Source organism: Priestia megaterium (assembly GCF_023824195.1).
GTDB classification, from domain to species: domain Bacteria; phylum Bacillota; class Bacilli; order Bacillales; family Bacillaceae_H; genus Priestia; species Priestia megaterium_D.
Window position 1 is genome coordinate 50,001 of sequence record NZ_CP085444.1, and the last position, 57,671, is coordinate 107,671.

Below are 57,671 nucleotides of genomic sequence, written 5' to 3' on the forward strand. Positions count from 1 at the left end.
GTTCGGTCCCTATCCGTCGTGGGCGTAGGAAATTTGAGAGGAGCTGTCCTTAGTACGAGAGGACCGGGATGGACACACCGCTGGTGTACCAGTTGTCTTGCCAAAGGCATCGCTGGGTAGCTATGTGTGGACGGGATAAGTGCTGAAAGCATCTAAGCATGAAGCCCCTCAAGATGAGATTTCCCATAGCGCAAGCTAGTAAGATCCCTGAAAGATGATCAGGTTGATAGGTCAGAGGTGGAAGCGTGGCGACATGTGTAGCTGACTGATACTAATCGATCGAGGACTTAACCAAAACTTTAAAAGCGTAAGCTTTACTCAGCGAACTGTTATCTAGTTTTGAGAGAGCAATCTTTGTCTGGTGGCGATAGCGAAGAGGTCACACCCGTTCCCATACCGAACACGGAAGTTAAGCTCTTTAGCGCCAATGGTAGTTGGGACTTTGTCCCTGTGAGAGTAGGACGTTGCCAGGCAATCAATAAGACCCCTTATGAGTCTCTTGTAAAAGAGCATAGGGGTTTTTTATTTGAAATATTCTATCATAAGTAATGAAAATAACGCTGTTTAACGCGCTTATATAGATTTTTTTGGAGGATTAGCTCAGCTGGGAGAGCACCTGCCTTACAAGCAGGGGGTCGGCGGTTCGATCCCGTCATCCTCCACCACCGTGCCGGTGTAGCTCAACTGGTAGAGCAACTGACTTGTAATCAGTAGGTTGGGGGTTCAAGTCCTCTTGCCGGCACCATTTTTTTCGAGCCATTAGCTCAGTTGGTAGAGCATCTGACTTTTAATCAGAGGGTCGAAGGTTCGAGTCCTTCATGGCTCACCATTTATATTCACACGCGGGTGTGGCGGAATTGGCAGACGCGCTAGACTTAGGATCTAGTGTCTTATGACGTGGGGGTTCAAGTCCCTTCACCCGCATCTTAACTTAGATAAATACGCGGAAGTAGTTCAGTGGTAGAACACCACCTTGCCAAGGTGGGGGTCGCGAGTTCGAACCTCGTCTTCCGCTCCACATACATAAGTCCTGCCGGGGTGGTGGAATTGGCAGACACACAGGACTTAAAATCCTGCGGTAGGTGACTACCGTGCCGGTTCAAGTCCGGCCCTCGGCACCATTTTAATAAGCGCCCGTAGCTCAATTGGATAGAGCGTTTGACTACGGATCAAAAGGTTAGGGGTTCGACTCCTCTCGGGCGCGCCATGAACGGGAAGTAGCTCAGCTTGGTAGAGCACTTGGTTTGGGACCAAGGGGTCGCAGGTTCGAATCCTGTCTTCCCGACCAGAAGTATCATGGGGCCTTAGCTCAGCTGGGAGAGCGCCTGCCTTGCACGCAGGAGGTCAGCGGTTCGATCCCGCTAGGCTCCACCAATTTAATTAAATAATTGTAACGAATGATATGGCGGTGTAGCTCAGCTGGCTAGAGCGTACGGTTCATACCCGTGAGGTCGTGGGTTCGACTCCCTCCGCCGCTACCATATAAGTTACATTTGTTATAAATACACGGAGGAATACCCAAGTTCGGCTGAAGGGATCGGTCTTGAAAACCGACAGGGGTGTCAAAGCCCGCGGGGGTTCGAATCCCTCTTCCTCCTCCATTTATATGATTATCGCGGGGTGGAGCAGTTCGGTAGCTCGTCGGGCTCATAACCCGAAGGTCGCAGGTTCAAATCCTGTCCCCGCAACCAAAGTGGTCCCGTGGTGTAGCGGTTAACATGCCTGCCTGTCACGCAGGAGATCGCGGGTTCGATTCCCGTCGGGACCGCCATTTACATAAAGGCTCGGTAGCTCAGTTGGTAGAGCAAAGGACTGAAAATCCTTGTGTCGGCGGTTCGATTCCGTCCCGAGCCACCACTTCCTACAGGGGCATAGTTTAAAGGTAGAACTACGGTCTCCAAAACCGTCAGTGTGGGTTCAATTCCTACTGCCCCTGCCAATTAAAGTAGATACGTATGGCGATTGTGGCGAAGTGGTTAACGCACCGGATTGTGGTTCCGGCATTCGTGGGTTCGATTCCCATCAGTCGCCCCATCTTAAGTAACGCGGGTGTAGTTTAGTGGTAAAACCTCAGCCTTCCAAGCTGATGTCGTGAGTTCGATTCTCATCACCCGCTCCAAATGAAGGGCCTATAGCTCAGCTGGTTAGAGCGCACGCCTGATAAGCGTGAGGTCGGTGGTTCGAGTCCACTTAGGCCCACCATATTCCACAGTAGCTCAGTGGTAGAGCTATCGGCTGTTAACCGATCGGTCGTAGGTTCGAGTCCTACCTGTGGAGCCATATGGAGAAGTACTCAAGTGGCTGAAGAGGCGCCCCTGCTAAGGGTGTAGGTCGTGTAAGCGGCGCGAGGGTTCAAATCCCTCCTTCTTCGCCAGTCGTTGTAAATTAAATATGGCCCGTTGGTCAAGCGGTTAAGACACCGCCCTTTCACGGCGGTAACACGGGTTCGAATCCCGTACGGGTCATCAAAAGAGCAGTTTGCATATGCAAACTGCTCTTTTATTTACTTATATTCATGTGTAATACTCCCTGGATGTTATTCTAAAGGAATCCCTCTTTTTATGTCGAAAATTAGTAAGTGTTAAGGAGGGTTTTAGATGCCTAAAGATTTAATGAAAGAACTATTAGACAAAGGCTTTAAAGTAGTGGACTTAACATGTGTGGGCACTATAAATATCATTTCAGCAAAGGAACTGTATTTAGACGAAATGAGTACTGACGCCATAGTTGATATGTTATCACTAGATGAAAACAGTATTAAGTTTTCTCTTGATGAAAAACTTCCTTATTTTGAGGCAAGTACCAAACCATTAGCCGGATATATCAATTCAGAAAGCGAACTGCCCATAGTGGAGGATGCAATTATTGACTATAAAGTGTATGTTAAAGAAGCAATTCTTCAGTCTAAGTAGTTAACAAAAAAGCAGTTTACATTTGTAAACTGCTTTTAATTAAATACGATATAAAATTCTAATGCAAAAACTACAAAATACTCGCGGCTAATTTCCTCAGCTTGAATATACTAATACTAGCAATCTAAAAATGAAACTAACATCCCATGCTATAATAGATAAAAACTAAATATTAGGGGCAATGAATGATGGAAGAATTAAAACAAGAAGACCAAGATTCAGGTAAACTGTATGAGACAGGGTTTAAGTGGATGCGTTTTGTAAGCTTTTTTATGATTGTAAACCTCATTTTCACCGTAGCTTTAGTAGCAGTTGCCTTAGTAGCCCCTCAAATTCAAGAAACTTTTCAATGGGTAGCATTTGGTGTATATGGGTTTACAGTACTTTATCTCATCTTTATGCGAGAAGTAGCCTTTAGAAAGACATATGGATCTTTGGTAGTTTGGATGCGAATTGTATGGGGGTTTAGCTTTATTGCTAACGCGTTTGGGGCAGTCACTATGTTCGTGGTTAATACTCACTGGACTCTATTTTAAAGGGATACCTGTTTATGTTGAAAGTAAAAATAAAGGAGGAATACATATGAATCCATACGAACAATTTCAATTAAATAAAGAGGTAGAAGAGATGGCTAAACAACGAATTGAAATCCATAAAAAGCGAATAAAGCTATCTGAAGAGTTGGAAAACAACTTGGGTAATAAAGAACTCCAATCTAGAATCATCGAATTAGAAGAAAGCCAAAAACTTAAGAAGAAAATTGAAGCTTTACAGGCTAACTTTTAAGCATTAGTATGCTCCCTTTACAGTAGACCAGTAAAAGAAAGAAACCTATTCCTACACAAAGGAATAGGTTCAATGAAGTAAGATGATATAGGTGTATATAACCATCTGAAATCAAATGCATTTCTATTATAATCTATATTGGAAAATAAAGCACTTACATTTTATGAAGAACATAAAAAAGTCCGTAACCACGAAGGGTAACGGACTCGTTGGAAGTTGATTTTAAGAACCAATATGCATCTATTAATTTACCATATTATTTATCTAAATGAAAGCGATTACAAAAAACGTATACTAGGCACGGACTTATCTGCATAATTGTTGATAGATGTAATGTTTTGTAGATAACTAAGTTGCTCCCACATATTGAATATTTATCCTATATCAAGTACAATAAGTTGAATATAAGTTCAACTTAAAAAATGAGGTGTTTATAAATGAAAATTTCACGTTTTAATAAAGATTGCGGTAACTCTGTTGATATGAACATTATGGATGGATATCTATTTGATTTTCCAACGAATGTAGTTGAACTTCAAAAAGAAGCTGCAGACTCCTTTTTTACAGATGCTGTTACAGCTCCAGAAGAATTCAAAAAGCGCATTTTACTTTCTACAACAATTGAGGGAGAAGAGAAGGAGCGTTATTTCTTAGTAGGTGAAATTGCAGCTAGTCAATTGCTGGCTAATAATCACATTAATAAATTACATAATAAAATTACAAGTCATATTCCATACATCACCTTTTTAGCTGCGATTGCGTATTACCATGCGTTACATGCGAAAAATAAAAAAGACAATACAATTGAAATTGACTATTTTTCTACCATGTTACCAATCTGGCTTCTTAAGAAAGAGAGCACATTTGGGGCGGCTCAAAAAGCCATGGCTAATCGCTTCTTAGGCGACCATACATTTACTGTGCATACGCCTGGTTTTGAAAATACTTTAAAGGTATTAGTAGAAGAAAGTGCGTGCTTAAAAGAGGGAGAAAGTGCACGTTTTGCGTTAAAAAAAGACTTAACACTTCAAGATCGTGAAGATGCAAATGAGTATGTAGAATGTGAAACGGTGATGGTGGATATAGGCGGTGGTTCCATTGATGTGGTTATTCTACCCGAAGGGTTGAAAGCTGCTAATAGTCGTGAATCGTTCCAAAGCATTGAGGGTATTCCTTATTTAGCTCATATTGATAAATTGCGTAAAGAGAAATTTCTAGAATTATTTACAGACTTACGTGCCTTTGATCAATTTATTCTCGATAACTACAGCAAGCAAAAGTTTGTATTAAAAAACGAGAATACAGGTGAATCTATTGATTTAACAAGTACAATCAAATCTTCACTACGAGAATATGTGGAAATCTTATTGGCTAAATTAAATGATGTCGCACCACCACCAGCGAATAAACTACGTAAGTATGTATACTGCGGTGGAGTAGCTCCTACTTTAGAAGTAGCTATCATGAATAGTATGCGTGAAAAAATTGGAGAAGAACGTACGGAGAAGTATCATAAGGTTCCCCAAGATAGCCGCCATTTAAATTTATTTGGCTTAGAGATTCGTAGTATTGGTTACATTCAAAAGAAGCAAGCAGCAGAGAAGAAAGCCGTTAAATCCTAACAACGTAGGTGATAGGGATGTCAGAGCGTCAAAATGCGTTTACCATTAAGACAAATCAATTGAGTGATGAAGTTTATAATAAACTAGCTAAATATGCTAAATCGCGTAAGTTAGGGGATTATATTTCCTCCTTAATTCTACGTGATCTAGATGATTCATCGACCGAAAGAAAAGCAATTAAAGACAAAAAAACCTACGAAATGCTTGAACATATAAAGAATGAATTAGCTGATTTAAAAACATTAGCAAAAACAACAGGTTTTGTAGGAAACGATTCCTTCAAAGAAGAAGAGCCTTCTTCAAAGGTTCCACAACTAAAAGAAGGAAAGATTGCAGATTTAGAAAATATATCTGGCTCATTAGACGATGACGACTTAGAAGAATATAACGATTTTTAAACAGTAAAACCACTAGAATCCATCCTAGTGGTTTTTTCGGTTTTACATATCACTACTTATAAGGTGGTGATTCATTCATTTTAGGTAGGTTGCTCAATTAAGATATAAACCATCCATATAAATATTTCTCTAGCTATGAAACATTTATGTAGCACCAGGCTTAAACCTGCTACTACTTTGGCGAGTTCCTTTATTTATTACAAATAATTATAGAATATTTATCAGTCGGAAAATAGATCACTTTACTTATCATAGGATGTAGTACTTTCTTGTGATGAAGAGAATAAATCCTTTAAGTCAATGTTTTCTATGTCAGTCACATAAGCTACAATCAAAAAAATAAAGATAATCCAGTATATGATTTTTTTCAATCCCCCCAACTCCTTCACTAAAAACAGTATTATGAGAAACGCTCAGAATTGCAATAAATGGACATTTAACTGCGAAATAAAGGATATTTTTTTCTGGTAGCCTCTCAGTAACAACATTTCAACACTTTTGCACCAGAATCCCCTTAACTGTGTATAGTTAATTTATGATTGAGATTTTCCAATATAGATAGTCCAAAAAGGTACCTCTATTTAGACGCTTAGAGGCAATAAAATTTTACGTGACAAACGAAGAGTACAGATACAGTGAGAAGGCTATTACCAGGAAGTAACGCCCTTATTCCTTTTCATTTTGTTGAACATGCTAGCAAAATAAGTGATATTTTCCAATTGAGTTTTATTAACTACAGTTAATAAATTAAAAGTTAAAAACTTTCTAAAAAAGCCACTCTTTTAGAGTGGCTTAACTGAATTTTTATAGAATGTGCAAAGGTACAGGTTTTTCAATACAACGGGCATAATTTAGTGTTATATCACGGATATGACATCTTGTGTTTTTGTTAGTTTTAAAAGATAGCGTACTGCATAAGCAAATCCATCTTCATCATTTGTTTTGGTTATGAAATCAGCTTTTTGTTGAATGTCTAGAGGAGCATTTCCCATAGCAACTGAAGTAGTTGCTACTTCGAATTGGGCAAGATCATTGCCTCCATCTCCGAAAGCAAAAATCTCTTCAAAATTCAGATTCATCATCTGTTGGTAACACAATATAGCCTTTCCTTTATGAGCTTCGCTTGAAGTGATTTCTACATTATTAGGAAAAGAAGAAGCCATCGAAATATCAAATTGATTAGCTAATGCCCTTTTTACTTCTTCAATTTTTTCTAATTGCTCGTACTGTACCAAAGCAATTAGTTTATAGATTTTAAGGTTGTCTTTGTTTAGAAGTTCATCGTAATTATATTCTTGAAAAAGAGTAGCGAGCTCTTCCTTACTTTTATTATGTAATGGAGGCAAAGTTGAAGGAAAGCCACCATAATTAGTGTATACAAGAATCCCTACACCAATTTCATTTAGAATGGAAAATATTTTTTTATATGTAGAAACAGATATAGTTGCCTCATACAGCAATTCTCTTGTTTTCGAGTATAAAACAGAACCATTGATACAAAAAATAGGAACTTCCATATTTTGTACCGCCTTCAGTTTAATTACGTCTGCATAGGCTCGGCCTGTATTCAAAATAATGCTATGTCCTTGCTCGTGCAATTCTTTTAAGGTTTTCACATTTTCCTCAGATATTTCATGTTGAGAGTTTAATAACGTACCATCTAAATCAATTGAAATACATTTCATCGTTTGATCTTAATTCCTTCCTCTCTTTAGTCCTTTGTACGAACTAAAGTTACCTTATTTTTATTATTATCTAGGATAGCTCTATTAAATCATACCTTCTCTAATTATGAAAATTCGGCGTAAAACGTTTAATCCCTGCTTCGGGATCTGATACAAATGAATGAGGATATGTACATTGGTATCTTCGTTATCTTAATAGGTCTTTTCTTATTTTTATTACCGTAGAGAAGTTATAAAAAACAACAGAAACAAGCTATCTAGAATTAGATAGCTTGTTTTACTTATCTTGTAGTCAAGATATTTTGTTAGTTAATATAAGGCTTCTATTACTGTATAGAGTATTTCTATAATCTATCTCATAAAACAAAACCTAAAATTAAGAAAAAGAATCCATTTACAGAAAGCGTTTTACTTTATGATCGTGGTAATTTTAGATAGAATAAAAGAAGCTCGTCAGCTATCTTGAAGCTTGGGGAAGTATAGATTTCATACATATAACTCTATTGTAAAGAAAAAATACATTTTGATTTTCAAACTATTGGAGGAAAGAAATCATGAAATTTTTTATTGATACTGCAAACCTTGAAGACATTAAGAAAGCATACAAAGTGGGAGTTTTATCTGGCGTTACAACCAATCCATCTCTAGTAGCAAAAGAAGGCGTAAGATTTGAAGATCGTATTGAAGAAATTCTTCAAATGGTGCCAGAAGTTGAATCTGTTTCAGCAGAGGTAACACCTGATGCAATTACAGCTGAAGATATGATTGCTCAAGCTGAAGAATTAATTAAAATTAATGATGGAGATAAAAATATTACGATTAAACTTCCTATGACATTAGCTGGGTTAGAAGCTACTCGTTATCTTTCTAAAAAAGGTGTAAAAACAAATGTAACACTTATTTTCACAGTGAATCAAGCTCTCTTAGCTGCTCGTGCTGGTGCAACCTACGTTTCTCCTTTTTTAGGACGGTTAGATGATATCTCTGAGGATGGAGTACACTTAGTATCCAGAATTGCAGAACTATTCCGTGTTCAAAATATCGATTCTCAAATCATTGCTGCATCTGTAAGACATCCAGATCATGTAACTCGTGTAGCAATGGCAGGTGCTCATATTGCAACAATTCCTTACTCCGTTATCGAGCAATTAGTAAAACATCCTTTAACTGAACAAGGAATTGAAAAATTTGCGAATGATTGGAAAAAAGCTGTTAAAAACTAAAACAAATAGAAGAAACTCGTCAAAAAAAGCCTTTGCTCAACAAGAGCAAAGGCTTCTTTTCATAAATTTCTCCTATATTCAAATCAGATTAACTTCCCTTTGTATAAGAAATAAAGAGAAGAATAATACTACCTGGTAAATAAAAGAATTTCCCATGGAGTAAATAACGATATTTTAAGGGTGTTTGTGTCTAGACCCTCCTTAATATAAAGATAAATAGGGTGATTAGTATGTGGAAATCAATGGTTTCCTATCTTCCAGAGTGGCAAGTTTTTATGCAAGCGTTAATGGCATTTTTCATCCCATATATAATCTCCAGATTGTTTAATTGGATTCGTACTTCAGAGGAAGAGTGATGAAAATGAAAAATTGGAAATCGAAAAGTAGAAAAATAGGAAACCATGTTAATGAAAATGAAAACAAACAGGAATCTGTATCTAAAAATTCAGCTAATCCATTTACACGTGATTTCAATTCAAATATAAAGGAAGTTAGAAAAGAAATTGGTCATAACTCTGACGTTCATTTTAGGGAGTTTATTATAGGACGTACCGGCATTCAAGCATGTATTGTCTTCGTTGAAGGACTATCAGATAAAGATCTTATTGATAAACATATTTTGTCATCATTGATGGCTGATTTTTCAGCAGAATACCAATTGAAACAGCCTTACGGAAAGGGAAGCTTTTCAAATGAATTGATAAAAAATCAAGTATTATCGATCAGTGATGTAGAAGAGGTTCAATCTGTTAAAGATTTAGCATCAAAATTCTTAACAGGATCTACGGCACTTTTAATTGACGGGTTATCACATACATTTATTCTTGGTACAAGTAAAGTAAAAACAAGGACGATTGAAGAGCCCGTATCAGAAGCATTAGTGAGAGGTCCACGGGTAGGCTTCACCGAATCTTTAAGTGATAATACATCTCTTTTAAGAGGGAACGGAGAGATTGAGAATTTGTCGCTCGTAAAGTTCCAAGTAGGAAAGCGTTCGAAAAAAGACCTGGTTGTTTCTTACATAAACGGGATCGTTGATTCAGAATTAGTCCAAGAGGTAGAAAAGCGAATTAAGAAAATTGATGTTGATAATGTGCCCGAGTCAGGTTATGTCGAACAACTCATTGAAGATAATTATCTTAGCCCCTTTCCTCAGGTACAGAATACGGAACGTCCTGACCGAGTAGTCGCTGCCTTGATGGAAGGTCGGGTGGCCATTTTATTAGACGGGACGCCTTTTGCTTTGATTGCCCCTGTTACGTTTAGCATGATGTTACAGTCCCCGGAAGATTATTATGAAAGGTGGATTCCCGGTACATTTCTTCGTGTTCTTCGTTATATCGCAGTGGTTCTTTCGCTTTTTACACCGGCTTTGTATATTGCGTTTATCTCATTTCATCCAGGATTGATTCCGACTAAGTTAGCCATTTCCATTATAGGATCAAGGTCTGGCGTGCCGTATCCAGCCCTTATCGAAGCGTTATTTATGGAACTATCCATCGAAATTTTGAGGGAAGCCGGCCTCCGGTTACCAAAACCAATTGGTCCAGCAATGGGAATTGTCGGTGGATTAATTATTGGGGAAGCTGCTGTGCAGGCAGGGATTGTTAGCCCTATTTTGGTGATTGTAGTGGCGTTAACGGCGATCTCATCATTTTCTATTCCGCAATATAGTCTAGGCATTACATTGCGGATTCTTCGCTTTGTAGCCATGCTTTGTGCTGCCATACTTGGATTATATGGCGTCATCTTATTTTTCCTTTTCATGATGAGCCATTTAGTGAAACTAAAAAGCTTTGGCGTGCCTTATATGAGTCCAGCTGTTCCTTATCGTTTAAGTGAATGGAAAGACTTGATGGTCCGTATGCCTCTTATGATGATGAAACGACGTCCAAAGATGATGCATACCAAAGATCCTCTACGAAAAGGGTAGCTTATGATGAAAGGAAGTGAACTGTGGGTAATGATCAATTCAAACGATCGTATTACGACACCTCAAGCAACCGTGGTTGTTATCAATTTTATACTTGGAACAGGAATTCTTACCTTGCCCCGGACAGTTACGGAACAAGTAAAAACACCAGATGTTTGGTTAAGTGTTATTTTAGGCGGAATAATCACCATGATAGCAGGAGTAATTATGGTGAAATTAAGTAAAAAATTTCCTGAAAAAACGTTTTATCAATACAGTCAAGAAATTGTAGGGAAATGGATGGGCAAGTTATTTAGTTTCTTCATAATAGGTTATTTTTTAGTACTTGGTGGGTTTCATGCCCGTTCATTGGCAGAAGTAACAGGATATCTATTGCTGGAAGGAACCCCTAAATGGGCTATTATTATGCCCTTTATGTGGGCAAGTCTCTACCTAATCAGAGGGGGGATAAATCCAATTGCTCGTCTATTTGAGATTATATTACCTATTACGGTTATTCTTTTTTTACTTGTTGCCTTTATGAGTATCAAAATATTTGAAGTAGACAATCTGCACCCAGTACTAGGTTCAGGTATCACACCGGTGCTCAAAGGCATAAAAACAACTGCTCTTGCATTCACAGGTCCTGAAATCATGTTAATCATTTTAGCTTTTATGAAAGAACCACACAAAGCAGGAAAAGCTGTACTAGTTGGAATTACTATTCCTTTATTCATTTATGTGATTACTGTTGTAATGGTGATCGGAGCGTTATCGGTTGATGGAGTAGTTACAAGAACATGGCCCACACTTGATTTGATACGAAGTTTTGAGCTGACCGGTTTGATTTTTGAACGATTTGATTCTCTGTTGCTGGTGGTATGGATTATGCAAATGTTTACTTCTTTTACTGTTAATCATTACGCTGCTTCATTAGGACTATCTCAACTTTTCCAAAAGAACATTCATCCATTTATGTATGGCGTGCTTCCCGTTATTTATCTTATTTCCATGATCCCCAAAAACATCAATGATGTATTTAAAGTAGGGGATATGGTTGGCAACGCTGCCTTAGTTTTATTTGGCTTTTTACCGCTGCTTCTTCTCATCATTTCAAAAGTAAAGGGGAGAAAGTATGAAACAAACCTCTAATCACGTACAGTTCTTATTGGTTTTACTTTCTGTTTTTTTGCTCGTTCCTCTGGCGGGCTGCTGGAGTAGTCATGAAATTGAAGAAAGAAGTTTAGGGGTAGGTGTGGCGCTTGATAAGGGGAAGGAGTCCATGATTGAAAAAGAATTTGATGAACAAGGAGGGGGATATGCGAGAAAGAACCTGATTACGTCAACCTATCAACTTATCACCCCACAAGTGGCAAGTTCAACCACTAAACAAGGAGGTCCTCAACAGAAATCTTATGTGAATGTGTCTGAAACAGGAGATTCTGCTTTTCAAATGCTTCGTGAATTATCTTTAAGAAGTGATACTCCTTTAACTAGTCCCCATATGAAAGTGATGGTTATCGGTGAGGCCCTTGCACGATCGTATAGTTTGGAACAATTAGTCGATCAAAGTCTTCGTGACAATGATTTTAGACCAAGTTGTCTGATGTTTATTAGTAAAGGGAGAGCAAGCGACACACTCGAATCAAAAACAGCAGGAGAGATCCCAGCATTTCATTTGTCTGCAATGGTGGAAAATGCCTATCGAACAACGAGAATTTTACCTCCTATGCCGCTTATTAAACTAGAGAGCAAGATCCAATCACGGTCTAGTTTTCTGTTGCAAAATGTAGTATCAGCAAATGGAGAAATCAAATTTGCGGGTGCAGGTATAATTAAAGGAAAAACAAACAAAATGATTGGTTTTTTGAATGAGGAAGAACTGGATGGTCTGACTTGGATCACAGGTAAAGGAAAAGGTGGCCTAGTAAAAAGCTTTGATAAAAAGACCGGTCAGCTGATCGTATATGAAATAGAGTCTATGAAAAGTCACATTCAACCCCATGTGAAAGGAAATAATATCTCTTTTGATGTACACATTGAATCAGTGGGAAGGCTATCTGAAAGTTGGATGACCTCAGGGAGCACTTTTAACAATCAATTTTTGCAGAACGCACAAAAAACTTCAGAAAAAAAAGTAAAGCACCTGGTAAGAAACGTACTAGAAAAAATGCAAAAAGAATATCAAGTCGATGTTGCGGGTTTCGGAAATCGATTGAGAATTAAGCATCCTAGAGTATGGATGAGGGTTAAAGAGAATTGGGATCAAACATTTAGTGGAATTCCGATTAACTATGATGTGAAATTAATGATTAAAGATTATGGAGCGTCAGGATCAACGAAGTAAGCTTTCAAGTTTAACTTTGCTTATTTTGATGTCAAAAATGAAAGAAAGCTCCAAGGAATAACCTTGAGGCTTTCTGAAAAGTATTCATCCTATACTTATTTAAGAGCTTCTTTTAATTCTTTTCCGGGTTTAAACGCAGGAACTTTTGAAGCTGGAATCGTCATTTCTTCACCAGTTTGGGGATTACGTCCGGTACGAGCTGCACGTTCACGTACTTCAAATGTGCCGAATCCAATCAATTGAATTTTTTCTTCATTAGCAAGTGTATTAGAAATCGTTTCAAACAATGCATCTACAGCTTTTTTCATATGTAAATACCTCATTTCTTACTGCATATATAGTATGTATATGTAGAACATATCACAGTCTTTATAAAATGTTCAAACATAAGCACTCATTTGAGGATTTAAAAGTTATCTAATAAAACTAGATGCTGAGATTTGCTCTAAGACAAAATGAACCCCATTCAAGACAGAAGAAACTCGTCAAAAAGGGAGCTTTGCTCAATAAGAACAAAGCTTCCTTTTGATGATTTTCTCCTATTTTCAAATGGATGTAACCTTTGCATCAGAATATTTATTATTTATTCAGTCTAGATGACCTGTAATTAAGAAGGATTTTTACTTGTACTATGCTAAAACCTATTAATCCTCCAATAATAGCTGGAACAATCCACCCTAATCCTAATTTGTACATAGGGAGAACTCTAATAAAGAAACTATTAATGGATGAAATGTGAATACCACCCGTATTTAACCCATCGAATAGACTAATAATAAATGTCAAAAGTAAGCTCCCTTGATAAACTTCAGTTTTTCCTTTAAATAAAGAATGAAAAAAAGTTAAGAAAATCAATACAATAGCTAATGGATAAATAGTTGTTAATAGAGGTACAGAAATAGCAATTAACTGCGTTAACCCGATGTTAGCAACGATTGCACTAAAACCAGACAGACTAATAGCAAGTATTTTATAAGATACCTTTGGAAATAGTTTATGAAAGAATGAAGAACAAGAAGCAACAAGTCCTACACTAGTTGTTAAACAAGCTACCGTAATCATTAATCCTAATAATATTCCACCGTAAGCTCCAAAATAATAATTCGAGACTTTTACCAAAACAGTACCTCCGTTATCTAAGTGTCCAAGTTTTTCTACACTTGAAGCACCCATGTAAGAAAGAGCTGTATAAATGGTTATTAGGATAATGGCAGCAATTCCTGTTGCTTTTGCACAAATAGTCATAATTTGTTTTTTTGTTTTTGCGCCTTTTTCTTTAATAGCATTAATAATAATAATTCCAAAAACAAAAGCTGCAAGAGCATCCATTGTTAAATAACCTTCCTGAAATCCCTTGAAAAATGAATGAATTTTATAATTTTTCGTAGGTGCTTGGAAACCCCCAATCGGATGAATAAAAGCCATCGCTACAAGTACTCCAATAAATGTTAACTTAATGGGTGTTAGGAATTTTCCGATAATATTGACAGTTTTAACAGGATTAAGTGATAAAAAGCATGTGATGCTAAAAAAGATGATGGTGAAAATAAATAAAGGTATGTGGTCTAGATCTTCCGACAAAAAAGGTTTGACGCCTATCTCAAAAGAAACGGTTCCTGCTCTTGGTATGGAAAATAAAGGACCAATCGCTAAATAAAGTACGGTTGTAAACACAAGAGCAAACACAGGGTGTACGCGACTCGCTAGTGACTGTACATCATCTTTTCCTGAAAAACCAAATGCTAACACACCAAGTAACGGTAACCCAACTCCGGTTACTAAAAATCCGGCATTAGCTGACCAAATATTTATTCCTGCTGACTGACCAAGCATTGGTGGGAAAATTAAATTTCCTGCCCCGAAGAATAGAGCAAATAACATTAAACCAATAACTACTGTGAATGAAAATGGCACTTTATCCGACATATAAAACCTCCATAAAATAACAACTTTCACTATTTTTATATAAATGAAACAAGAGACCGCAAGAATGTACAGTGTTTTTTAGAAAACTTTTCGGTCTTTTCATGTTTTGATTTCTCGTGGCATTACGATAGATAGGAATTCGACTTTTCCTATAGCCCTCGAACATATGGGAAAAGAGAAAAAGATGCCTTAGGCATCTAATAAGACAAGTAAAATATCTCAATAACATCGTCAAAAGAAGCTTTTGCTATTGTAAGCAAATTCCCTTTTGGAAGAGTTTCTTCTATTCTAAATTATGTCCATGAGATGGGATGGACTTAAATCTTAAAATCTTTACATTTTGAATGAACACTCTTTCTTTTGTAGATATATCCAATTTAGCTAACCTTACAATTTCATCTGGATCATTAATGGATTGCATGACTATAGAATTATTAATTATTTTATTATTTTTTAATATAGAATAGTCTACCGTAAAGATTTTTAACTTTCCTACCTTATTTTTCAACATAACAACTATCTCCACATACTTATAAAATACTTGCACTAGAAACCAATTTTTATACAGCTTTTTCTTTATCTAATTGAGACTCTATTGTTCTCTCCCTTAATCTCATTTCTTCATTTACTTTGGTGGCTTCCTTGAGGTATTCTGTTTTAAATCCACTCTTTACAGCCCAAACATAAAAAACAAGAGACAAACATGTAATGATAAGCATGTCCCAACCGTATGGAATAACATTTATTCCACCAAACTTTTCACTTCCTAAATATGAAATAACCATCATACATAATAAGTAAGTAACCATCCAAAGTCCTGCTAGGAAGTTCTTTTGAAACCCTTTCCATTTCAACTTTGCTTGATAATAAAAGTAAATAGGAAGACCCATCATAATAATGAATAACACCTGTCCTGTAAGTGGCCATCTCGCCCAGTACAGGGTTAATGACGCAAATACAAAACCCAGTGGTGCAATAATACTTAATCCTTTTAGACGTAATGGTCTGTAGAACTCTTTCCCCGTTCTTCTTAACGTCATAGCTGTAACAGGCCCGGTAATATAAGAGATTAATGTCGCAACTGAAATAATTTCAGCTAATACACCCCAACCTCTAAATAGAAATAAGAAAATGAATGATACAGCTAAATTGAAAAACATTGCTTGACGTGGCACACCATAAATAGGATGCAATTTCCCTAAAACACCAGGTAAATATTTATTCTTTTCCATACCGTATATCATACGAGATGTGGTAGCCGTATAGGTGATTCCCGTTCCAGAAGGAGAAACAAATGCATCAGCGTACAATACAATAACAAGCCAGTTAATACTTAAAGCAATAGCCAAATCAGCAAATGGAGAGTTGAAATTAAGGTGACTCCATCCATGAACAACCATAGAGGGATCAACTGCCCCAATAAACGCAACCTGTAACAAGATATAAATAACAGTAGCAATTAGAATCGATCCTACTACAGCTAATGGAATAGAACGCCCAGGATTCTTTGCTTCTCCAGCCATATTAATAGGGCTTTGAAACCCATTAAATGCAAATACAATACCGGACGTTGCTACCGCCGTCAGTACGCTTGCCCAACCATTTGGCGCGATGCCTTCTCCAGACGTGAAATTTTCACTATGAAAACCGGCAAATAAAAGTGATCCAATTGTTAAGCCAGGAATCACTATCTTAAAGATAGTAATTAGTGAATTTGCTTTGGAAAAGAGATTTACTGTCCAAAAATTTAGTAAGAAATAAATAAGTAATAAAACAGAAGCAATGCCTAATCCAGGTAAAGTAAGAGTGCCATTTTTCACTAAACTACTTGTCCACTTTGCCCATTCCCAGGGCCAAGAACTCATGTATTGCACAGAGGCAACAGCTTCAACTGGGATAACAGATACAATAGCAATCCAGTTTGCCCAAGCAGCAATAAATCCAAGAAACGATCCATGAGAATATTGTGTATATTTAACCATACCTCCTGCTTCCGGAAACATAGATCCAAGCTCACTGTAAGAAAGTCCAATAAATAAAATAACAATCATACCGATAATCCAGGAAATAATAGCAGCAGGTCCAGCAATTTGAGCTGCTCTCCATGCCCCGAATAACCAACCTGAACCAATGATTGAACCTAGTCCAACCATTGTTAAAGAAAAAGTTCCCATCCTACGATGTAAATGATTCATTTTTTTAACCTCTCTCATATAAGTTGTAGTAATTATAGAAAGACTATTACATCCTCCAAAGTCCCTTTCTTTGTAAGGGAAGGATTATAGTAGATATCGTAGTCTGCTTAGCTTCAAAAGGAGTTGATACATCAGCGTAACTTGAAGAGATAGTGATACTCCTTTAAGTCATTAATAAGGATACAATGAGAGCAACTTTTTTTCTGTAGTTAGTTTATAAATATCTTCACTCCATTGAAGTGGAATTAAGAAAAGATAAACTATTATTAAACGCTTTCATTTTTCTCCAGCGAAATCGTATCTTTAATTTATAATAGGAACTATATAATCATACAGAAAACGACAAAAAATTATAAATTTTCTAAATTATTTTTTGTGAATGATTCGATAAGAAAGAAGTGCGTATTCTCCATTATTTAGATATAGAAACATTTAATGTTATCATATATGGATTTAAATACTTTTTTACATATAAATAATTTAATGGATATTATTGGATGATTTTATGTAGGTTTTTGTTTAATTCTGTAGTTTGTATCATAAAATGAGGCTTAATAAATCTTTGTTATTAGTTTAAATTCATATATTACTTTTATTAAAAGAAAAAGATAATAAGGTAATATAATACATTTTTGTGATGAAAATTACTCCAGTAAAAAATTCTCTTATGGAGATAATTTGTCACCAAAATACAATTAATTAATAACCATTATTAAATTGAAAGATAATTTAAATTAGGAGTGAGAAAATGAAAAAAATAGGGCTGATTAAGGGTTTAGGCAAATTTGGACGTGTCACATTCCCTAGTGAACTACGACGAACCTTAGGGATAAAAGGCAGTGAGAGTTATGTGGAGATGTCTATAGAAAATGAATCAATAATTATCGAAAAATGTGGTGAAAGTAAACCCTGTGCTATCACTGGTAAGGTAAGTGATAAAAATAAAGTGTATATAGGTAATATCGTGCTAAGCTCAGAAGGAGAAAAGATTTTATTACAACAATTAATTGATATAGAAAAACAGATTGAATGACCATTCTTTCATTTTCACCTTCTAGGAGCTACATTCCTTTCAAAATATATTGGATCGGCTCTTACGTTGCAATGCCACTTGCTGCTGTATTATCTTCACACATTAATATGCTAAGGCTCCATATGGAGACTTATATATCACTCTATACAATTTCACAGTTTACTTTTAAGGTACCATAATGTCACTTATCCGTATTCAATAAAAAAAGCTACCTCGGAGTAGAACACCATAACAATATGCTAGGTAACAGATTTATTACGTTAAAAGAAGCAAGAGAAATTATTCTTTAAACCAATTAAAAACTTTGATAGGAATAAAGAACCGCTGTTAGAAGGCTGTTCTTTATTCCTATAACTGTGATTAAGATGATTACGCCAACTAAAAATGCATAGAGTATACAAGCTGAATAAAGGCATCATGTCTGTTAAAATGTAATTATAAAGTATTCATCTTTATATTACATACTGACTTATCAGAAGGAGAGTAGAACCTATGAGTGAAACCTGTGTTCCAACTGGTGTAGAGCTAAAAAACACTGGTTTTGGATATACGCTGTCTTTAATAGGCGGTAAATATAAAATGATCATTATGTATTGGCTAGCTGAAAATAAGGTTATGCGACATAATGAGTTGAAACGATGTATCGGTACCATTTCCTATAAAACATTAAGCGTTATGTTAAAAGATCTTGAGAGAGAGGGTCTTATTATACGTAAGGAATTTCCACAAATACCTCCAAAAGTTGAGTATTCATTATCTAAACGTGGTCTTTCTCTTATGCCCTTATTAGATATGATGTGTGAGTGGGGAGAGAAAAACAGTTTGTAAGATTTGTAGGTTGCACAACAATAGATAAAACTACTTCTTATAGGTTTTCAATAAAATTGAAATAATCTTGAGCACTTTTTTTTACTTCACTTGCAGAAGGTTTATATTCTGCTCCATAAAAAGCAAAGAATGAACGATAATCTGCGTTGCAATATAGAACTGTGGTTTTAAACGGAACCAATACTTCTTCAAGTGTATATTGATACCTTCCATTATCACTATAGTCTTCTTTTTTAATCCCTGCAGACACAGCAAAAGCAACTTTACGATTCTTTAAATTATCTCCTGTTGAACCATAGGCCCATCCATAAGTTAAAACATCATCTATCCATTTTTTTAAAAGAGGTGGACAATTAAACCAGTATACAGGGAGCTGAAAAACTAGATTCCCATGAGATTTAACCAATTTTTGTTCTTTTTCCACGTCTATGTTGCCACTAGGGTAAACTTTATATAATTCGTGAATGGTATATTTTTCTGAATGTTTTTTGAGTTCTTCTACCCAGCTCTTATTAATAACTGATGTTTCTAAGCGTGGGTGTGTTACGATAACAAGAGTTTTCAAAATTATTCCTCCTTAATATTAATTACATTTCGATTATAAAACCCCTACTACAGATGTGTAAGTACGCACTTTTAGTACAGGTACTTACCTTTAGGTAAGTGTTTTTTACTGAGTAATCATTACAATAACACCCCTAGAGTTACTAACTCTAGGGGTGTTATGCCATAGTCCTAGTAATGCACTGTATGAGAAGCAGAAATAAAACTGAATTGTATATAAACTAAAAATAAAGTGTCTTAATAGGAGGATTATGATGAAGAATCATAATATGGCAATTGTACTAGTTCATAAAATATACGGAGTTAACGAACATATGAAATATATGAAGGAGATATTATCAAAATTAGGGATAGATATAGTATGTCCCAATTTATTACATAAAAAAATTTCTTATTTGTATAGAGAAGAAGAATTTGCTTATGCAAAATTTCACTCAAAGTGTTGGATTTGAAAAGGGAGTTCAACAAATTAATCAAGTCATAGTCGAACTAAAACAACAATATAGGAGATTCGGAGTCATTGGATTTAGTGTTGAAGCAACAATAGCATGGTTATGTGGTGAAAATAAGATATGTGACTTTGTAATAGGTTGTTACGGATCACGCATACGGAATTATGTAGATGTTGAGCCTACATGTCCTACATTACTTGTATTTGCAAATAAAGAAAAAGCATTCGATATTCATAAACTAGTAGACGTGTTAAAGAAAAAAAGATATTCGTTTTTGCAAGTGAAAAGTTTTGAAGGATCTCATGGATTTATGGATCCATTTTCAGATAATTACAAGAAACTGTCAGCTCATCTGGCTTTGCAACATATAAATGAATTTGTACAGAAGCAATTAAGTGAAAGCTTCCTATAAAATTATATTATGGTGCGACAAGATGTCGCTTATCGGAAACAGTATAAAAAAGAGCCAAGACCTAAGGGGATGGCTCTTTTTGAGTAATTATATTTATTCATAGCTCAATGATGAAATACACGTATGCCTGAATGCGCCATGACCATTCCATATTCATTTGCCGCCTGTGTAACCTGTTCATCTCGTAAAGAATTGCCTGTTTGAACCACATATTTAACGCCACTCTGAGCCGCACGATCTATATTATCACGAAACGGTAAAAAAGCATCAGATGCATAAGAAACGTCTTTTAATCTTTTTAGCCATTCTTGTTTTTCACTCTTACTTAGCCTAGCAGGGACCTCTTCAAAACATCTTTTCCATTGTTCATTTTCTACCTCAGTAATATCATCATTCAACCATCCATCAATTGCATTATTCACTTCTACACGAGAAATGCCTTCTCTGAACTTCATGTTAAGGGCTCTTGGATGTTGTCTTAACCACCATTTATCAGCTTTTTCAGCTGCCAACCTCGTACAATGAATACGGGACTGCTGTCCAGCACCAATTCCAATTGTTTGACCATCTAATGCGAAACAAATGGAGTTTGATTGTGTATATTTTAATGTAATAAGAGCAACAAGAAGGTCTCTCTTTGCATTATCAGGCATAACAGATTGAGTCGTAACAATATGATTAAAAACTTCTTTCCCAATCTGTACCTCATTTCTTTCTTGTTCTAAAGTAATTCCAAATACCGTTCTTTTTTCAATTGGATCAGGCACATAGTTTGGATCAATCTCTAAGATTAAATATTTTCCTTTCTTTTTCTGCTTTAAAATCTCTAGTGCTTCTTGAGTGTAGCTTGGTGCAACAATCATATCAGAAACCTCTGTTTTGAGGAGATTAGCTGCAGTTATATCCACTTCATCACTAAAAGCAGCACAATCTCCAAACGAAGACATCCTATCTGTTCCACGCGCTCTTACATAAGCAATAGCTAAAGGAGAAAGGTCTGCCTCTTCAATAAAATAAGATTCAGCAAGTGTTTCATTTAGTGGAGAATATACAGCAGCACCTGCTGGACTTACATGTTTAAAAGACGCTGCTGCAGGTTGACTAGTGGCTTGTCGAAGCTCTCGAACCAATTGAAAAGCATTTAATGCATCTAGAAAGTTAATATAACTAGCTTCTCCGTTTAAGATTTTAATAGGTGTGTTTTCTGCATTGTAAACTTTAGCTTTACCTTGATTTGGATTCATTCCGTACCGTAAACCAATCTCTTTCATTTAAAAAATCCCCTTTCTAAATAAAAAAGTATTTGAACTCATGTTCAAATACATTGCCCAGGCGTACGGCCGTTATCTATGTGCTTCCTCATGGTCCTCCATGTTTACGCCAGTAACACATAGTCTGTTTTATAAGAAAATTTTACATAATAATATTAATTTTAACAATACATTTAGCCGAATTTTTCTTTTTAGTTGTATATGATATACAGATCTCCCTCTATAAATTGAGTAATATCAAGGGTTTATAGGGGGGAAATAAAATATAAAAAATTTTTTTATGTCCATTTCTAACCTTATATTTTCATTTTTATAAGAAACTGGTACTAAGGGGAATAGCTTCGCTATTCTTTTTCCATTATTTTAAAAAAAGATGGAGACATACATATAGTCGCACAATGGATCTCTATGTGCCTCATAGCGATGAAACCTCCCATGTCTCTCAGCGTCTTAGCGCCTACATTCCTTCGTTCAATCTGTCTATGAGATAGAGTTTGGTAATGCTAGTTTGCAAGGTCGAATGCCTGGAAAAATGCTTTATCCCAAATACTCCGTGCTTCATTTCTAATGGACAAAGGTTAAGCTCCTAGAGCTAAAGAAAGATGGGGAATATCTCGTATCATTCGCTCTTCATCAAATGGACATTGTTTCTGACCTACAGTATGTAGAACACGAACTAACTTCCCACAAAGTACAATCAGTGATTGTTTCTTACGTAAAGGGTTTTCTTGTCTCGTTGTATAGTACTGATGCAGAGCCTTAAAGGCTCGATTATGTCGAACAAGGGGCATAACAGTCCGAAAGAGCAAAGCCCTCAATTTAGCCCTTCCTCGTTTGGTAATTCGTGTTTGTCCTTTATGCTTTCCTGAGCTGGATTCTCGCAAATTTAATCCCGCGTATTTTAAGATTTGGCGTGGATTTTCAAAGTTTTTAATATCACCTAACTCAGAATAAAGTTCAATAACAGTTACCATCCCAACACCAGGTACAGTCAGCATTTCAGCAATACCCGGCAGGGTCAGCACAAGGTCTTCCAATTGTTTTTCTAATGCATGTAGTTCTTCTTTAAGCATCTTATATCGTTTGATATTTGTGGCTATTTCTCGTTGTGCCATCTGTAGTCCAACCGTTAATCCTACTGAACGTCCAGCAGCCTCTTGAAGTCGCTGTATTCGTTTATGGTTTGGGCGTTGTACGCCTCCGTACGTGGACCATATTTCTGCCACCCTTTCGGGTGTTGTTTGATTAAGTTGAACTGGAAGAGGAATATGTTCTAGCGTGGCCAACGCCATCTTTCCACTCCAGTCTTTAAAAACGGTTAAAAACTCTGGAAAATACTTATCTAGCCAATTATGAATCCGTCCTTGTAGAGCCTGTAAATCACCTACAATTTGGTTTCTAATTGTAATTCCTGCCTTTACTTCTGCATCTTGATCCATTGGTAAGCGAGGATAAGAAAATCGACCATCTTTTATCAGTTGAGCGATAACTCTAGCATCCTTGATATCATTTTTCGTTGGAGAGTTATCGTCAAGTTCTTTACTTCGCTTAACGTGCAGAGGATTAACGACTCCGAAGGAGACAAGTCTCTCCTTTAGTGTATAGGCTAGATTTAACCAGTAATGACCGGTAGGTTCCATACCAACTAGAACATCGGCTTTCTCATGTTTGTGTTGCATCTCTTCCAACCAGGCAAAGAACGCATCAAATCCTTCTTTTGTATTCGTGAAGGTTAGAGCTTTTCCAAGGATCTTTCCACGATCATCTTGTGCCCGAGCAACATGCTTAAATTTAGCAATATCTACCCCGACAATCAGTGTATGGGGTGTAACTTGATTTAACTTTTCGTTTTGAGTACAATTCATAAGAGTCCTCCTTGAATGATGAATTGAAGTCATGGCCATGACCTTCTGCATCATATCAAGGGGGATTTTTTATCTCGACGCTTTTTACTTATTTTAAATATTTAATTATCATTCAAACTACTTAAAAATCTTATAATCATTTTCCTTTTGACACTTTCTTGAAGTTGAAATATAATGAATGACAGTCAGTCATTTTTTTAGGGAGTGAGTAAAATGAAATGGTTATTGGTCGTCATTGCTGGGATTTTAGAAGTTTTGTGGGCTTCAGGTCTTAAGTATGCCACTACACTTTTAGAATGGATTATTACCTTTGTTTTAATTTTAGTAAGCTGTATTCTACTAATTTATTCATATAAAAAGATTCCAGTTGCTGCAGCCTATACTGTATTTGTAGGCATCGGAACGGCAGGGACTTATCTTATGGGGGTCTACCTAGGCGAGCCTTTCTCTATTACACAAATCATCTTTTTATTAATTTTACTAACTGGAATTGTTGGAATGAAAACATTTACTAAGGAAAACGGGAGCAGGAGTGAATAATAATGGCTTGGGCATTATTAATATTAGCTGGTATTGAAGAAGTTATTGCTACAATTGCGATGAAGTATATGGATGGTCTCAAAAAGAAGGGGCCATTGTGCGTTATGATCATTGGTTTCGCTTTTTCTTTTTATTGTTTATCTAATGCTATGCGCGTACTTCCTGCTGGGGTCGCTTATGGAGTATGGACAGGTGTTGGGAGTGTAGGGATTACTTTAACAGGCATCTTATGGTTTAAAGAAAAATTAGGGATTTACCAACTTATATCTCTTTGTTTTATCCTAATAGGAGTTATTGGTCTAAAAATGGCTAGTTAATCATTAAGGTAGATTTCATAATGAAATTCAATATTTCATCTCATTTGAAGATTGCTTATAAAATAAAAAACTAAATTAGAACTGAATAAATTTCTAATTGGGTTTTTATTTTACATAATGCATTTTATCAGAAGTTGTTTGACGTGAGCCAAATTCATGTCTCCCCCGTCCTCAGGTGAGAGAGACATGAATGTATAACCCCATCTATTTTTCACTATTTAGAATTACAGATTATTTCATATAAATTACTACAAGCATCCATAAAGCTAAAACACCAAGGATAGCAAGTACTATACGCGTAGATAGTATCCGTACTTCAAAGTCAGTTTTCTTGGATGGTTCAGGATATGCAATTACGTAAATTCCCTTTAGTAGTGCGAGCCATCCAATGAGTGCAATGAATCCCTGCCAGTTGAGTGTCCACACATTATGCAGGATAACAGTTCCTAATCCTAGAAAAATAGATAGCAAGCCATATATAATCCCAAATCCTCTGTCTTCAACCACTAATTTTTTCAGCTCACGTAGTACCGATGGACGTATGAAAAGTATTCCCGATATGATAACCGTAGTCCCCCCCCCAAATAGCCCCAAAAAGGTACTTGCTTGCATTATCATCTCACTCCTTTCAATTGTATTTATATTTCAGGTATTCCTCCTTTAGAATTGTTCGTACAACTTATATTATGTCTACAAGGGTTCTCTAAGGAACATTTTTTGAATAGAAGCTATTATTTTTACCTAAGGCAATTTTTATAGCATAAAGAAACATTTATTGGATAGAATGATAACAAATATGATTATAATGAGAGTGTATAAGTATGAGTTATTTTTATAGTGCCACCTTTTTATTTTCTGGTTTGTTTCTAATAAACATGTTATTTTCGTATCAAAACAAGCATATTGATCCAGCCTTTTGGGCGACTTTAAAGTATCAAATTTTTGCCTTTCCATTATTTTTAACAGCCAATATGCTAATCGGATACGGCATCAAATTTGGATTTAAAGCAATTCAGAATTTAACATTTGTTTTAGTTACGTCTAAAGGAATAGAGATAGTGATTTCAGTATTGATGGGCTATCTATTTTTCAAAGAGGTTCCTACTTGGAAAACACTATTGGGATTTTTTATTATGATTGTAGGGATTATTATTTCGAAAATAAAATAGAACCTTCAAAGTTTTAGAAGGTTCTATTTTTAATTTTAAAGTAATAAACAACTTTCTGTTTGGAGAACGTTACAATAAAGTCCTAGTTACCATAATGTGATTTATCGGCATTCAAGGTATCAGTAAGCTTGCTTTATTATTCATAAAAAAATATGTATGTGTGCGTTAACTACAACTTCTAGTGAGAGCCTAAAAAACTATGACATCTTTGTTAACAACAAGGTCTTTCTTCTCCTAATCTCGAAATAATTCATTTGTAGAAATAAATGGAAAAGGGGAAATCTTATGCAAAAAGTAAAATCTTCTCTTATAGGTCGCCTACGTGATTATACAAAGGAGATGATGAAAGATCTAAGTGTGCCAGGGGCAGCAGTGGCAATCATAAAAGATGGAGAAATTATTCTTTCTGAAGGGTTTGGATACCGTGACATTGAAAATGAAAAATCAGTTACACCAAGTACACTGTTTGCAATTGGTTCATCCACAAAAGCTTTTGGGACGCTTTCTCTAAGTTTACTTGCCCAGCAACAAAAGTTTAATTGGGATAAATCTGTTCAAACTTATATTCCTACTTTTTCACTCCATAATCCTCTAGTAAGCTCACAAATTACAGCTCGTGATATGGCCTCTCATCGTTCTGGTGTTAGTCGTCATGAACTGCTATGGTATGGATCTTCATTAACAAGAAAAAACATTGCGGAAAAAATCCAACATTTGGAGCTAGATGCACCATTTCGTACAACCTTTTTATATAATAATTTAATGTATGCAACCATTAGCTATATGGTAGAAGAAATTACAAATCAAACATGGGAACAGTATGTAACCGAACATATTCTGCAACCTCTTCGTATGGAAGGTACAAATTTCTCGGTTACTACTTCGCAAGAAGATGATGATCACGCACTTCCATACATTGAAAAAAACGATGATATAGTCAAAGTTCCATTTCGTAACATCGATACAGTTGGCGCTGCAGGATGCATAAACTCAAATATAGAAGATATGTCTAAATGGATTCTATTCCATTTAAATCAAGGAAAAGTGGGCGAACATGAACTTATTACACCGGATATGTTACAGCAGATGTATCAACCGCATATCCCAATTCCAGATGAACCACTTTTATCCACATTAGAAACAACACTAAATTGCTATGGACTTGGCTGGTTTATTAGTGCATATCGGGGTTATAAAGTAATCCATCATGGTGGGAATATTGATGGATTTTCAGCACTCGTATCTTTTATACCAGAGGAAAATATCGGACTTGTTATATTAACAAACACTGGAACAACGTTATTACCATCTTACCTTGCGAATCAAATTTATGATGAGCTTCTGGGGTTAGATGCAATTGACTGGCATAAAAGAGCTATAGAAGATACAGCTAAATTTAAAGAAATGATGAAAGAATTAGATAAGCCTCTTCCACAAGTAAAAGAGACAACCCTTACACATGCAGTAGAAGAATATACAGGGATATTTGAGCATCCTGCATATGGGAAAATGGAAGTGTATAAACAAAACGATACGTTATATTTAAAGTGGGAATCAGTTAATATAGAGATGAAACATCATCATTACAATGTGTACACGACAAAGTGGAATCTTTCTCATACGGAAATGAATGTGTTAATTGCCTATGAGATGGACGTAGAGGGGAAATTATCACAGTTTAAATTGCATTTACCACCAATGTTGAGTACAAAGCCAATTGTATTTAGTAAACTCACAGATAGGATTTTATAAAATTAAACATAAAAATTACTACTTAAAATAATGAAAAAAGTATTAGACGAGACGCACCTTCTCGCTTAATACTTTTTACTTTTTTATTCATATATCTCACTAAATGGTGATGTTCAACATACCTTTTCAGAACTTTTTTCTTGGAAGATTGGTAACATATTCCGTTTACATAAAGCGTATTATAAGAAGTAAGATAATAAAAAAAGCAACTGTTTGGAACGAAAGAAACATATTCCACTATGTAATCTTTCAACAGTTACTCAACATTAATTTTCAGAATAACTCAACTATAATGAAAGTGCTTACACAAATCAAGCTTTATTTTTATATAATAATTAATATTAATTTGAGCAACCTACTCAAAATGGATGAATCATCACCTTAAAAATAGTTATATGTATGTATATCAGAAAAAACAACTGAACGGACCCAGTTGTTTTTTCTGTTTTTCAAGCTAAATACGTTATACATACTTAGTTAACCTAAAATACATTACCGGTAGGAATAAATATAAAGGGCACGTGAGAAAAATGTACATCATTACAAGAATAATATTTTTAAGTCTCTTCTTCTTAAACAGTGTTAAAGACCCTAATTACATCAAAAAATTAAAAAAAATAGTTATCTCTTTTCTTTAAAGCACTTGCAATTTTTTTAACTCCTTCTTCAACTCGGTGATTTTCAACATTTGAAACATTTAACTTTAAAATCCGTTCTTTGTGAAAGTTGGCTAGATAATTACTTTCAACTGAATCCAGATATACATGCTGTTCATATAAATAATGAATAAATGACTTCATATTTACTTGTTTAGGTAGCAAAATATGACCATGCATAACTATTTCTGACGATGATTCGTAATTAGCCAGATGATTTTGCAGCGATTGATGAAGAATTTGTGCACGTTTATGGTAAATACTACTTACTTTTAATTTATTATGTTCAAACATACCACTTTTTATATAAAGATATAGTGCAGCTTGTGAAATCATAGAGCTATCTATATCTATGGTCATTCTAAATTTTTGAAAGGTGCTAAGAATAGGGGGAGGAAGAACGGCTAGACCAATTCTTAAACCTGGAAACATGATTTTTGAAAAGCTCTTTAAGTAGATAACCTGTTCTTTAATATCCTCTGCAAAAAGAGGATCATTCTTTGTGTTATATTCAAAATCTGCTAAATAGTCATCTTCTATAATATACACATTGTATTTATAAGCTAACTGTAAAATAGCTTCTTTGTCTTTTTTGCTATATGACGTTCCTAAAGGATTATGGAAGCGTGGCATTGTATAAAAAAATTTAATCTCTTCTTCATTGAATATTTTTTCTAGTTGCTTTAGATCAATACCTTGCGCTGTACGTTGAATTCCTATTGCACGAATTCCATATGTTTTCAACATATCCATATACAAATGGTAACTAGGTTGTTCAACTAAAATAGTAGATCCGTTATTTGGAAATGGCATCATGCTCAGTATAGCTAGTGCCTGTTGAACCCCTGAAGTGATGAAAATCTGTTCAGGTTTCGTAAATACTTGATAAGATTCTAAGAGCTTCTTAGCTTCTATAATTAATAAAGATAAACCTTTTGGTGTTCCATAACGAAACAATTCTTCTTGATATGTATCAATCGCTTTATTAATACACTGTTGAAAGTCTTTATAAGGAAATGCATGCCATGTTGGAGATGATGTTGCAAAATCAACGCCTTCAGTAGATGTGGGTTCCTCGAAAACCTGATGTTCCACAACGTAATAACCACTCTTTGGAATGGAATAAATAATATGTTGCTCTTCCAATCGTTTTAAGGCAGATATTATTGTACTTTTACTACAAATATATTGGTGCGATAAGCCTCTAATTGAGGGTAATTTTGCCCCTGCTGGAAAGTCCCCAGACTGTATATTTTGAAGTAGAGATTGATAAATTATTTCATATTTAAGCATAGTATTCCTCCAAATACACATCTGTACCGATACAGATGTGTATTTTTCATATCGTAGATATTGTTAGTTTCTCTTACTATAGTGATAATCGGCCGGATAAATCTAAAGGAGGTCATTCACATGATTGAAAAGAAAAAAGCATATATAGCTGCACTTACTTATGCCATTATTATCGGATTGTCATTTATGTTTGTCAAAGTTGCATTAACTATTGCTACACCTTTTGATACATTGGCACATCGATTTACTATTGCTTTTATAGGGGTTACAATCTTAAAAGTAATAAGGAAAAAAGCCTTAAAAGTAACCATAAAAGATATAGGGATTATTGCCTTGTTAGCTATTTTATATCCCACCCTCTTTTTTACTTTTCAGGTGTTTGGACTAGTGAATGTATCATCATCCGAAGCTGGAATCATTCAAGCAATAATTCCAATTCTCACCTTAATCTTTGCAAGCATATTTTTAAAAGAAACATCTACATCTGGTCAAAAAGTAGCTATTATTTTTTCGGTAGTAGGTGTGATATACATTATGTATATGAACGATATTGGAAATAAAAATACTAGTCTACTAGGGGGTGGTTTGATTTTACTTTCCGCACTTGTATCATCTCTATACAATGTATTTGCTAGGAATTTAACTCAACGATATTCCTTATTCGCTATCACATATATAATGACTTTATTTGGATTTATTACATTTAATGGATTAGCATTAACAAACCATCTAATGAACAACACTATCCACCAATTTATGCAGCCTTTTGTTCATCTAGATTTTGTGATTGCAATTGTCTATCTAGGTTTATTATCCTCCTTAATTACGTCCTATCTTTCTAATTACGCCTTGTCAAAAATAGAAGCATCTAAAATGAGTGTTTTCAGTAACTTTGCTACACTCATTACAATCTTGGCAGGAGTAATTTTTTTAAAAGAACAATTTCATCTTTATCATCTAGTTGGAGCCATTATTATTATTACAGGAGTTATTTGTACAAATTACTTTGGCACAAAAGGTAAACACAGTGAAAAAGCTTAATTTATTTTTTGAATGTACAAAATGAAAACTTAAGAATATATACAAGTCTAGTTAGCATAATGGATTTTATCGGAATTTAAAATTAAAACAGAGGAAGCATCTAGTATTTTAAAGACTAAGTACTTCCTCTGTTTTATTTCTTATAAATTTCGTTAGAAGATATCCAATCAATGAATTGTTGATAGGGATAATATGTAGTCCCTTTAAGCTCTATTTTAGGAGCATTAGGATATTTATTTAACAATTCTTCAAGTTCACCCTTACTCAAATTAAAATGATAATGTAGATCTTTTTCTTTAATTAAATAAGGATAACTTAATTTCTTTTGAGGTTTCCCAAAATTCTTTAAACCATCACCTATAAAATAACCAAAGGCAGCTAATCCTACGGCAATCCAAAAAAAGCTTATTTCCACAATAATTAACCTCCTATCATTTTCCATAAAACCCATTTTATCATAAAATTAATAGAAAGATAGTTAACATAAAACGTATTATGAGAACCAAAAAGCCTTTAAAACTCCTATTATTAAAAGCTTTGTACATTTGTAATTAAAAGATTGTAAGAGAAAAGTTCCTAAAAAGATAATAAAACCTTGCCTCAGTCCATTCTTTAGGCTAAACTATAATAATGAGATATTTTCTCACCATTTTTATTCTGATTTGAAAACCTACTGTACACTTGCTTGTATAGTAGGTTTTCTATTTAGATAGGCATATAATGTAAACCTAGCACAAATAGCTGATTGGAAAATAAATGAGAAACTTTAATAGTAGTGTTATTAGTACGTTTATGCAAAGTCTAATGACTCTTCTTATAGTAGTACATAGATAAAAAATATATTGACATTTAATTTTAAACTAACTAAGATGATATACATTACATACAATTTAATTTAATAAACAAAAGCGAAGATAGGACCGTAAGTAACCTTAATCTCCCTGTTATAGAGAGCTGATAATTGGTGGAAGTCAGTACAAAGATTAGAGATGAAATTCACTCCTAGAGCTTCCTCTTCTAGAGCTGTTTTAGAGAGGACGGATAAAACCGTTATGCAAATTGAGAGGTAAGATTTTTTTACAATATAGGGTGGTACCGCGAAATTTTCGTCCCTGCTGAATCGTTCAGCAGGGACTTTTTTATGTTAAAAGGAGGGCATCATGAAAGAAAATACTGCATCAAAGAATACGTTAAAAAAACAATTATTACCGCGACACATTCGAATGATTGCTATTGGAGGAATGATTGGAACAGGAATTTTCAAAGGAAGTGCTGATACGATTGGATTAGCAGGACCTTCCGTTATCTTTTCGTACCTATTTGCTGGACTATTGCTTCTCATTGTAATGGGAGCTTTGGCTGAAATGGCTATTGTATACCCATCTCACAATATGAAGGATCTAATTCAAAAAGCTTTTGGAAGGCGTTTTTCTTTTGTAACTGGAGCTACTTATTGTTTTATGTGGCTTACTGTATGCGTTATTGAAGTCATCGCTGCAGGTAGTTTTCTACAGTATTGGTTTTCTTCTATTCCTTTATGGATTCTTTGTCTTATTTGTTCCATCGTACTTATCTTAATCAACGCTACAAGTGTAAAGTCCTTTGGAGAGATTGAGTTTTGGTTTGCAGGTATTAAAATTTTTGTCATTATCGCTTTCATTCTATTAGGTGTAAGTATTTTATTTGGAATCATTCCAAGTAATAGCCCATCTTCTGAGTACCTTCATAATTATAGCAACTTTGTCCCAAATGGTTGGAAAGCCGTTTTCTCTACCTTGCTTGTGGTGATCTTCTCATATGGAGGCTCAGAACTAATTGGCTTAACTATTACGGAAACGAAAGATGCTGAAAAGGTCTTACCAGGCGTAGTTAAAGGAGTTATGTGGAGAGTAGTTCTATTTTACACCTTACCTATCTTTATTATCTGTGGCTTAATACCTTGGGATAAAATTGATGCAAATGCTAGTCCTTTTGTCCAAGTATTTGAAACAGCCGGGCTTCAGGGAGCTTCTCACATTATGAACTTTATTTTATTGACGGCTGTACTTTCCGCAGCAAATTCGGGTATTTATGGCTGTACAAGGATGCTTCATTCTTTATCACAGTCGGGAGATGCACCTAAAAGCTTGTCCTATGTAAATAAACAAGGCGTACCTGTTTACAGTTTAGCTTTCAGCGTCTTATTCTTATTAATGGGAACGTACATTGTATACTTATATCCTGAAAAAGCTTTTTCTTATTTGTTAGCTATTCCTGGGTTTACAGTTTCTCTTATATGGATTAGTATTTGCTTAGCTCAGCTAAAGCTACGTCCTCAATATAAACAAAAACCATATTTTAAGCTTTGGGGATTCCCCTATTTAACACTTTTTGCTGCATGTGCATTAGTTATTAGCTTTATAGTCTTTCTAATAGATAGTGCGAATAGATTAAGCTCTACAGTTTGCGTGGCTTTCGTTCTTGTAATGATAATCCTTTCATTATTCAAAAGGAATACCAAATCCACTTCTCGTAAAGTACCGAATGATACAAATTAGATTTTAAATTCTCTAAGAACTTAAATCAAAAAAGCTACTTTATTAAAGTAGCTTTTTTTGATTGATACAAGCCTTTTCTGCATCTGGCAGTATTCTTGGTGATTTAACTCACGATTTGTTTCTGGGATTTTTCTTCTTCATTCCAAGCCTCTAACGTTTCACGTCCTGGTAAGTGTGAGATACTATCTGCATGAAACACTGGATCTTTCCCTTGTTTCTTTTGAGCTATATAATCTTTTAATACTGCTTTAGCTACTTTAGATAAACGAGTAATTGCATATAAATTAATTAGAACCATTAGTCCCATAAAGATATCTGCAAGAGACCATACCAATTCTGCACTATATAATGCTCCAAATAACACCATCAAGATAACAGCAACACGGTATAATAAGACTGTTTTCTTACTATGCTTCATAAAACTAATATTTGATTCACCATAGTAATAGTTACCCATTATCGTACTCAGCGCAAATAAAAATACTGAAATAGATACAAATGTTGCTGCAAAGCCACCAATTCCCGTCCGTAAAGATTCTTGTGTTAATGGAATACCTGTTAAATCTGATGTTTGATACTCGCCTGAAACTAAAACAATCATTACAGTAGATGAACAGATTATAAATGTATCTAAAATAACGCCTAAAGCTTGAATAAATCCTTGTTTTGCGGGATGAGTAACGTCTGCAGCTGCAGCTGCATTCGGAGCAGAACCCATACCGGCTTCGTTAGAAAATAATCCACGACGGATACCATGAAGTACAGCAGCACCCATTACACCACTAAAAAGTTGTTTAAATGAAAACAAACCTTCTGAAAAGATTGCACTAAAAACATTTGGTAATACTTCATAATTTGCAATCATCATCCACACTGATAATAAGATATAAGCACCGGCTTTAATAGGCACTAAAATTGTAGAAAATTTCGCTACTGAATGAACGCCACCGAATATAATTAGAGCAGTAATAATGGTAAGTATAACACCGGTTAAGGTATTGTTTATTCCAAATTCATTTTCAACCGAAGCAGCAATGGTATTAGCTTGCACAGCATTAAAAATAAGGCCAAAGGATAGAGTAATTAATATGCTAAATGCAATACCAAGTTTTCTATTTCCTAAACCTTTCTCCATATAGTAAGCAGGTCCACCTCGCCAAGCATCTCCATCTTTAACCTTATAAACCTGGGCTAATGTACTTTCTACAAAAGCTGAAGCAGATCCAATTAATGCTATAATCCACATCCAAAATACTGCACCAGGTCCTCCTAGTGCTACTGCTGTAGCAACACCGGCAATATTACCTGTACCAATACGAGCAGCCATTCCAATCATAAATGCTTGTAATGAAGAAACACTTTTTTTATCTTTATCTTTGTTTTTACGTCCATCCCACAATAAACGAATCATTTCAGGAAAGAACCTTATTTGTAAAAAACCAAAATTAATAGATAAAAATAGTCCAATTGCAACTAAGATTATAACAATTAATTTAGCCCATAAATAATCATTAATAAGTGTAACGATTTCTGTCATGGTTTTGTCTCCTTGTTGTAAAAATTTTTCGACTATAAAGGTTATAAGTTAATTTCTATTATTTTTAAACTAGAAAAAATTTGGTGGTTATAAAAAAGGAAGATCAACAATTTAAAGAATCCTTTTATTCTTAATATCTCGTAAGTTAGCTTTGTTAGAAGTGTTGTTTTTTAAATCTTTACCAAACCGATGTCCTCCCGTTCCGGTTCCTTATAACGAAGGGGTTATATTAGATATTGCAGTCTGCATAGCTTCAATAGAAGTTGATACGTCAGTGTAACTTGAAAAGATGAGAATGCTCCTAAGTCATTAATACTGATAAAATAAGAGCAACTTTTTTTCTATATTTAGTTTAGAAATCTCTCCAATGAAGTGTGATTAACAAAAATACAAACTGTTATTAAGCGCTTTCATTTTTGCTATCAAGATCTTATCTTTAATTTATATTATGAACTATGTAATCCGACAGGAAGTGACATAAAATTATAACTTTTCCGAATTAATAATTAAATATAAAATTAGGGTATATAAATAATCTGATAAGAAAGTAGACCCTATATTACCTACGGAGTTGCGTTAATTCAACAAGCAAGTCAAAAAGCCGGTTTTTACACTGGCTTTTTTCTTTAATAAATGAGAAACACTATTGTTTGCAATGCCATTTGATTAAAAATCAACTATGAAATTTAACAGAGTTTCTTTATAAAATAATTAGTATTCACACTCTAAGTAGAAAATAAATAACATTTCAATAGTTTATAAAAAAGTATTTTATACATCTATTTGAAGAGTAATAATTAACTTACTTCAGAAAAAATACTTCAATAACTATTTATCTTGTAGAAAAAGCCCATATTTTTCTACAAAGTATATAAAACGACTATAAAAGTTCTGTACTAGATTAAAGGCGACTGTATATTGTTTTTACACCTAAACTGACATTGAAAAACGTTCGTTAATCAAGTTTAATTTTCGTTCACAAAGATATTCTTTTTTCTATTTTGAGACCTCGCATGACAGTAACCAAAAAGGAGCCTTTATAAGAGATTTATTTTTTCTTCATCTTGTATAAAGACTCCACCATACTTTTAAGTTAATTAATTTCTATTCTGCGTATTTATTTCTAACAGCATCATCCCACATAAGCAGAATCTGTTTTAACTCAGCTGTTTCAATTAAACAATATGCGTTTTGATCTTCTTCTGCATACTCATTCACAATTTTTGTTACATCATATTTAATTTCTATAGTACAGGCATTTCCAGTTAATTCTTCATAAGAAGATTTCTTTAAAAGTACTTTATCAATTAAATCTAGCCATAATTTCGATCCATCTTCTTGTACATCACTTAATAATAAATCTATAACTAAAAAAATTTCATCAGGCACATTTATCATAAGCATTCCTTGGTCATCTTCATAGATTTGAACATTATATTTCATTATTGGTTCCCTCCTCTTTCTCTTATTGGAAAAGCAGTATCTATCTTTCCTTCTGAATTTATATACATCCTAATTGTTAAACCATCAGAAGTCCTTCCTGCATATAAACCTGACTGACGGTTAATAATCCGTTTATTTTCATAAGCTTCGTTAATTGCATTAAGAACTTGAGCTCTATTCCATTCTTTTGGAAAAAAGGTAGACAGTGGTGTTTTGTTAATACCTTTCACAGAAATTTTTGCACGATAAATTCCCCTGCTGTCAGGAGGGTCTATTATCTCTACAATTTTCCCTCCGCCCATCATGCTCTCGTGATGATAACCTACTGCTTTTCCACGTCTATTTATTTGTCCATGGAAAACATGTTCTACCGTATGAGGTGTAACACCTCTTGTACTTTGAGCTCCTTCACTACTTCTAGAAAATAACATCATTGTAGAGTCATTAATTTCTGAAGCAACATTTTTCACGTATGTACTACTTAGTGTATTAATATTTTTCCCTTGCTCAGCAAAGGCCAGTCTCCTTTGAGGAGTTGCCCCCAAATTCTTTGCAGAAAGTTGATCCAGACTATATTGAACTTTCCTTTTTAGGAATCCACTTAAATCGGCGGCTTGTTTTACATCTTGTGCAATCCCAGCTGTACCTTTCACAGAAACCCCTACTCCTAAAAGACCTCCTGCAGCTTGAAGCAAGCTAGTTTGCTTCTCTTCTTTGGTAAGTTTGTTTCCTAATAAGTCTTTCCCCATTGTATACTCGTACATCCCATTCGTTAACAAGAGACCATAGATACCTTTTTCTGTTTGTTGAAGTGTTTTAAAAGCTTTTGGTGTTTGATAAAGTGCCATTGCATGATGCGCGGCACTCATGCCTTTAGTAGTTTTGTAGACCACACTACCACCTTTTACAGCTCGTCCTGCCCAACCTACAAATGGAATAAACCCTGCTGCCGCCATCGCTCCAGCTGTCACTCGTTGCGTTGTAGAAAGCTTTGTATGTGTAACCGGATCTACGCCCTCTACGGCTCGCTTATAATCATAGTATCCAGTAAGTTCTCCAGCGATATCCAGTCCTTTTTCATACCCTGGTTTATTAGCTTGAATCTGTCTTTGCTTTTCAGCTTCAATAGCTTCCTTTTTGACTTTGATTCGCTGTTTTTGTTCTGCTTTTCCCTCTACATAATCTGAAGCTACTTTATCAATTTGCTGCTGTGTTTTGTATGCTTCACTATTTTTATAAGCATTGGCATCAAAGACTAGTTGATAAGCACTGCCTCCTTGGGAGGTCATCTGTTCCAAACCATTTACGCTGAATTGCACTGATTCGTAGAAGGAATCTAACATTCCATATTCACTTGAAAGCTGATTATCTAGCTCTTCGACTGCTGTGATGGTACCTGTTCTTTTTTTCTCAGTTGCGCTTAAATCATCTTCAAATGCGTCTATAGAAAACGGTGTAATATGTATAATATCTTCAATATTACTTAAAATCGACTCAAGTTCAGCGTGCTGCTGTTCGACCATTTGTTTGGAACGACCATTGGCAACCGCCAGCTCTTGTTCTAAAAACGATACATCTACAACTGTGTCACCTTTTAATTTAGCTTGTTCGGCATAGTCTGCAATACTATTAAAATAGAATTGATGTGAAGAAACAAGACTTTTCCAATGTGTGACGGTATCCACTTGTGTTTTATAAAAGCCTTTGATGTTGTCGGCACCTTTTCCTTGAAATTCATGATGTAGTGTAGCCATTGCATGAAGAGCTTTTTTTAATGCTTCTAACTGCTCATCGAATGCTTTATACGCTTGTACACGGTCTTTTGCATAGGCCAAAAGCGTATTGGCTTCATATACTTTTCCCATTCATTATAAACCCTCTTTACCTTATGATTAATGCATCTCTGATGCGACATTTTCCTCTATTATCCATTATAAAATTACTAATACACTATCTAAATAGGATAATAAGACCTTTTATAAGTTTGACGATGCATTAAAAAGGATATAATTTCAAAATAGAAGATAATACTCATAGGTATAAATGTTTATTTCAGATTTATATCATGTATAAAATCATCATAGAACGTGCAATTACATGCGTTGAGTATACCTCAACGCATAGACTTTCATATATGATATTAAGTAGAAATCCTGCATAAAATCTCTCCTTTTTATGAGTGATGTCTACTCATTAATACTTCTTTCTTTTAGGAAGTCGTTTTATTATCACTTTAAAATGAAGTAGGAACTTTTAAATATGTAAATAATTAATAACTTTTAAACAGTAATATTTAATTTAATATTAATTTAAAATTATCAAGAGTAAAAATAAAGTGATAAACGTTTTTAAGTATATATACTTATTTAAATTTATTTTTTTATAATTATTACTTATTTATTTTAACTTATATGAAAGTGAAAGTGTAATCTTACTTTCTATAAATATAGGATATCTTATATATGACTTGTAGAAAAACCAATTATTTGTCGTCACTAAGAGTAAATGATAAAACTATATTTCTTTATAAGTTAGTTTATCTATTTACTTCTCTATATAAAATACAATAATTTTGTATTTCAGAATAAATGTATGTTATAGAAAATATAGTGACGTTAAATATTTATAAGTTTTATGTTTGGTTATCATTAATATAAAAATTTCTTAAAAGGTAAGTAGAGGATGGGTTGGTATACCTTAAGAAGTAAAATTGGTTCTTTTTCTACATTAGATGTAAATGATAACGCTATTTTTAATAAAATATGTTTAGAATTACTTAATAGTATTGCAGAAAGTAAAACTAAACATAATCACCATTATCGGTAGACATCTCCTAATTTGATATAAAGGGTGCTTTATGTATGTAACTTGAGCAAGATACCTGCTCGATCAAAAATTGTGCGATACCCTCAGCAGATATCTTAAACCCGGGCATATCAAGTGAATTAACCTTTATTTTTTTTGATTCTTTATGTTCTTTAACAAAAGGCAACCGTACAAGTGTCCAGTCTAATTTGCTTTCTTCAAGGATTTGTAGCTCTTTTTTCTTATCTAAAATCATCTCAGAATAAAGAATACGAAAAGCAATTGCTCCTAGTTTATTGACGAATGTTTTTTTATCCCCTTTGATATCTAAAGACCCACCCGTTACACCAATATATCTTTTAATTTCAAGTTCTTTCATAGTGTTGACGATTAAAGTGGTAGTTTCACTATATAAAGGTTTAGCTCTGTTAGGTTGACCAAATGTATTTATCACTACGTCACATCCATTAATTAGAGAATAAATGGAATCTGCATTTCTAGCGTCTCCTTGAATAAAACTTACATTTGGATCTGCAAATGTATGTTTCTCAGGACTTCTAACTAACAAACGGACTTTATAACCTTTTTGAATTGCTGTTTCGGCTAAATATTTACCTGCTTTTCCAGTACCTCCAATAATCGCAATTACATTTTTCATATAAATTAGTTCCTCCACATATTCACTTTTGTTTAATTCTATCATTCTATATCCATAAATAACCAAAACAACTTATCTTTTGTTATCTTCTAGTCGATATAACCACCATTAATGGAACAGGAACCCACACACAAAAAGCCTTAAATTTAATAAAATGTAAGGCTTTCGAAATGCAACATAATTTCGGTAGGTTTAGGAAAACACATCCGAGTTCCAGAAAATAACTACTATAGATAAGATCAAACAGATTGTTGCAGGAATAACAGTTACAATAGATTGATGAGCTCGAAACATATGAGCATGTATGGCCCCCATCATGAGAATTATAAATAATATGCCCGATCCTAAAACCAAGTGTTGATTCCAAATACCGCCGATCATTCCTATTGCTCCAATGAGTTCAATAAGTCCAATTGCAGACATGAACCATAATGGGTATCGATAGTGCCGCCAATGTTCAACTTGAAACGGTATACGAAAAAGTTTTATAAATCCTCCTATTAAAATAAAGATTGCTAAAATCACTTGCACAAAAGTGATCATCTAAGCTTCCTCCTTTTAATGATCTTGTTTAGAGATATTTTCAAGTAGGAATGAATGGATATATATTCCTTGTTGTATTTTATCATTAATGATGAATTATTAAATTAAAATTATGTATACCATATACACATTTAGTTAACATAATGAATGTTCTCGGTAGAAATAAAAAAGGACTTTAAATTTAAAGTCCTTTTTATGTTTCATCAATCTAATTGGAAAAAATAATTCATGCATTTTATATTGGATTTAAACTTCTTTATTTACGTTAAGTGTACGCTCGTTTTTTCCTCCATGCGCCCATATTACAACTGGAATTAAGATTAAAGATAAAATGCCGCCACTTAATGATAAGGTTGCATAACTGGAATGAGCTACGACCATTCCAGATAAGGCCCCACCAGAAGCCCCTGCCAATGCAATTAAAACATCTATAGTTCCTTGAGTTTTGGCACGTGTAGATGGTTCCGTAGCATCAACAATTTGTGCAGTTCCACTTATCAAGCCTAGATTCCATCCCAATCCCAATAAACAAAGAGCAAGGACTAGAAAACCCATTGAACTACTTGGAGCTATAGCTGCTACGAAACCCGCCAAAAGTAAGGTGACTCCAGAAGCAATCGTCATAGCCGTTCGTCCAATCTTATCAATCAGAATTCCTGTAACTAACGATGGAAGATACATGGAACCTATATGAGCTCCAATGACAATTCCTACTTCACGTAAACCGTGACCATGATGTCCCATATGTACAGGTGTCATGGTCATAATAGCAACCATTACAATTTGAGTAAGTACCATAACTGTTGCACCAACAGCCACTCCTTTTTTATTAGTTGACTGTTCAGTATTTGTTAGATTTTGTTGAGTGTCACGTTTCTGTTTATTCGCTTCTATTGCTCTTGCTATTAGTAGTGGATCTGGATGAAGCATAATAAAAAAGACAAGACCAGCTAATATATATGCAGCTGCTGCTAAAATGAAAGGCCCTGCAAGTGCCGGAACACCAATTGAAAGCGCAAAATGCCCCATTACATTAACTAAATTTGGGCCTGCAACAGCTCCAAAGGTGGTGAAAACCATGGCCATACTAACTGCAGTTGCCCGTTGTTTTGCGCTTGCTAAGTCTGTGCCTGCGTAACGAGCTTGTAGATTAGTTGCTGTTCCTGCTCCATAAATAAGAAGAGAAGCAAATAAGAGAAAAATACTATTTATAATGGCTGAAAAGATAACTCCAATTGCTCCAATTCCACCTACTATAAAGCCTGTTGCTAGACCAAAGCGACGTCCATATCGTTGCGAAAGCCTTCCGACTGCTAAAGCAGCTCCTGCTGATCCTAAAGTAAACATAGCAGTTGGCAATCCTGAAACTGCATCTGTACCAAGCATTTGTTGAGCAAGGATTGCTCCTACAGTTATTCCAGCAGCAAGACCGGCTCCTCCAAAAATTTGTGAAAGGCCAACGATAAATAATGTACGCTTGTATAACCTGTTCTTTTTTTCAGGAGAGTCAATATAACTTTGAATTAAATCATTCGTATACCTTGTCATGTTAAACACCCACTTACATTTTAGTTGTTAATCAACTGTTTCCGTTTTTATAAATCCTCAACTATTTTGTCGAACTCTTGAAACTTTCCTCCTTTAAGATTTATTTAGGATAAATAACATTTCTATTATGGAAGAATTAGATAAAAACTCTTATTATTTAGTCTATATCATATACATAGTTAGTTGCTATGATTACAATTTTTCACAGAAATAAAGTCTATATATTTTCTATATAGACTTTACTAATTTATTTTTATACTGAAGCTGAAACCTTTTCTTTTTTTCTGAGGTGTAAAAAGCCAGAAGCTACTAAAACACCTAAAATAACTAAACATGTGCCTATTACTTGAGGTAATGCGATAAGGGTACCGGTTAAAATAGAAAGGATCATGGTGACTACTGGAACTAAATTAAAAAATAAAGACGTATTACTTGCGCCAATAGCAGCCATTCCCTTATTCTACCACAGATAGCCTAATACACTTGTAAATAGAGCCATAAAGAGAATAGCTCCCCAAGCTGACGATGTAACGTGTGACAAAGGTTGAGGGCTTGGTGAAAAAGCTGTTAAGATGACCAAACAAAGAGAACCAATAATCATTGTATAAGTAGTTGTCTCCATTGAGGAACTACCACTCAAATATTTTCTTCCTAGTACACCATATAAAGCCCAACATAGATTCCCTGCTAAAATGAGTAAATCACCTTTAGAAATGGATAGTGTTTGAATAATTTCTAACGAACCTTGCGTTAAGACAAGGGTAACGCCTACTAAGGCAAAAGATATACCCAGCATCTGCTGTTTTGTAATGGGATTTTTTAAAATAAAATAAGCAAAAAGTGCAGTTACCAGAGGATTAGTTCCCATGATGAGGGCCCCATTTAAAGGGGACGTATAGTGCATTCCTAGAAAGAAAAAAGCATTGAATCCAAAAATCCCTATGATGCCAAGTAAAATATACATTTTCCAATAAATCATAATGGTTTCTACCTTTATTTGTTTTTGTAATCCTAATATCAGAACCATAACAAGTGCAGCAATTCCAAATAGCCATGCTGCAGCACTTGCAGGGGAGAAATAGTGAACAGCATACTTAGCTATGTTGAACGTAGCACCTGTAAAGATAGCGAAACCTATTAACATAAGGTATATTCTACTTTTCATCTTTCAAATCTCCAATCATTGTTTCATACGTCTCTAATTTCTCTTTGGTCACATTCATAACTGTTTCAATCGCTTGTTTTTGCTTTTCTAGAAGAAGTAAATGTTTATTCAAAATATCTGCCCTCGTTTGAATCTTTTTTAATTGAATGGCTGTAGAATCAATATTTTCTAGGAGACATCCATCCTTTAAAAATTCCTGGATATCTTCCAAAGACATTCCTGTTTGTTTTAACATTTTCATAAATTTGAGAAGGCGAATTTCACCTTCTGTATATCTTCTTTTTCCACCTTTTCTTAACGGTGAAGACAATAACCCAATCTTTTCATAATAACGCAATGTATGTGCAGAAAGACCGGTCATTCTTGCTACTTCTTGAATACTGAATAAATTTTCCATATGAGCAATTATAACATGATAAATAAAAGTCTTGCTTTAGAGCGCACTCTAAAGATTACTATTTAATTTATAGATAAAATCACTACATTTTAAGGAGAGATTCAATTGATAAACGAACGCTATGAAAATGGATGGAAAAAGTTAATGGAGGTAGATGGAGAAGGAGGAAAACGAGTAATTGAATCATTAAAGGACATTGCTCCTGATCTTGGAAGGTATGTCATCGAGTTTGCCTTTGGAGATATCTATAAAAGAAAAGGAATTAGTCTACAGCAAAAACAGTTGGTAACTATAGCCTCACTAGCGACACAAGGGGGATGTGAGCCACAACTAAATGTCCATATTAATGCAGCTCTTAACGTGGGGCTTACTGCAAATGACATAGTGGAGGTTATTATACACTGTATTCCATATACCGGTTTTCCAAAAGTTTTAAATGCAGTTTTTGTTGCTAAACAAGTTTTCGAAGAAAGAGATTTAAAAGTAACTACTAAATAAAAAAGCCTGTATACGACATAAAAAGTTAGGTAACATAATGGATTTTATTAGAAATCATATACAAAAAAGCCCTGTTATTAAGGGCTTTCACTTGTTTATTCTTATATATTTAATGTTACATTTTGGGAGCTTCCATACCGAAATTCGCCCATTCTTCTTTTGATGGCCCATAAATACCTGGAACGGTTAATCCTGCTTGTCTCATAAGAACGGTCATTTGTCCCCGATGGTGGGTTTGATGTTGTATTAAAAACATTAAAAGTGACCCATTTGGTATTTTCTGACCTAAAAAGTCTACTCGTTCTTCTAACGTTTTGTCGATCCATTGAGTTTTTAATGCTTGTACAAATGCGTCACTTGCTTGCTGATAGCTGTCTGCTATAAACTGAGCCGTAGTAGGAACGGGCCAATCTTTAGACGGTGCTTCAAATGTTAAGTTAGTATTTGAAGCAATTATGTGAATGGAAGCTACTGTATGCCAAGCAATACGTCCTAAAGTCCAATTTTGTGAAGTAATTTCCTGTTTAAGCGACCCATCAGTTAAATTTTTTAGTAGTCTCCGAGTAGCATTTGCTTCATATTCCCAAGACCTTAAAAAACTATCTAAACTTTGAAACATAAAATTCCCCCTTTTGTTTATCCTTTTAATTCCATTTTAACAATAGTTATATTATAAAACACTATGTATAAAACGTTCATTCCTAGTTTACGTAAGCACGGTTATAGGTAGTCATAACACAAAGTAGGAAACATAAAATATAGTAAGGAACTATCAGCCTGATCTTTCCTTAAGAAAAAACAATCCAACTCCCACGGATTGTTTTTTCTCTTTTTATGTAAATGATTAATTTTTTACATATTGAGCAAACTACACCAGACGCCGTGAGGCATCATAAAATGACTCTCCATTCCTTACGGGGACAGAAAAAGCCACTGATTAGGTCCAGTGGCTTTTCTTGTTTTCAGACTGTATATGATATACAAAGTTAGTTAACATAATGCATTTTCTAGGAACAAAAAACAGCCTTTGAAAGGCTGCTTTTTTCCTCTTAAAAGTTCTTTGAGAGCTTAAAATATAATTTCATTTACTTCTTTTAATGTAACGAACCTGCCACCCAGCGCATTATTATGAACCTTTTGGAATTATTGTTCCAAGGGGTTTTTTAGGTGATATATGTAGCTATAATATGATTTTTCGTTTTATTGGAATTACTTTTTGCGGTATAACGTAAAATGTTTGTGTTATATACAAACAGATATGCGGTGCATCGTACTCTATTTTCCAATAAAATGAAAAACGAAGTCAAACATCATTAGTTTTTTCCAGAGATAATTCAGTCTTTTTTTTCTGTCTAGTTTGTGTAGCATGTTTTACCGAAACGAGATATACCCCTATTGTAATAAAGATGACGCTTACCAAAGTACTGACAGTTAAATGCTTACCTAAAATCATCCATTCAAATAGAATGCTGAGTAAGGGAATAAATAAAAGAGAAGCTGAAGCAACCGTTGTATTAACTTTTGAGAGTATAAAATACCATCCTGTAAAACAGTATGCTGAAGCAATTATGCCAGTGAAGAGGACAATTAATAAGGCCTCCGTACTCCAATTTATAGGTTTATGAAATTCCATTATTAGTGAGGCGATTGAAATTCCTATGGTTCCAAATATCATTTGCCATGCTGATATAGTAAGTTTATTTGACGAAGTAAAGTTTTTTTTCATGTATATATTAGAAGCGCCCCAAGAAATAGCACCTAACATAAGCAAAAATTCACCTAGAATCACATTCCAGTTAGAAGACAATATTAAATCTAACCCTAATATTGAAATTAATCCGATTAAAGAGATACCAAGACCTATTACCTGTCTTGAACTAATTTTTTCTTTTAGAACTAAATATCCAATTATGGCGCTCCAAATGGGCATGGAATAAATGATGATAGAAGCTTGCCCTACATTGATAAACATCATTCCATATAAAACTAATAGAAACACTGAAGTAGTTTGTAATAAACCTAAAATTATAGTTTTAAACCATAGGCCTTTTGGAAATAAGGGGGCTCTGAATATAAGTAATACTAGTAACATACATAAGCTTCCTATAAAAAAGCGTAAAGCCGCAAATTTAAAAGGGGGAATAGACTCTAGACCTATCTTGGTAATAACCCACCCATAACTCCAAGACAATATGATACTGAGAAGAAGTAAATAGGTAATAAATTGAGATCTTTTTTTGGTAATGTGCATAATTTTTTCCTCCATACAAATTTTTTATATAAAATTAATATCATATATTAACAAAAATGTAAAACATTATAAATGGCGGTGTAGCCAAGTCGGTAAGGCAAGGGACTGCAAATCCTTGATCCTAGGTTCAAATCCTAGCGCCGTCTCCATTATCTTAAGAAATTAATTTGTATGAATTTAATATTTAGACTAAAGGGTATCCATTCATAAATATAAAATGGCGGTGTAGCCAAGTCGGTAAGGCAAGGGACTGCAAATCCTTGATCCTAGGTTCAAATCCTAGCGCCGTCTCCATTATCTTAAGAAATTAATTTGTATGAATTTAATATTTAGACTAAAGGGTATCCATTCATAAATATAAAATGGCGGTGTAGCCAAGTCGGTAAGGCAAAGGACTGCAAATCCTTGATCCTAGGTTCAAATCCTAGCGCCGTCTCCATTATCTTAAGAAATTAATTTGTATGAATTTAATATTTAGACTAAAGGGTATCCATTCATAAATATAAAATGGCGGTGTAGCCAAGTCGGTAAGGCAAAGGACTGCAAATCCTTGATCCTAGGTTCAAATCCTAGCGCCGTCTCCATTAAACTAAAGGGGTAGTGATTTATATGGCTGTAACGAATAAATCTGGTATCAAATCAACTCATGAACTTGTAGAATCTGAAGAAAAGTTACTTAATCTAATTAGAAATGAGTTAAAAGTTAGCGAATATAAAGATCTAGTTGTGATGGCGGGCCATTTCATGTTGTTCATGGATGAACATAAAAATGAACTGATTCCAGGGGTAATTGAAGAGCAGGATAATCAAATTATTAGAGAACGTGTTGAGCAAAGAGTGGGCATTTTCCCAAAATACACATGGGAACTTGGAGTTGAAATAGCAAAGGAATTCTCGGATGAATTTGACGAAAAGAAATTTCTTTTACTAATTAATGACTGGCAATATGTACCTGCAAAGAATGTGTCAGCTAGTGAATTAAGGGCACAGTTCTATGAGAAATTTAGCTTTCCAACATCTTATATGAAAGTTCTAGAAAACTCTAAAGTATTCTCAGAGAGGAATATCCTAAAAAGTAGAAAGCATGACCTTGCATTTCCAGAAACATGGCTTAAATATAGATTTCAAAAGAGTGCAAACAAACTCGTTAAAGAAGGTAAGTTAGAAAAGAAAGTTTTAAATAATCAAACTAAAGACTCAGAAGTTACATTTTTAGATGAGAACGGAAATTATAAAACCTTAATTAGTTGTGGAATTACAGGATGTGCCGGAGAAATTACTGAAATGATTTCTGAAGTTTACAAAGATGGAAAAAGACTAATGCTTGTATTTGCTCCAGGTGAGTGTTATCAGCCCGTTAAAACTGGGGTAGAAATAGCACTAAATCTTTACAAATTAACAGGCATGAAGATAATAATTGCAGATCCAGGTGGGAGTGGAGAAATGTCTAAAGAAGAAATCTATAGCAAAATGGTGAATTTTTCTGTTTTTGAAAGCTAAGCTGAAAGTAGAGGTTTAATAAATGGGAATTTTATATTTAGATCATTGTGCTACAACTCCTTGTCACAAAGAAGTTATGGAAGTTATGCTAAAATATTTCAATTCAGAATTTGGAAATCCGTCTTCCTTGCATTTTTACGGAAAAAAAGCTTTACATGCAGTCAATAATGCCTCTCGACAAGTTGCTGAGATTATTGGTGCTCATACTGAAGAAATAACTTTCACTTCTGGTGCCACAGAGAGCAATAATCTCTTTTTATTAGGATTATATGAATGGTTAAACAGAGTTAATGGAAACATTATTCTATGTCCCATAGACCACAAATCTACCTTGGAAGTGGGAAAAGAACTTCAGAGGCGTGGAATTGATGTAAGGTACGGAAGAGTGGATGCCAAAGGACAAATAGATATAAATTTCCTAATGGATTTAATAGATCAAAATACCAAGTTATTAAGCATATCTCTTGTTAATTCAGAATTAGGCGTGATTCAAGATATAAAGACATTATCTAGCATTTGTAATGCTAAAAATATCCTACTACATGTAGATGCTGTACAAGCAATAGGTAAGATACCTGTTGACGTAAAGAAAATGAAAGTAGATGCTTTATCTTTATCAGGTCATAAAATTTACGGACCGAAGGGAATAGGTGCACTATTTATTGATAGATCTGTTAAACATTTGGTTAAACCATTAATGTTTGGCGGAGGACAGGACGTTCTTCGAAGTGGTACACTGCCCACTCCTCTTATTGTTGGATTAGGACATGCCTGTAGTTTAGCTCAAAAGCAAATAGATGAGCATCATACTAAGGTAATAAATTTACGACAAGCTTTTATTAAGGCTTTACGAGAAGAGTTGGTAACGTTTGAGTTTAATAATGATATCTCAATTAGTATTCCGCATGTTCTTAATATAAGGATACCAAATGTTAGTTCAGAAACTTTGGTTTTAGGGCTAGGGGATGTTGCGATTTCCTCAGGATCAGCCTGTAATTCAAATAGTTTAGAGCCTTCCTATGTACTTACTTCTATAGGATTAAGTGAAGAAGAAGCAAATAATTCTATAAGAATTTGTTTGAGCCCGGATTTAACAAATGAACAAATAAAAACAGCTGTCAAAATTTTAGGTAAAAAAATTAAAAATATAACACAATTGCAAGGAGAATTTGTATGAAGGTTATAGTTCTAGCAGGCGGTGATTCTTCTGAAAAAGAAATCTCACTAAGGACCGGTGAGTGTGTTTATAACACTTTAATAGAACTTGGTTATCAGGTGGAAATGTGTTCAATTACCACTTTTAAAGATGTATTAAATTTAGAAATAGGGGATAATACTTTAATCTTCAATGCTTTACATGGTGGTTTTGGCGAAGATGGAACTTTACAGTCATACCTATCTTATCTTAATTTACCCTATAACGGTGCAAACGCACTAGCTAGTTCGATAGGTATGAATAAAGAGGTGACTAAAAAATTAGCAAGTACAATAGGTATTTCAATTCCTAAGAGTATGTTAATTACAAAAACAAGCATTTTAAGTTATGAGAAAGTGAAATATGTTTTGGGATCTAAATTTGTTCTGAAGCCTTTGTCTCAAGGGTGCAGCGTGGGTTTATATTATGTAACTTCTAAAGAAGAGTACGACACTTTTATACCACAGGCATTAGAAATTGAGGAAAGTGTCATTTTAGAAGAATTTATTACAGGCATCGAGATTACGGTAGGAATGCTAGGAGAGGAGATCCTTCCTCTTGTGGAAATTAAACATAACCATGATTTATTTGACTATGAAAGTAAATTTACTCCTGGAATGTCCCGATTTATCGAATGTGAATTACCGGAAAAAATGCAAAAAAATATTCAAAAACAGTCTAAAGAATTCTTTAATTTATTAGATATAACAGATTACGCTCGATTAGATTTTATTGTAGATGAGTCCGGGAAAGCATATTTATTAGAATTAAATACTCTGCCTGGCTTGAATACCAGTAGTCTTTATCCTGTAGCTTGTAAATTCATGATGTTAGATTATAAAGAAATGATGCAGCGATTGGTTCAATTAATTGCGATAAAAAAAGGTCATACGCAAAGTGTCGGCTAAAGCCGACATTTTTCGCGTGCTTGTAATTTTTTTTGAATACTATATAGGTATAAACAACTAATTTATTTATAAAAAATTCTTAGACAGGTAAAAGAGGCGGATATGGATACCAAAATTTATGATATAATAAAACAGGTATTAGATAGAAATATTTTGGATGAAAAGTTAAAAAAATACATATGTAATTGCATGTTAAAAAAACAAAGTGAAGGTTTTTTATTTAGTCAACTCATAGAAATACATTATAAGTTATTTGGCGGGGATTCTGAAGGTGAAATAATTAATATTTCTGCAGCTCTTGAATGCTTACTTTTATCCTTAGATATAATTGACGATATACAAGATGAAGACGATATAAGTTCATCATTATTTGATATGGAAAATGCAAATCTCTTAAATGTTTCTACATTACTTATGTTCATTTCTCAACAGTTATTAAATGAATGTAGTTCTCCGTTCAAAAAAAATATAACGACTTATTATACAACTTTAACTATGAGAGGAATTGAAGGACAACATTTAGACATAAATAATGTGTTGGCAGATGAAAATAATTACATAGATATGGTAGGGAAGAAATCAGGTTCTTTTACTGCTTTAGCTGCATTAATAGGTACTGCTTTAGCTACTGACGTATATCCATACAGCTCAATTTTAGATTATTCTATAGATATAGGGATCGCTAGTCAATTGCTCAATGATGCAATTGATATTCAAAGAATAGAAGAAAAAAACGATATTTTCAAAAAAAAGATTACGTTACCTATAATTTTTATATTAGGTCATCCTAACTCTAAATTAAAACTGCTTAAATCGTATGTTAATGAAGAAATCAATTATGACAATTTACTTCTGCAAAAACAGACTTTACTCCAGGAAATTACAGACTCTAAGGCAATAGAATATACTATGCTCCAAAGAGAATTTTATTTACAGCGAGCCCTTAACACTATTGAATCTATTAATTTTCCAAGACCTGAACTTAAACCTAAACTTATAGAATTTGTGAAAGGAAGATAAACATGAAAGAATTACTGTACTATTTAAGTGAAAATCCTGATATTCTGGAGTTAGTGAAAGAAGGAAAAGCGAGTTTAATTTTCAATTCCGATTTAGGCATTAAAGTAGAAACTATAATTGACATTTTAATTAATAATTCAGTTGATATAACAGCGAGTTATTGGAAATAGGTACTAACCATTTAATAGAACAAGCGATTAGAAACTTTCTAGTCGCTTGTTTTATCAGTAAGTGAGGAAAATATATGGAAAAAAGACACTATGTTTTGATAATAACATGTTTGATATATTCACTGATATTTACTTACTTTGGAAAAATAATTATAAATCAACCTTATATAGGAGTTGAACTTAATAAAAAAGAAGGAGTTTTGTTCGTTGAAAAAATATATGCAAATAGTTGGGGGGAACAATACTTAAAAAAGGGTGATATCATTGTTACTAAACATTATAAGGGTTTAGATAATCTTGAAGGTATGAAGAATTTAACAATTTATAGAGGTAAGGAAATTTTAAATTTTAAAGTTAGTTACCATAAGCTTCCTGATCAAATTCTTTTTCAAATAGTCATTCCTTTTATTTTCTTATTTATTTGTTTAACATTTAGTATCATCTTGCTTCTACGAGGAAAATGGAATAAACCTAAAATGTATACAATTTGTTTCTTTCTAGTGGTATCTTTAGGCTACTTAAGTGCTAGTGGTTCGTCTAGAGAGGATTTTATTTCACGATTTATTAGTGGTCTTTGTTTATCGATCGTACCATACTTGTTAGTTCATCTTTTGTATCAGTATTTTAAAAAATCAGATATTAAAGCTTTGACTACTGTTAGCTTATATTTAGCATATACATTATGTTTATTCATAGGCATTTTAGAATTCTTTCCTTTGACGTCATCATTTAAAAATTACATATCTTCAATACAGTTATTTATTTTTGGTATTGGAACTTTTTATTTAATTACTATTATTTTTAGTTACTATAATAAATTAAAAAGCCTGAAAGATGGGCCAATTATTCGTATAATTTTAATTAGTCTTATGGTATCTTTTTTACCCATTATTTTATTTTATATTTTACCAATTGTGATTTTTCATCATACGCTCTTGAGTGCAGAAATAGCTATTTCTTCAATGATGGTATTGCCTTTTTCCCTATTTTATCTGAATTTTAAAAGTGTTTACTTTGACGTGGACTTCTTGATACAAAGAATAAAATATTATTCTTTAGCATCTATATTATTTGTTTTAATAATTTTACTATTTAGCATCAATGTCAAAAATAATTTTACTTCCCTGTTTTTATTTGGATTGCTATTACTTGTATGTTTTAATATTCTATTGTTTTTTTATGGGAACTTGCAGCTTATTTTTAATAAAAACAGTAAATTTAATTACCAAGATAGTTTGTACAATTTCACCAGAAAATCTAAAAAAATATTAAGTTTTCAAGATTTAATTTATTTTATTGAAAAAGAAGTTAAAGTTGGATTGAGAATACCTCAGATTGTTCCTTTTAAATTAAGCAAAGAAAATGGGACTTGCACTGACTTAACTTTGGACTGTAAATACATAAATATTCTCTATAATAATGTGTTAGATTTAGAAAAAAACAAAAAACTCTTTGATAAAGTTATAGATGTACATAATGAATTGTATTTAGTTCTTGGTGAAGAGAATAATGAATTTGTTGTCTTATACATTGATCGCTCTCATACAAAAGTAAAACTTAATATTCAAGAAAAAAAATGGCTTAATACCCTTATGTATTATGCTAATATTATTTTTGAAAATCTAAAGAAAGTAGATGCCTTACTTTTAGAAATTGAGAATTTAAAAAGAGACAAAACTTATTACCCCTACTGGATGGCGCAATTGTTTTGTCGGATTTCCGAAAAAGAACGTGCAAATTTAGCTAATGATATTCATGATAATATCTTACAGGATCAATTATTGTTGTATAGAAAATTTGAAGAAATAGCAAATGATAAAAATTTGGTCAGCAATTTAACCCAATCAGATATTACATTTTTTAGAGAAATGATCCTAGATAATATTTACTTAATCCGAGAAACTTGTAACCATTTAAAGCCTGCTTTTTTAAAGGAATTAGGGATTGTAGAAGCTTTAAAAAATTTGATTGATAAGATTCAATTGCACTCCAATTTCGAAATTGAATATTACTTTGATGAATTAGAGTGTTTAGATGACGAAACCTCTATAAATTTGTATCGAATTATTCAAGAGTTACTAAATAATGCTATTAAGCATTCTGAAGCCACTAAGGTTATTATAACCCTACAGCGCCAGGAACCAATGGTCTGTCTAAACTACAGGGATAATGGGATAGGGTTTAATAACGAAAATAAAAATAAGGTAAATAAAACTATAGGATTATCCAGTATTAAAGAAAGAGCACATGCTTTAAAAGGCAGCGTTACTTTTACTTCGACCCCTAAAAAAGGTTTACAAGTTTCAGTTTCATTCAGTCTAGATAACCTTCCCGAGATAGGAGTAACTGTATGATTAATATTTTGATTGTTGACGACCATCCAGCAGTAGCACAAGGTACAAAGTTTATTTTAGAGCAAAATGGAAAAGTCAAAGCTCATATAATTAATGATCCATTTGAAGTCTTGGAAAATATAAGTGAAAATGAATATGATATCGTCATATTAGATCTCCATATGCCGGGATTAAATGGCATTGATTTAGCAAAATTAATTAATCAAAAGTCAAAGGCAAAGATAATTATATATACAGGTTACGACGTAGAAAATTATTTTAATTTATTAATTGAATCAGGAGTAATAGGGTTTGTGAGTAAAGCATCTTCCGCGAACGGCTTAATAAATGCTGTAAATGGTGCATTAAATGATGAAGCAGTTATCCCTGTTACTTTGTTAAGACAGCTTAGGAGAACCTCTTTAAAAATTCAAGGAGATCAAATGAACATCGACGTAACTATAAATGAAGAAGAACAAACTATACTAATAGAAATCGAAAAAGGTTCGACAAATAGGGAAATATCTCAAAAGTTACATGTTAGCCAAAGAACAATTGAGCATAGGCTAACAAGTATATTTCAAAAACTCAATGTTAATTCTCGGGTTCAAGCAGTTCTAAAAGCTAAAGAACTAGGCCTAATCCCTAGTAATAAAACAATAAACTTATAAACCTTCCTTCTGAAAAAGGGAGGTTTTTTTTTACGAAAAATATTTGTGTATTGCCGAAATAGAAATGCGGTAATAATTGTAAAATTTTTATGTAAAATTAACATGTGTTTATGAATTTGAAGGAAGGAGCTTGAGTTTATATAGATAATAAAATTGGCACAGATATTATTGAAATTAATAAAATTAAGGAATCAGTAAATGCTTTCGGTGATAAGTACTTAAAAAAAATATTTACAACTAAAGAAATCCAATACTGTATGAAATACAAAAAAAACTATGCTCAGCATCTAGCTGCTAGATTTGCTGCGAAAGAGGCAGTAATTAAAATTTTAGAGCCTCTAAATGAAGTTATTCACTTCAAAGATATAGAAATAGTAAGGTATTCCAACGGTTCATGTAAGGTTGAGCTTCATGGAAATGCAAAAAAATTAGCCATGGAGAGAAATATAAATTATACATCAGTTAGTCTAAGTCATGAAGAGAAATATGCAATAGCTATGGTTTTAGTAAGTACATATAAAAAGGAGTAAAAATATGAAAGAAAAAATCATAAAAATATTAGATAAATACGGAAGATTAGTAATTGAGACTAAAGATTTAAAAGATAATACGGATTTATATGAGGTTGGGTTATCATCTCACGCTAGTGTAAATATATTACTTTCATTAGAAAATGAATTTGATATTGAGTTTCCTGATGACGTTTTAAACAAGAAAATGTTTTCTTCAATTAATAATTTAATAGAAGCTGTTGAATCAGTTACTGCAGTTAAATAGGAGGATATTTTAATGCTTCTTCAAAAAAACAGTAAAGCTTATGTGTTGGAAAACTTAGAAGAAATCACTAAGGTGATGGGGCAATTTGCCGATGAGGTTGATAAAGAATGCAGATTTCCTATTGAAGCAATAAATAAAATGAAGGAGTATCATTTATTAGGAGCCTATATTCCTACAGATTTTGGTGGATTAGGTTGCTCAATTGAAGAGTTGGTTCAGATTGCAAAGTTACTTGGCAAGTATTGTGCCTCATCTGCGATGATTTGGGCTATGCATCAAATTCAGTTAATTTGTCTTGTACACCATCATGAAGAAAATGAGGCAGTAAAAAAGTACCTTACCAAGGCAGCCGATTATCAATATCTTATTGCTTCCATAACTTCAGAAGTCGGCACAGGGGGAGACATTAGTAGAAGTATCTGTGGAATTGAATGGAAGGAAGAGTATTCTAAGTTATCTAAGAAAGCTTCCGTTATCTCTTATGGTAAATACGCTGATGCTTATTTAGTTACAGCAAGAAAAGGAATAAATGCTAGTGAAACAGATCAACTACTTGTTTTGTGTGAACGGACAAATATAATTTCTGAACAAACAACGGAATGGGATACGCTGGGAATGAGAGGAACATGTAGTCCTGGATTCAATATTGAGGCTATCTTTCCTAATGATTTTGTACTTAACTTGCCATTTAAAGATATAGCAATACAATCTATGGTACCTGTTACACATATTTTATGGGCTGCTGTTTGGTATGGAGTTGCGGAAGCTGCTTTAGAAAAAGCACGAAATATGCATAAAAGAAACTATAAGCAACACTTAAAAGCCGGGCTTGCTACTTCCACTAATTATGACCTAGTTGACTTGCAAAATAAGTTGTCACTTTTTAAAAACAACTTGCAAATTCATACACATAAATACCAAGAAATAAGCAAAAATTTAGACAGTAAATCTAATGAATTATATGAGATAGACTATTCTTTAGAAATAAACACCTTAAAGATTACTTCTTCAGAGATAGCTTTGGAAATTGTACAAAAATCTTTATTTATTTGCGGAATTTTAGGTTACTTAAATAATACTCCTTCAAGTTTAGGAAGAAGTATTAGGGATATTATGTCTTCGATTGTGATGATAAATAATGATCGTTTATATGCCACGAACTCATCTTTATTATTATTATTAAAATAGCCTATAGTGAGGGAAACTATTCATGAGTACAAATGTTTTAACAAATACTTTCTTAACAGAGTTATTAGAAAAAGGGCATTTAATTTCTACAGGGGTAAAAGGAGTATACGGTAAAGGAAAAGAGATGAACCTTCTCCTAAAAAATATAGAGGATTTTATATCTGGGTATGGACGGACAGAGGATACTGAAATCATGATGTTCCCACCAATTATGAATCAGGAAGATATTCAAAAAGCAGAATACCTTAAGTCTTTTCCTCACCTTTTAGGCAATGTACAATCCTTTCAAGGTAATGAGAATGACCACAAACAAATGATTACTACACTTGATAAGGGGAAGGATTGGAGTAAGCATTTTTCTAACAGTGGGGTAGTGATGACGCCTGCGGCTTGTTATCCCGTATATTCTCAATTAGCAAAAACAAAGGTTCCTTTAGGTGGAAGAACAATAGAAGTAGCCTCTTTTTGCTACCGTCATGAACCGTCTAATGAACCTACAAGAATGCAATCCTTTAGAATGTTAGAGTTTATTAAAGTAGGATCTAGCGATGAAGTGAAAGTTTGGCGTAAGGAATGGCTAGAAAAGGCACAAGCACTATTAGATCTCTTACAAGTCAACTATGAAGTTGTGATTGCTAATGATCCTTTTTTTGGCAGTGGAGGAAGGCTACTTAAGATTAATCAAAATCATCTGGAATTAAAATATGAAATCACTATTCCAATAAATGATGAGGAAGCGCCTACTGCAGTAATATCTTCTAACTATCATCAAGACCATTTTGCTAAAAAACATCAGATTTTAACTGAGACTGAAGATATGGCTCATACTTCATGTATAGGTTTTGGAATTGAAAGGCTAGGTTTAGCACTATTAAAACATCATGGTTTAGATACGAAAGAATGGCCAGCTAATTTGAAAACGTTACTAAATTTATAAGTGAGGAGGTACTTGATATGAATAAATATATGTTAATCGGTACCGTTGCTCTCATATCATCTGCTTTACTTACTTCTATTAATCAAGTGCTTTACGCAAAATGGGTTCAGAATATGAACCCATTTGTATATAGTTTTTTGAGTTTTTCCTTAACTTTATTATTTTTCTTGATTATCACTTGTATAGTATCTCTTAAAAACAAACAAAATAAGGATAAGACTAAAGAGAATAAGAAAAATGAGATAAGTTATATATTAATTCTTAATACTATTACCGCAATAATTTTTATATGTTTTTACTATGCTAATAAATTTATAGAGCCAGCCATTGTAAGTTCTATAGAGATTGGTATAGGTCCCATAATTGCTCTTAGTATAGGATTACTATTAAAAAATATAAAATTATTGAAAGTAGATGTGGCAGTATGTATAGGTATTTTATTAGGAACCTGCATATTAGTGTGGGCATCCATAACAGGAGCATCAGGAGTAAATGTACAAATAACTAATACTTTAAACGGTTTAATAACTTCTTTTATTGCTGGAATTGGTATGGTCCTAGCTACACTCTACTCAAAAAAACTTAGCGAATTGGGGTGGACGACATTTAAAATTTTAGCTCATCGCTTTTATATGCTTGTTCCACTATCATTCATCCTCGTTTTAAATCAAAACTTTGATGATATTATTCAAGTATTTTTAAATAATTGGTTATTAATTACCATATTTACTTTTTTAGGGCTTGTTATTCCTTTATATCTCATTCAAGTAGGGATAAAACATTGCAACCCTTTATTTGTTGCAGTAACAATGTCCTGTGGACCTGTTTTTACTTTCTTATTTCAATTGATTGACCCGCGAGTGGAGTGGTCTTGGACATCATTGTCTGGAATCGTAATCATATGTTTATTTGTAGTACTAAAAGTTTTATATCAAAAGCAAGGGTTAAAAGTAGAGAGTGTGGAAGGAGAAACAATAAAACATGCATAAAGATCAATTTTGTGTCATTGTAGATGCTTATTCAACAGGTAATCAGTTATATAACCATTTTAATCAGTATGGCTATACTGTAATACACGTACAAAGTTCCAAAGAAATATCTCCAATATTTGAACCTTCATTTAGAAGAAAAGATTTTACTATCAATATTATTCATAATGGTAATTTAAAGGAAACTGTAGCAATTATTAGAAAATATGAACCTAGTTTTATTGTACCTGGGGCAGAAACTGGTGTAGAACTAGCTAATGAGATAGCTAAAGAATTAAATCTTAAACGTAATGATGATGATAAAGTACATGCTCGACGAAATAAATATTTAATGAATGAGATCATTAGAGAGAAAGGATTACCTACTGTAGAACAAATTAAAACAGGAGACTTAATCAAAGC

Annotated in this window: 52 protein-coding genes, 25 tRNA genes, 2 rRNA genes, 2 pseudogenes, 1 riboswitch and 1 other annotated feature (2 of these 83 cut by a window edge); of the genes and pseudogenes, 60 read left to right on the forward strand and 21 right to left on the reverse strand. The window is 33.9% G+C overall.

The features are described from left to right. From LIS78_RS27955 to LIS78_RS28090, 28 genes are all read left to right on the forward strand, one after another. Positions 1–295 (forward strand): 23S ribosomal RNA (locus tag LIS78_RS27955); it begins 2,629 nt to the left of the window's first position. A gap of 62 nt (positions 296–357) precedes the next feature. Next, positions 358–473, forward strand: a 5S ribosomal RNA gene (rrf, locus tag LIS78_RS27960). 116 nt (positions 474–589) lie between these two features. Beyond that, a tRNA-Val gene (locus LIS78_RS27965) sits at positions 590–665 on the forward strand. 4 nt (positions 666–669) lie between these two features. Next, positions 670–745: transfer RNA gene (locus LIS78_RS27970), tRNA-Thr, on the forward strand. Between the two features lie 8 nt (positions 746–753). Then, a tRNA-Lys gene (locus tag LIS78_RS27975) sits at positions 754–829 on the forward strand. 13 nt (positions 830–842) lie between these two features. Continuing rightward, positions 843–924 (forward strand) — tRNA-Leu (locus LIS78_RS27980). Positions 925–943: 19 nt separating this feature from the next. Beyond that, positions 944–1,018 (forward strand) — tRNA-Gly (locus tag LIS78_RS27985). A gap of 14 nt (positions 1,019–1,032) precedes the next feature. Then, a tRNA-Leu gene (locus tag LIS78_RS27990) sits at positions 1,033–1,121 on the forward strand. 9 nt (positions 1,122–1,130) lie between these two features. After that, positions 1,131–1,207 (forward strand) — tRNA-Arg (locus LIS78_RS27995). A 4-nt stretch (positions 1,208–1,211) separates the two neighbouring features. Next, positions 1,212–1,288 (forward strand) — tRNA-Pro (locus LIS78_RS28000). A gap of 10 nt (positions 1,289–1,298) precedes the next feature. Continuing rightward, positions 1,299–1,374 (forward strand) — tRNA-Ala (locus tag LIS78_RS28005). A gap of 30 nt (positions 1,375–1,404) precedes the next feature. Beyond that, positions 1,405–1,481 (forward strand) — tRNA-Met (locus LIS78_RS28010). 27 nt (positions 1,482–1,508) lie between these two features. Then, positions 1,509–1,601, forward strand: a tRNA-Ser gene (locus LIS78_RS28015). Positions 1,602–1,614: 13 nt separating this feature from the next. Continuing rightward, positions 1,615–1,691: transfer RNA gene (locus LIS78_RS28020), tRNA-Met, on the forward strand. 4 nt (positions 1,692–1,695) lie between these two features. Then, a tRNA-Asp gene (locus LIS78_RS28025) sits at positions 1,696–1,771 on the forward strand. A gap of 10 nt (positions 1,772–1,781) precedes the next feature. Further along, positions 1,782–1,857 (forward strand) — tRNA-Phe (locus LIS78_RS28030). A gap of 8 nt (positions 1,858–1,865) precedes the next feature. After that, positions 1,866–1,939, forward strand: a tRNA-Trp gene (locus tag LIS78_RS28035). Positions 1,940–1,958: 19 nt separating this feature from the next. After that, positions 1,959–2,034 (forward strand) — tRNA-His (locus LIS78_RS28040). A gap of 11 nt (positions 2,035–2,045) precedes the next feature. Continuing rightward, a tRNA-Gly gene (locus tag LIS78_RS28045) sits at positions 2,046–2,119 on the forward strand. A 6-nt stretch (positions 2,120–2,125) separates the two neighbouring features. Beyond that, a tRNA-Ile gene (locus LIS78_RS28050) sits at positions 2,126–2,202 on the forward strand. A 3-nt stretch (positions 2,203–2,205) separates the two neighbouring features. Next, positions 2,206–2,280 (forward strand) — tRNA-Asn (locus tag LIS78_RS28055). Between the two features lie 3 nt (positions 2,281–2,283). Next, positions 2,284–2,374: transfer RNA gene (locus LIS78_RS28060), tRNA-Ser, on the forward strand. Positions 2,375–2,393: 19 nt separating this feature from the next. Then, positions 2,394–2,465, forward strand: a tRNA-Glu gene (locus LIS78_RS28065). A gap of 132 nt (positions 2,466–2,597) precedes the next feature. After that, positions 2,598–2,912 carry a hypothetical protein gene (locus tag LIS78_RS28070; RefSeq protein ID WP_209152333.1) on the forward strand — a complete coding sequence of 105 codons (315 nt, stop codon included), beginning with the start codon at positions 2,598–2,600 and terminating at the stop codon, positions 2,910–2,912. A 188-nt stretch (positions 2,913–3,100) separates the two neighbouring features. Further along, on the forward strand, positions 3,101–3,448 hold the full coding sequence (locus tag LIS78_RS28075; protein WP_209152332.1) for a hypothetical protein: 348 nt from the start codon (positions 3,101–3,103) through the stop codon (positions 3,446–3,448). A gap of 46 nt (positions 3,449–3,494) precedes the next feature. Then, positions 3,495–3,698, forward strand: a complete 204-nt coding sequence (locus LIS78_RS28080) for a hypothetical protein (protein WP_209152331.1) — start codon at positions 3,495–3,497, stop codon at positions 3,696–3,698. A gap of 437 nt (positions 3,699–4,135) precedes the next feature. Continuing rightward, positions 4,136–5,320 (forward strand): Alp7A family actin-like protein, encoded by a 1,185-nt coding sequence (locus LIS78_RS28085; RefSeq protein ID WP_209152330.1) that lies wholly within the window; start codon positions 4,136–4,138, stop codon positions 5,318–5,320. A 17-nt stretch (positions 5,321–5,337) separates the two neighbouring features. After that, positions 5,338–5,718 carry a hypothetical protein gene (locus tag LIS78_RS28090; RefSeq protein ID WP_209152329.1) on the forward strand — a complete coding sequence of 127 codons (381 nt, stop codon included), beginning with the start codon at positions 5,338–5,340 and terminating at the stop codon, positions 5,716–5,718. A gap of 857 nt (positions 5,719–6,575) precedes the next feature. On the opposite strand, the gene LIS78_RS28095 is transcribed toward LIS78_RS28090, so the two are convergent. After that, positions 6,576–7,403, reverse strand: a complete 828-nt coding sequence (locus tag LIS78_RS28095; RefSeq protein ID WP_209152328.1) for an HAD family hydrolase — start codon at positions 7,401–7,403, stop codon at positions 6,576–6,578. Between the two features lie 554 nt (positions 7,404–7,957). Between LIS78_RS28095 and fsa the strand changes: the two genes are divergently transcribed. The 4 genes from fsa to LIS78_RS28115 all read left to right on the forward strand — a co-directional run bounded on the left by fsa (position 7,958) and on the right by LIS78_RS28115 (position 12,885). After that, positions 7,958–8,626 (forward strand): fructose-6-phosphate aldolase, encoded by a 669-nt coding sequence (gene fsa, locus LIS78_RS28100; protein WP_252285492.1) that lies wholly within the window; start codon positions 7,958–7,960, stop codon positions 8,624–8,626. 355 nt (positions 8,627–8,981) lie between these two features. Then, positions 8,982–10,559, forward strand: a complete 1,578-nt coding sequence (locus LIS78_RS28105; RefSeq protein WP_434092391.1) for a spore germination protein — start codon at positions 8,982–8,984, stop codon at positions 10,557–10,559. A 3-nt stretch (positions 10,560–10,562) separates the two neighbouring features. Continuing rightward, positions 10,563–11,690, forward strand: a complete 1,128-nt coding sequence (locus tag LIS78_RS28110) for a spore germination protein (RefSeq protein WP_252285494.1) — start codon at positions 10,563–10,565, stop codon at positions 11,688–11,690. Beyond that, complete coding sequence (locus tag LIS78_RS28115) at positions 11,674–12,885, forward strand: Ger(x)C family spore germination protein (protein WP_252285495.1); 1,212 nt, start codon at positions 11,674–11,676, stop codon at positions 12,883–12,885. Before LIS78_RS28110 ends, LIS78_RS28115 begins: the two co-directional genes overlap by 17 nt. A gap of 95 nt (positions 12,886–12,980) precedes the next feature. Here the strand turns inward: LIS78_RS28115 and LIS78_RS28120 are convergent. The 4 genes and pseudogenes from LIS78_RS28120 to aimA all read right to left on the reverse strand — a co-directional run. Then, a pseudogene (locus tag LIS78_RS28120) lies at positions 12,981–13,166 on the reverse strand (HU family DNA-binding protein); the annotation flags it as partial. Positions 13,167–13,464: 298 nt separating this feature from the next. After that, on the reverse strand, positions 13,465–14,811 hold the full coding sequence (brnQ, locus tag LIS78_RS28125) for a branched-chain amino acid transport system II carrier protein (RefSeq protein WP_252285445.1): 1,347 nt from the start codon (positions 14,809–14,811) through the stop codon (positions 13,465–13,467). A gap of 283 nt (positions 14,812–15,094) precedes the next feature. Next, positions 15,095–15,322, reverse strand: coding sequence for a hypothetical protein (locus LIS78_RS28130; RefSeq protein ID WP_074683997.1), 228 nt, complete (start codon positions 15,320–15,322; stop codon positions 15,095–15,097). A 49-nt stretch (positions 15,323–15,371) separates the two neighbouring features. Further along, on the reverse strand, positions 15,372–17,006 hold the full coding sequence (aimA, locus tag LIS78_RS28135) for a glutamate/serine transporter AimA (RefSeq protein ID WP_252285446.1): 1,635 nt from the start codon (positions 17,004–17,006) through the stop codon (positions 15,372–15,374). Positions 17,007–17,754: 748 nt separating this feature from the next. On the opposite strand from aimA, the gene LIS78_RS28140 reads away from it, so the two are divergent. Together LIS78_RS28140 and LIS78_RS28145 are read left to right on the forward strand one after the other, a co-directional pair. Further along, on the forward strand, positions 17,755–18,039 hold the full coding sequence (locus LIS78_RS28140; RefSeq protein ID WP_209152320.1) for an AbrB/MazE/SpoVT family DNA-binding domain-containing protein: 285 nt from the start codon (positions 17,755–17,757) through the stop codon (positions 18,037–18,039). Positions 18,040–18,531: 492 nt separating this feature from the next. Continuing rightward, on the forward strand, positions 18,532–18,867 hold the full coding sequence (locus tag LIS78_RS28145; RefSeq protein ID WP_252285447.1) for a winged helix-turn-helix transcriptional regulator: 336 nt from the start codon (positions 18,532–18,534) through the stop codon (positions 18,865–18,867). Between the two features lie 37 nt (positions 18,868–18,904). On the opposite strand, the gene LIS78_RS28150 is transcribed toward LIS78_RS28145, so the two are convergent. After that, positions 18,905–19,432 carry an NAD(P)H-dependent oxidoreductase gene (locus LIS78_RS28150; protein ID WP_252285448.1) on the reverse strand — a complete coding sequence of 176 codons (528 nt, stop codon included), beginning with the start codon at positions 19,430–19,432 and terminating at the stop codon, positions 18,905–18,907. Between the two features lie 322 nt (positions 19,433–19,754). Here LIS78_RS28150 and LIS78_RS28155 point away from each other — a divergent pair, with 322 nt between their 5' ends. Next, positions 19,755–19,883: a hypothetical protein gene (locus tag LIS78_RS28155; protein ID WP_252285497.1), complete on the forward strand. Its 129-nt coding sequence runs from the start codon at positions 19,755–19,757 to the stop codon at positions 19,881–19,883. Next, complete coding sequence (locus LIS78_RS28160) at positions 19,852–20,295, forward strand: dienelactone hydrolase family protein (RefSeq protein ID WP_252285449.1); 444 nt, start codon at positions 19,852–19,854, stop codon at positions 20,293–20,295. Before LIS78_RS28155 ends, LIS78_RS28160 begins: the two co-directional genes overlap by 32 nt. Before the next feature lie 104 nt (positions 20,296–20,399). On the opposite strand, the gene LIS78_RS28165 is transcribed toward LIS78_RS28160, so the two are convergent. Further along, a complete protein-coding gene (locus tag LIS78_RS28165; RefSeq protein WP_209152317.1) occupies positions 20,400–21,566 on the reverse strand; it encodes a phosphoribosylaminoimidazolecarboxamide formyltransferase in 1,167 nt (388 codons plus the stop codon). Between the two features lie 48 nt (positions 21,567–21,614). After that, a riboswitch (ZMP/ZTP riboswitch) is annotated at positions 21,615–21,693 on the reverse strand. 451 nt (positions 21,694–22,144) lie between these two features. Continuing rightward, entirely contained in the window at positions 22,145–23,431 is a 1,287-nt protein-coding gene (locus LIS78_RS28170; RefSeq protein ID WP_252285450.1) for an IS110 family RNA-guided transposase, read from the reverse strand. A gap of 213 nt (positions 23,432–23,644) precedes the next feature. Here LIS78_RS28170 and LIS78_RS28175 point away from each other — a divergent pair, with 213 nt between their 5' ends. Then, positions 23,645–23,971: a DMT family transporter gene (locus LIS78_RS28175; RefSeq protein WP_252285451.1), complete on the forward strand. Its 327-nt coding sequence runs from the start codon at positions 23,645–23,647 to the stop codon at positions 23,969–23,971. Positions 23,972–23,973: 2 nt separating this feature from the next. After that, positions 23,974–24,288: a DMT family transporter gene (locus LIS78_RS28180; RefSeq protein WP_209152316.1), complete on the forward strand. Its 315-nt coding sequence runs from the start codon at positions 23,974–23,976 to the stop codon at positions 24,286–24,288. A 231-nt stretch (positions 24,289–24,519) separates the two neighbouring features. Here the strand turns inward: LIS78_RS28180 and LIS78_RS28185 are convergent, their stop codons facing one another. Continuing rightward, entirely contained in the window at positions 24,520–24,900 is a 381-nt protein-coding gene (locus tag LIS78_RS28185; protein ID WP_252285452.1) for a hypothetical protein, read from the reverse strand. Between the two features lie 209 nt (positions 24,901–25,109). On the opposite strand from LIS78_RS28185, the gene LIS78_RS28190 reads away from it, so the two are divergent. Both LIS78_RS28190 and LIS78_RS28195 read left to right on the forward strand, forming a co-directional pair. After that, on the forward strand, positions 25,110–25,457 hold the full coding sequence (locus LIS78_RS28190; protein WP_098449606.1) for a hypothetical protein: 348 nt from the start codon (positions 25,110–25,112) through the stop codon (positions 25,455–25,457). Positions 25,458–25,742: 285 nt separating this feature from the next. Then, entirely contained in the window at positions 25,743–27,209 is a 1,467-nt protein-coding gene (locus LIS78_RS28195; RefSeq protein WP_252285453.1) for a serine hydrolase, read from the forward strand. Between the two features lie 608 nt (positions 27,210–27,817). Here the strand turns inward: LIS78_RS28195 and LIS78_RS28200 are convergent. Further along, a complete protein-coding gene (locus LIS78_RS28200) occupies positions 27,818–29,158 on the reverse strand; it encodes an aminotransferase-like domain-containing protein (protein ID WP_252285454.1) in 1,341 nt (446 codons plus the stop codon). A gap of 120 nt (positions 29,159–29,278) precedes the next feature. Between LIS78_RS28200 and LIS78_RS28205 the strand changes: the two genes are divergently transcribed. Further along, positions 29,279–30,199 (forward strand): DMT family transporter, encoded by a 921-nt coding sequence (locus tag LIS78_RS28205; protein WP_209152313.1) that lies wholly within the window; start codon positions 29,279–29,281, stop codon positions 30,197–30,199. 133 nt (positions 30,200–30,332) lie between these two features. On the opposite strand, the gene LIS78_RS28210 is transcribed toward LIS78_RS28205, so the two are convergent. After that, entirely contained in the window at positions 30,333–30,614 is a 282-nt protein-coding gene (locus tag LIS78_RS28210) for a DNA-binding protein (protein WP_209152312.1), read from the reverse strand. 487 nt (positions 30,615–31,101) lie between these two features. Continuing rightward, positions 31,102–31,316: a binding site (T-box leader), on the forward strand. 43 nt (positions 31,317–31,359) lie between these two features. Between LIS78_RS28210 and LIS78_RS28215 the strand changes: the two genes are divergently transcribed. Next, complete coding sequence (locus LIS78_RS28215; RefSeq protein ID WP_209152311.1) at positions 31,360–32,736, forward strand: amino acid permease; 1,377 nt, start codon at positions 31,360–31,362, stop codon at positions 32,734–32,736. Between the two features lie 103 nt (positions 32,737–32,839). On the opposite strand, the gene LIS78_RS28220 is transcribed toward LIS78_RS28215, so the two are convergent. From LIS78_RS28220 to LIS78_RS28255, 8 genes and pseudogenes are all read right to left on the reverse strand, one after another. Further along, positions 32,840–34,273, reverse strand: coding sequence for an alanine/glycine:cation symporter family protein (locus LIS78_RS28220; protein WP_209152310.1), 1,434 nt, complete (start codon positions 34,271–34,273; stop codon positions 32,840–32,842). Between the two features lie 1,104 nt (positions 34,274–35,377). Then, a complete protein-coding gene (locus LIS78_RS28225) occupies positions 35,378–35,716 on the reverse strand; it encodes a hypothetical protein (RefSeq protein ID WP_098325486.1) in 339 nt (112 codons plus the stop codon). After that, the gene (locus LIS78_RS28230; RefSeq protein ID WP_252285455.1) at positions 35,716–37,581 is read right to left on the reverse strand and encodes a T7SS effector LXG polymorphic toxin; all 1,866 of its coding nucleotides are present in this window, start codon (positions 37,579–37,581) and stop codon (positions 35,716–35,718) included. Before LIS78_RS28230 ends, LIS78_RS28225 begins: the two co-directional genes overlap by 1 nt. Before the next feature lie 968 nt (positions 37,582–38,549). Further along, on the reverse strand, positions 38,550–39,179 hold the full coding sequence (locus LIS78_RS28235; protein WP_252285456.1) for an NAD(P)-dependent oxidoreductase: 630 nt from the start codon (positions 39,177–39,179) through the stop codon (positions 38,550–38,552). A 192-nt stretch (positions 39,180–39,371) separates the two neighbouring features. Continuing rightward, positions 39,372–39,722 carry a DoxX family protein gene (locus LIS78_RS28240; protein ID WP_209152307.1) on the reverse strand — a complete coding sequence of 117 codons (351 nt, stop codon included), beginning with the start codon at positions 39,720–39,722 and terminating at the stop codon, positions 39,372–39,374. Between the two features lie 246 nt (positions 39,723–39,968). Beyond that, on the reverse strand, positions 39,969–41,270 hold the full coding sequence (locus tag LIS78_RS28245) for an MFS transporter (RefSeq protein WP_252285457.1): 1,302 nt from the start codon (positions 41,268–41,270) through the stop codon (positions 39,969–39,971). A 253-nt stretch (positions 41,271–41,523) separates the two neighbouring features. Continuing rightward, positions 41,524–42,435, reverse strand: a pseudogene (locus LIS78_RS28250) (DMT family transporter). Then, positions 42,425–42,832, reverse strand: a complete 408-nt coding sequence (locus LIS78_RS28255; RefSeq protein ID WP_286676974.1) for a MerR family transcriptional regulator — start codon at positions 42,830–42,832, stop codon at positions 42,425–42,427. Before LIS78_RS28255 ends, LIS78_RS28250 begins: the two are co-directional and overlap by 11 nt. 108 nt (positions 42,833–42,940) lie before the next feature. Between LIS78_RS28255 and LIS78_RS28260 the strand changes: the two genes are divergently transcribed. Then, positions 42,941–43,330 carry a carboxymuconolactone decarboxylase family protein gene (locus LIS78_RS28260; RefSeq protein ID WP_425334740.1) on the forward strand — a complete coding sequence of 130 codons (390 nt, stop codon included), beginning with the start codon at positions 42,941–42,943 and terminating at the stop codon, positions 43,328–43,330. A 115-nt stretch (positions 43,331–43,445) separates the two neighbouring features. Here the strand turns inward: LIS78_RS28260 and LIS78_RS28265 are convergent, their stop codons facing one another. Further along, on the reverse strand, positions 43,446–43,949 hold the full coding sequence (locus tag LIS78_RS28265) for a DinB family protein (RefSeq protein ID WP_209152302.1): 504 nt from the start codon (positions 43,947–43,949) through the stop codon (positions 43,446–43,448). 684 nt (positions 43,950–44,633) lie between these two features. Next, positions 44,634–45,581: a DMT family transporter gene (locus tag LIS78_RS28270; protein ID WP_252285459.1), complete on the reverse strand. Its 948-nt coding sequence runs from the start codon at positions 45,579–45,581 to the stop codon at positions 44,634–44,636. A gap of 74 nt (positions 45,582–45,655) precedes the next feature. On the opposite strand from LIS78_RS28270, the gene LIS78_RS28275 reads away from it, so the two are divergent. The 17 genes from LIS78_RS28275 to LIS78_RS28355 form a co-directional block, all read left to right on the forward strand. Beyond that, a tRNA-Cys gene (locus tag LIS78_RS28275) sits at positions 45,656–45,730 on the forward strand. A 70-nt stretch (positions 45,731–45,800) separates the two neighbouring features. Further along, positions 45,801–45,875: transfer RNA gene (locus LIS78_RS28280), tRNA-Cys, on the forward strand. A gap of 70 nt (positions 45,876–45,945) precedes the next feature. Continuing rightward, a tRNA-Cys gene (locus LIS78_RS28285) sits at positions 45,946–46,020 on the forward strand. Positions 46,021–46,090: 70 nt separating this feature from the next. Further along, positions 46,091–46,165: transfer RNA gene (locus LIS78_RS28290), tRNA-Cys, on the forward strand. A 25-nt stretch (positions 46,166–46,190) separates the two neighbouring features. Further along, positions 46,191–47,081 (forward strand): LPD16 domain-containing protein, encoded by an 891-nt coding sequence (locus LIS78_RS28295; protein ID WP_209152301.1) that lies wholly within the window; start codon positions 46,191–46,193, stop codon positions 47,079–47,081. A gap of 22 nt (positions 47,082–47,103) precedes the next feature. Continuing rightward, entirely contained in the window at positions 47,104–48,258 is a 1,155-nt protein-coding gene (locus LIS78_RS28300; RefSeq protein ID WP_252285460.1) for a cysteine desulfurase family protein, read from the forward strand. Beyond that, the gene (locus tag LIS78_RS28305; RefSeq protein ID WP_209152299.1) at positions 48,255–49,184 is read left to right on the forward strand and encodes a D-alanine--D-alanine ligase family protein; all 930 of its coding nucleotides are present in this window, start codon (positions 48,255–48,257) and stop codon (positions 49,182–49,184) included. Before LIS78_RS28300 ends, LIS78_RS28305 begins: the two co-directional genes overlap by 4 nt. A gap of 102 nt (positions 49,185–49,286) precedes the next feature. Beyond that, positions 49,287–50,204 (forward strand): polyprenyl synthetase family protein, encoded by a 918-nt coding sequence (locus LIS78_RS28310; RefSeq protein ID WP_209152298.1) that lies wholly within the window; start codon positions 49,287–49,289, stop codon positions 50,202–50,204. Between the two features lie 2 nt (positions 50,205–50,206). Then, on the forward strand, positions 50,207–50,374 hold the full coding sequence (locus tag LIS78_RS28315) for a competence pheromone ComX (protein ID WP_209152297.1): 168 nt from the start codon (positions 50,207–50,209) through the stop codon (positions 50,372–50,374). 74 nt (positions 50,375–50,448) lie between these two features. Then, on the forward strand, positions 50,449–52,728 hold the full coding sequence (locus LIS78_RS28320; protein ID WP_245210761.1) for a sensor histidine kinase: 2,280 nt from the start codon (positions 50,449–50,451) through the stop codon (positions 52,726–52,728). Continuing rightward, complete coding sequence (locus tag LIS78_RS28325) at positions 52,725–53,378, forward strand: response regulator transcription factor (protein ID WP_209152296.1); 654 nt, start codon at positions 52,725–52,727, stop codon at positions 53,376–53,378. Before LIS78_RS28320 ends, LIS78_RS28325 begins: the two co-directional genes overlap by 4 nt. A 152-nt stretch (positions 53,379–53,530) precedes the next feature. After that, the gene (gene acpS, locus LIS78_RS28330) at positions 53,531–53,908 is read left to right on the forward strand and encodes a holo-ACP synthase (RefSeq protein WP_286676979.1); all 378 of its coding nucleotides are present in this window, start codon (positions 53,531–53,533) and stop codon (positions 53,906–53,908) included. 4 nt (positions 53,909–53,912) lie between these two features. Further along, positions 53,913–54,155, forward strand: a complete 243-nt coding sequence (locus tag LIS78_RS28335; protein WP_209152295.1) for an acyl carrier protein — start codon at positions 53,913–53,915, stop codon at positions 54,153–54,155. Positions 54,156–54,167: 12 nt separating this feature from the next. Further along, complete coding sequence (locus tag LIS78_RS28340) at positions 54,168–55,343, forward strand: acyl-CoA dehydrogenase family protein (RefSeq protein ID WP_252285461.1); 1,176 nt, start codon at positions 54,168–54,170, stop codon at positions 55,341–55,343. 22 nt (positions 55,344–55,365) lie between these two features. Further along, entirely contained in the window at positions 55,366–56,280 is a 915-nt protein-coding gene (locus tag LIS78_RS28345; protein ID WP_252285463.1) for an amino acid--[acyl-carrier-protein] ligase, read from the forward strand. Between the two features lie 17 nt (positions 56,281–56,297). Continuing rightward, on the forward strand, positions 56,298–57,269 hold the full coding sequence (locus LIS78_RS28350) for an EamA family transporter (protein WP_245210760.1): 972 nt from the start codon (positions 56,298–56,300) through the stop codon (positions 57,267–57,269). Beyond that, positions 57,262–57,671, forward strand: partial view of an ATP-grasp domain-containing protein gene (locus LIS78_RS28355; protein WP_252285464.1) — the 5' portion only. Its footprint extends 868 nt past the window's final position; the window shows 410 of its 1,278 coding nt (coding positions 1–410); it begins with the start codon at positions 57,262–57,264; the stop codon falls past the right edge of the window. Before LIS78_RS28350 ends, LIS78_RS28355 begins: the two co-directional genes overlap by 8 nt.

What these genes read in the sequence shown, in the direction of transcription:
- brnQ (WP_252285445.1), bottom strand. Translation starts at nt 14,811, where the DNA reads ATGTCGGATAAAGTGCCATTTTCATTCACAGTAGTTATTGGTTTAATG.
- LIS78_RS28235 (WP_252285456.1), bottom strand. Translation starts at nt 39,179, where the DNA reads ATGAAAAATGTAATTGCGATTATTGGAGGTACTGGAAAAGCAGGTAAA.
- LIS78_RS28155 (WP_252285497.1), top strand. Translation starts at nt 19,755, where the DNA reads ATGAAGGAGATATTATCAAAATTAGGGATAGATATAGTATGTCCCAAT.
- LIS78_RS28085 (WP_209152330.1), top strand. Translation starts at nt 4,136, where the DNA reads ATGAAAATTTCACGTTTTAATAAAGATTGCGGTAACTCTGTTGATATG.
- LIS78_RS28310 (WP_209152298.1), top strand. Translation starts at nt 49,287, where the DNA reads ATGGATACCAAAATTTATGATATAATAAAACAGGTATTAGATAGAAAT.
- LIS78_RS28265 (WP_209152302.1), bottom strand. Translation starts at nt 43,949, where the DNA reads ATGTTTCAAAGTTTAGATAGTTTTTTAAGGTCTTGGGAATATGAAGCA.
- LIS78_RS28145 (WP_252285447.1), top strand. Translation starts at nt 18,532, where the DNA reads ATGAGTGAAACCTGTGTTCCAACTGGTGTAGAGCTAAAAAACACTGGT.
- LIS78_RS28185 (WP_252285452.1), bottom strand. Translation starts at nt 24,900, where the DNA reads ATGCAAGCAAGTACCTTTTTGGGGCTATTTGGGGGGGGGACTACGGTT.
- LIS78_RS28315 (WP_209152297.1), top strand. Translation starts at nt 50,207, where the DNA reads ATGAAAGAATTACTGTACTATTTAAGTGAAAATCCTGATATTCTGGAG.
- LIS78_RS28170 (WP_252285450.1), bottom strand. Translation starts at nt 23,431, where the DNA reads ATGAATTGTACTCAAAACGAAAAGTTAAATCAAGTTACACCCCATACA.
- LIS78_RS28230 (WP_252285455.1), bottom strand. Translation starts at nt 37,581, where the DNA reads ATGGGAAAAGTATATGAAGCCAATACGCTTTTGGCCTATGCAAAAGAC.
- aimA (WP_252285446.1), bottom strand. Translation starts at nt 17,006, where the DNA reads ATGAATCATTTACATCGTAGGATGGGAACTTTTTCTTTAACAATGGTT.
- LIS78_RS28110 (WP_252285494.1), top strand. Translation starts at nt 10,563, where the DNA reads ATGATGAAAGGAAGTGAACTGTGGGTAATGATCAATTCAAACGATCGT.
- LIS78_RS28200 (WP_252285454.1), bottom strand. Translation starts at nt 29,158, where the DNA reads ATGCTTAAATATGAAATAATTTATCAATCTCTACTTCAAAATATACAG.
- LIS78_RS28220 (WP_209152310.1), bottom strand. Translation starts at nt 34,273, where the DNA reads ATGACAGAAATCGTTACACTTATTAATGATTATTTATGGGCTAAATTA.
- LIS78_RS28160 (WP_252285449.1), top strand. Translation starts at nt 19,852, where the DNA reads ATGCAAAATTTCACTCAAAGTGTTGGATTTGAAAAGGGAGTTCAACAA.
- LIS78_RS28190 (WP_098449606.1), top strand. Translation starts at nt 25,110, where the DNA reads ATGAGTTATTTTTATAGTGCCACCTTTTTATTTTCTGGTTTGTTTCTA.
- LIS78_RS28140 (WP_209152320.1), top strand. Translation starts at nt 17,755, where the DNA reads ATGAAAAAAATAGGGCTGATTAAGGGTTTAGGCAAATTTGGACGTGTC.
- LIS78_RS28225 (WP_098325486.1), bottom strand. Translation starts at nt 35,716, where the DNA reads ATGAAATATAATGTTCAAATCTATGAAGATGACCAAGGAATGCTTATG.
- LIS78_RS28180 (WP_209152316.1), top strand. Translation starts at nt 23,974, where the DNA reads ATGGCTTGGGCATTATTAATATTAGCTGGTATTGAAGAAGTTATTGCT.
- LIS78_RS28305 (WP_209152299.1), top strand. Translation starts at nt 48,255, where the DNA reads ATGAAGGTTATAGTTCTAGCAGGCGGTGATTCTTCTGAAAAAGAAATC.
- LIS78_RS28255 (WP_286676974.1), bottom strand. Translation starts at nt 42,832, where the DNA reads ATGGAAAATTTATTCAGTATTCAAGAAGTAGCAAGAATGACCGGTCTT.
- LIS78_RS28340 (WP_252285461.1), top strand. Translation starts at nt 54,168, where the DNA reads ATGCTTCTTCAAAAAAACAGTAAAGCTTATGTGTTGGAAAACTTAGAA.
- LIS78_RS28195 (WP_252285453.1), top strand. Translation starts at nt 25,743, where the DNA reads ATGCAAAAAGTAAAATCTTCTCTTATAGGTCGCCTACGTGATTATACA.
- LIS78_RS28105 (WP_434092391.1), top strand. Translation starts at nt 8,982, where the DNA reads ATGAAAATGAAAAATTGGAAATCGAAAAGTAGAAAAATAGGAAACCAT.
- LIS78_RS28240 (WP_209152307.1), bottom strand. Translation starts at nt 39,722, where the DNA reads ATGATCACTTTTGTGCAAGTGATTTTAGCAATCTTTATTTTAATAGGA.
- LIS78_RS28295 (WP_209152301.1), top strand. Translation starts at nt 46,191, where the DNA reads ATGGCTGTAACGAATAAATCTGGTATCAAATCAACTCATGAACTTGTA.
- LIS78_RS28270 (WP_252285459.1), bottom strand. Translation starts at nt 45,581, where the DNA reads ATGCACATTACCAAAAAAAGATCTCAATTTATTACCTATTTACTTCTT.
- LIS78_RS28205 (WP_209152313.1), top strand. Translation starts at nt 29,279, where the DNA reads ATGATTGAAAAGAAAAAAGCATATATAGCTGCACTTACTTATGCCATT.
- LIS78_RS28095 (WP_209152328.1), bottom strand. Translation starts at nt 7,403, where the DNA reads ATGAAATGTATTTCAATTGATTTAGATGGTACGTTATTAAACTCTCAA.
- LIS78_RS28320 (WP_245210761.1), top strand. Translation starts at nt 50,449, where the DNA reads ATGGAAAAAAGACACTATGTTTTGATAATAACATGTTTGATATATTCA.
- fsa (WP_252285492.1), top strand. Translation starts at nt 7,958, where the DNA reads ATGAAATTTTTTATTGATACTGCAAACCTTGAAGACATTAAGAAAGCA.
- LIS78_RS28115 (WP_252285495.1), top strand. Translation starts at nt 11,674, where the DNA reads ATGAAACAAACCTCTAATCACGTACAGTTCTTATTGGTTTTACTTTCT.
- LIS78_RS28345 (WP_252285463.1), top strand. Translation starts at nt 55,366, where the DNA reads ATGAGTACAAATGTTTTAACAAATACTTTCTTAACAGAGTTATTAGAA.
- LIS78_RS28245 (WP_252285457.1), bottom strand. Translation starts at nt 41,270, where the DNA reads ATGACAAGGTATACGAATGATTTAATTCAAAGTTATATTGACTCTCCT.
- LIS78_RS28130 (WP_074683997.1), bottom strand. Translation starts at nt 15,322, where the DNA reads ATGTTGAAAAATAAGGTAGGAAAGTTAAAAATCTTTACGGTAGACTAT.
- LIS78_RS28325 (WP_209152296.1), top strand. Translation starts at nt 52,725, where the DNA reads ATGATTAATATTTTGATTGTTGACGACCATCCAGCAGTAGCACAAGGT.
- LIS78_RS28175 (WP_252285451.1), top strand. Translation starts at nt 23,645, where the DNA reads ATGAAATGGTTATTGGTCGTCATTGCTGGGATTTTAGAAGTTTTGTGG.
- LIS78_RS28300 (WP_252285460.1), top strand. Translation starts at nt 47,104, where the DNA reads ATGGGAATTTTATATTTAGATCATTGTGCTACAACTCCTTGTCACAAA.
- LIS78_RS28075 (WP_209152332.1), top strand. Translation starts at nt 3,101, where the DNA reads ATGGAAGAATTAAAACAAGAAGACCAAGATTCAGGTAAACTGTATGAG.
- LIS78_RS28080 (WP_209152331.1), top strand. Translation starts at nt 3,495, where the DNA reads ATGAATCCATACGAACAATTTCAATTAAATAAAGAGGTAGAAGAGATG.
- LIS78_RS28165 (WP_209152317.1), bottom strand. Translation starts at nt 21,566, where the DNA reads ATGAAAGAGATTGGTTTACGGTACGGAATGAATCCAAATCAAGGTAAA.
- LIS78_RS28335 (WP_209152295.1), top strand. Translation starts at nt 53,913, where the DNA reads ATGAAAGAAAAAATCATAAAAATATTAGATAAATACGGAAGATTAGTA.
- LIS78_RS28070 (WP_209152333.1), top strand. Translation starts at nt 2,598, where the DNA reads ATGCCTAAAGATTTAATGAAAGAACTATTAGACAAAGGCTTTAAAGTA.
- LIS78_RS28090 (WP_209152329.1), top strand. Translation starts at nt 5,338, where the DNA reads ATGTCAGAGCGTCAAAATGCGTTTACCATTAAGACAAATCAATTGAGT.
- LIS78_RS28215 (WP_209152311.1), top strand. Translation starts at nt 31,360, where the DNA reads ATGAAAGAAAATACTGCATCAAAGAATACGTTAAAAAAACAATTATTA.
- LIS78_RS28350 (WP_245210760.1), top strand. Translation starts at nt 56,298, where the DNA reads ATGAATAAATATATGTTAATCGGTACCGTTGCTCTCATATCATCTGCT.